Source organism: Rufibacter roseus, assembly GCF_001647285.1.
In the GTDB taxonomy this organism is placed as follows: Bacteria; Bacteroidota; Bacteroidia; order Cytophagales; family Hymenobacteraceae; genus Nibribacter; species Nibribacter roseus.
In genome coordinates, this window is the sequence record NZ_LRML01000003.1 from 57,672 (window position 1) to 115,342 (window position 57,671).

General features: G+C 45.6%; 48 protein-coding genes (2 of these 48 cut by a window edge). 26 read left to right on the forward strand and 22 right to left on the reverse strand.

What is annotated here, in order from left to right:
• The 10 genes from A8O23_RS04275 to A8O23_RS04320 all read right to left on the reverse strand — a co-directional run.
• Nucleotides 1-452, reverse strand: partial view of a glycosyltransferase gene (locus A8O23_RS04275; protein WP_066617179.1) — the start only. 616 nt of this gene lie to the left of the window's left edge; the window shows 452 of its 1,068 coding nt (coding positions 1-452); it begins with the start codon at nt 450-452; the stop codon falls past the left edge of the window.
• A 10-nt stretch (nt 453-462) separates the two neighbouring features.
• A complete protein-coding gene (locus A8O23_RS04280) occupies nt 463-1,386 on the reverse strand; it encodes a glycosyltransferase family 2 protein (protein ID WP_066617187.1) in 924 nt (307 codons plus the stop codon).
• 29 nt (nt 1,387-1,415) lie between these two features.
• On the reverse strand, nt 1,416-2,900 hold the full coding sequence (locus tag A8O23_RS04285) for a lipopolysaccharide biosynthesis protein (RefSeq protein ID WP_066617189.1): 1,485 nt from the start codon (nt 2,898-2,900) through the stop codon (nt 1,416-1,418).
• A 198-nt stretch (nt 2,901-3,098) separates the two neighbouring features.
• Complete coding sequence (locus A8O23_RS04290) at nt 3,099-4,073, reverse strand: UDP-glucuronic acid decarboxylase family protein (protein ID WP_066617198.1); 975 nt, start codon at nt 4,071-4,073, stop codon at nt 3,099-3,101.
• A gap of 3 nt (nt 4,074-4,076) precedes the next feature.
• Nucleotides 4,077-5,429: a UDP-glucose dehydrogenase family protein gene (locus A8O23_RS04295; protein WP_066617208.1), complete on the reverse strand. Its 1,353-nt coding sequence runs from the start codon at nt 5,427-5,429 to the stop codon at nt 4,077-4,079.
• An 82-nt stretch (nt 5,430-5,511) separates the two neighbouring features.
• Nucleotides 5,512-7,416: an asparagine synthase (glutamine-hydrolyzing) gene (asnB, locus tag A8O23_RS04300; protein WP_066617210.1), complete on the reverse strand. Its 1,905-nt coding sequence runs from the start codon at nt 7,414-7,416 to the stop codon at nt 5,512-5,514.
• Nucleotides 7,417-8,205: 789 nt separating this feature from the next.
• Nucleotides 8,206-9,234, reverse strand: coding sequence for a formyltransferase family protein (locus A8O23_RS04305; protein WP_066617213.1), 1,029 nt, complete (start codon nt 9,232-9,234; stop codon nt 8,206-8,208).
• 121 nt (nt 9,235-9,355) lie between these two features.
• Nucleotides 9,356-11,164 carry a hypothetical protein gene (locus A8O23_RS04310; RefSeq protein ID WP_153042069.1) on the reverse strand — a complete coding sequence of 603 codons (1,809 nt, stop codon included), beginning with the start codon at nt 11,162-11,164 and terminating at the stop codon, nt 9,356-9,358.
• Nucleotides 11,165-11,216: 52 nt separating this feature from the next.
• Nucleotides 11,217-12,146 carry a glycosyltransferase family 2 protein gene (locus A8O23_RS04315; RefSeq protein ID WP_082882908.1) on the reverse strand — a complete coding sequence of 310 codons (930 nt, stop codon included), beginning with the start codon at nt 12,144-12,146 and terminating at the stop codon, nt 11,217-11,219.
• 156 nt (nt 12,147-12,302) lie between these two features.
• Nucleotides 12,303-12,731, reverse strand: a complete 429-nt coding sequence (locus A8O23_RS04320; RefSeq protein WP_204377675.1) for a sugar 3,4-ketoisomerase — start codon at nt 12,729-12,731, stop codon at nt 12,303-12,305.
• Between the two features lie 490 nt (nt 12,732-13,221).
• On the opposite strand from A8O23_RS04320, the gene A8O23_RS04325 reads away from it, so the two are divergent.
• The 3 genes from A8O23_RS04325 (at nt 13,222) to A8O23_RS04335 (ending at nt 17,120) form a co-directional block, all read left to right on the forward strand.
• Nucleotides 13,222-13,869 carry a flavin reductase family protein gene (locus A8O23_RS04325; protein ID WP_066617218.1) on the forward strand — a complete coding sequence of 216 codons (648 nt, stop codon included), beginning with the start codon at nt 13,222-13,224 and terminating at the stop codon, nt 13,867-13,869.
• A gap of 94 nt (nt 13,870-13,963) precedes the next feature.
• Entirely contained in the window at nt 13,964-15,547 is a 1,584-nt protein-coding gene (locus A8O23_RS04330; protein WP_066617220.1) for an NAD(P)/FAD-dependent oxidoreductase, read from the forward strand.
• Nucleotides 15,522-17,120 carry a hypothetical protein gene (locus A8O23_RS04335; RefSeq protein WP_066617222.1) on the forward strand — a complete coding sequence of 533 codons (1,599 nt, stop codon included), beginning with the start codon at nt 15,522-15,524 and terminating at the stop codon, nt 17,118-17,120. Before A8O23_RS04330 ends, A8O23_RS04335 begins: the two co-directional genes overlap by 26 nt.
• A gap of 44 nt (nt 17,121-17,164) precedes the next feature.
• Here A8O23_RS04335 and A8O23_RS04340 read toward each other — a convergent pair whose 3' ends face one another.
• The 4 genes from A8O23_RS04340 to A8O23_RS04360 form a co-directional block, all read right to left on the reverse strand.
• A complete protein-coding gene (locus A8O23_RS04340) occupies nt 17,165-19,246 on the reverse strand; it encodes a ComEA family DNA-binding protein (protein WP_066617224.1) in 2,082 nt (693 codons plus the stop codon).
• On the reverse strand, nt 19,243-19,662 hold the full coding sequence (locus A8O23_RS04345; RefSeq protein WP_153042070.1) for a hypothetical protein: 420 nt from the start codon (nt 19,660-19,662) through the stop codon (nt 19,243-19,245). Before A8O23_RS04345 ends, A8O23_RS04340 begins: the two co-directional genes overlap by 4 nt.
• Nucleotides 19,572-20,072 carry a hypothetical protein gene (locus tag A8O23_RS04350; protein WP_066617230.1) on the reverse strand — a complete coding sequence of 167 codons (501 nt, stop codon included), beginning with the start codon at nt 20,070-20,072 and terminating at the stop codon, nt 19,572-19,574. The genes A8O23_RS04345 and A8O23_RS04350 overlap by 91 nt, the downstream gene beginning before the upstream one ends.
• 475 nt (nt 20,073-20,547) lie before the next feature.
• A complete protein-coding gene (locus A8O23_RS04360) occupies nt 20,548-22,875 on the reverse strand; it encodes a S46 family peptidase (RefSeq protein ID WP_066617236.1) in 2,328 nt (775 codons plus the stop codon).
• A gap of 62 nt (nt 22,876-22,937) precedes the next feature.
• Here A8O23_RS04360 and yidD point away from each other — a divergent pair, with 62 nt between their 5' ends.
• From yidD to A8O23_RS04390, 6 genes are all read left to right on the forward strand, one after another.
• Nucleotides 22,938-23,168 carry a membrane protein insertion efficiency factor YidD gene (gene yidD / locus A8O23_RS04365; protein WP_066617239.1) on the forward strand — a complete coding sequence of 77 codons (231 nt, stop codon included), beginning with the start codon at nt 22,938-22,940 and terminating at the stop codon, nt 23,166-23,168.
• A gap of 170 nt (nt 23,169-23,338) precedes the next feature.
• The gene (locus tag A8O23_RS04370; RefSeq protein ID WP_066617242.1) at nt 23,339-24,085 is read left to right on the forward strand and encodes a DUF4184 family protein; all 747 of its coding nucleotides are present in this window, start codon (nt 23,339-23,341) and stop codon (nt 24,083-24,085) included.
• An 11-nt stretch (nt 24,086-24,096) separates the two neighbouring features.
• Nucleotides 24,097-24,534, forward strand: a complete 438-nt coding sequence (locus A8O23_RS04375; protein WP_066617245.1) for a nucleoside deaminase — start codon at nt 24,097-24,099, stop codon at nt 24,532-24,534.
• A 167-nt stretch (nt 24,535-24,701) separates the two neighbouring features.
• Nucleotides 24,702-25,280, forward strand: a complete 579-nt coding sequence (gene msrB / locus A8O23_RS04380) for a peptide-methionine (R)-S-oxide reductase MsrB (protein WP_066617246.1) — start codon at nt 24,702-24,704, stop codon at nt 25,278-25,280.
• Nucleotides 25,281-25,413: 133 nt separating this feature from the next.
• A complete protein-coding gene (locus tag A8O23_RS04385) occupies nt 25,414-26,862 on the forward strand; it encodes a phytoene desaturase family protein (protein WP_066617247.1) in 1,449 nt (482 codons plus the stop codon).
• Between the two features lie 208 nt (nt 26,863-27,070).
• Nucleotides 27,071-27,820 carry an NHL repeat-containing protein gene (locus A8O23_RS04390; protein WP_153042071.1) on the forward strand — a complete coding sequence of 250 codons (750 nt, stop codon included), beginning with the start codon at nt 27,071-27,073 and terminating at the stop codon, nt 27,818-27,820.
• Nucleotides 27,821-27,921: 101 nt separating this feature from the next.
• Here A8O23_RS04390 and lgt read toward each other — a convergent pair whose 3' ends face one another.
• Nucleotides 27,922-28,854 carry a prolipoprotein diacylglyceryl transferase gene (lgt, locus tag A8O23_RS04395; RefSeq protein ID WP_066617253.1) on the reverse strand — a complete coding sequence of 311 codons (933 nt, stop codon included), beginning with the start codon at nt 28,852-28,854 and terminating at the stop codon, nt 27,922-27,924.
• A 203-nt stretch (nt 28,855-29,057) separates the two neighbouring features.
• Here lgt and A8O23_RS04400 point away from each other — a divergent pair, with 203 nt between their 5' ends.
• The 9 genes from A8O23_RS04400 (at nt 29,058) to A8O23_RS04440 (ending at nt 42,474) form a co-directional block, all read left to right on the forward strand.
• On the forward strand, nt 29,058-30,074 hold the full coding sequence (locus A8O23_RS04400) for an NAD(P)/FAD-dependent oxidoreductase (RefSeq protein ID WP_066618255.1): 1,017 nt from the start codon (nt 29,058-29,060) through the stop codon (nt 30,072-30,074).
• Between the two features lie 3 nt (nt 30,075-30,077).
• Nucleotides 30,078-30,401 carry a 2Fe-2S iron-sulfur cluster-binding protein gene (locus A8O23_RS04405; RefSeq protein ID WP_066617255.1) on the forward strand — a complete coding sequence of 108 codons (324 nt, stop codon included), beginning with the start codon at nt 30,078-30,080 and terminating at the stop codon, nt 30,399-30,401.
• Nucleotides 30,402-30,804: 403 nt separating this feature from the next.
• Nucleotides 30,805-31,314 carry an LVIVD repeat-containing protein gene (locus tag A8O23_RS04410; RefSeq protein WP_066617257.1) on the forward strand — a complete coding sequence of 170 codons (510 nt, stop codon included), beginning with the start codon at nt 30,805-30,807 and terminating at the stop codon, nt 31,312-31,314.
• Nucleotides 31,315-31,316: 2 nt separating this feature from the next.
• On the forward strand, nt 31,317-32,066 hold the full coding sequence (locus A8O23_RS04415; RefSeq protein WP_066617262.1) for an LVIVD repeat-containing protein: 750 nt from the start codon (nt 31,317-31,319) through the stop codon (nt 32,064-32,066).
• Nucleotides 32,067-32,118: 52 nt separating this feature from the next.
• A complete protein-coding gene (locus tag A8O23_RS04420) occupies nt 32,119-32,805 on the forward strand; it encodes a hypothetical protein (protein ID WP_066617264.1) in 687 nt (228 codons plus the stop codon).
• Nucleotides 32,806-32,980: 175 nt separating this feature from the next.
• A complete protein-coding gene (locus tag A8O23_RS04425; protein ID WP_066617266.1) occupies nt 32,981-33,787 on the forward strand; it encodes a hypothetical protein in 807 nt (268 codons plus the stop codon).
• Between the two features lie 400 nt (nt 33,788-34,187).
• Nucleotides 34,188-36,737 carry a TonB-dependent receptor domain-containing protein gene (locus A8O23_RS04430; protein WP_074988321.1) on the forward strand — a complete coding sequence of 850 codons (2,550 nt, stop codon included), beginning with the start codon at nt 34,188-34,190 and terminating at the stop codon, nt 36,735-36,737.
• Between the two features lie 442 nt (nt 36,738-37,179).
• Complete coding sequence (locus A8O23_RS04435; protein ID WP_066617269.1) at nt 37,180-39,720, forward strand: TonB-dependent receptor domain-containing protein; 2,541 nt, start codon at nt 37,180-37,182, stop codon at nt 39,718-39,720.
• A 291-nt stretch (nt 39,721-40,011) separates the two neighbouring features.
• Entirely contained in the window at nt 40,012-42,474 is a 2,463-nt protein-coding gene (locus A8O23_RS04440) for a TonB-dependent receptor domain-containing protein (RefSeq protein WP_082882912.1), read from the forward strand.
• Nucleotides 42,475-42,587: 113 nt separating this feature from the next.
• Here the strand turns inward: A8O23_RS04440 and A8O23_RS04445 are convergent, their stop codons facing one another.
• The 5 genes from A8O23_RS04445 to A8O23_RS04465 all read right to left on the reverse strand — a co-directional run bounded on the left by A8O23_RS04445 (nt 42,588) and on the right by A8O23_RS04465 (nt 48,520).
• Nucleotides 42,588-43,175: an HD domain-containing protein gene (locus A8O23_RS04445; protein ID WP_066617272.1), complete on the reverse strand. Its 588-nt coding sequence runs from the start codon at nt 43,173-43,175 to the stop codon at nt 42,588-42,590.
• 299 nt (nt 43,176-43,474) lie between these two features.
• On the reverse strand, nt 43,475-45,334 hold the full coding sequence (nadE, locus tag A8O23_RS04450; protein WP_066617278.1) for an NAD(+) synthase: 1,860 nt from the start codon (nt 45,332-45,334) through the stop codon (nt 43,475-43,477).
• A gap of 863 nt (nt 45,335-46,197) precedes the next feature.
• Nucleotides 46,198-46,950 (reverse strand): ribonuclease III, encoded by a 753-nt coding sequence (gene rnc, locus A8O23_RS04455; protein WP_066617281.1) that lies wholly within the window; start codon nt 46,948-46,950, stop codon nt 46,198-46,200.
• Nucleotides 46,951-46,952: 2 nt separating this feature from the next.
• Entirely contained in the window at nt 46,953-48,206 is a 1,254-nt protein-coding gene (gene fabF, locus A8O23_RS04460; RefSeq protein ID WP_066617286.1) for a beta-ketoacyl-ACP synthase II, read from the reverse strand.
• A gap of 77 nt (nt 48,207-48,283) precedes the next feature.
• Complete coding sequence (locus A8O23_RS04465) at nt 48,284-48,520, reverse strand: acyl carrier protein (protein WP_048919546.1); 237 nt, start codon at nt 48,518-48,520, stop codon at nt 48,284-48,286.
• 177 nt (nt 48,521-48,697) lie between these two features.
• On the opposite strand from A8O23_RS04465, the gene A8O23_RS04470 reads away from it, so the two are divergent.
• Nucleotides 48,698-49,123, forward strand: coding sequence for an IPExxxVDY family protein (locus tag A8O23_RS04470; protein ID WP_066617287.1), 426 nt, complete (start codon nt 48,698-48,700; stop codon nt 49,121-49,123).
• 3 nt (nt 49,124-49,126) lie between these two features.
• Complete coding sequence (pyk, locus tag A8O23_RS04475; protein WP_066617288.1) at nt 49,127-50,557, forward strand: pyruvate kinase; 1,431 nt, start codon at nt 49,127-49,129, stop codon at nt 50,555-50,557.
• 316 nt (nt 50,558-50,873) lie between these two features.
• On the opposite strand, the gene rpsT is transcribed toward pyk, so the two are convergent.
• Nucleotides 50,874-51,131, reverse strand: coding sequence for a 30S ribosomal protein S20 (gene rpsT, locus A8O23_RS04480; protein ID WP_066617290.1), 258 nt, complete (start codon nt 51,129-51,131; stop codon nt 50,874-50,876).
• Nucleotides 51,132-51,348: 217 nt separating this feature from the next.
• Here rpsT and A8O23_RS04485 point away from each other — a divergent pair, with 217 nt between their 5' ends.
• The 6 genes from A8O23_RS04485 (at nt 51,349) to A8O23_RS04510 (ending at nt 56,832) form a co-directional block, all read left to right on the forward strand.
• Nucleotides 51,349-51,768 (forward strand): hypothetical protein, encoded by a 420-nt coding sequence (locus A8O23_RS04485; protein ID WP_153042072.1) that lies wholly within the window; start codon nt 51,349-51,351, stop codon nt 51,766-51,768.
• A 138-nt stretch (nt 51,769-51,906) separates the two neighbouring features.
• Complete coding sequence (locus A8O23_RS04490; protein ID WP_066617296.1) at nt 51,907-53,019, forward strand: cytochrome-c peroxidase; 1,113 nt, start codon at nt 51,907-51,909, stop codon at nt 53,017-53,019.
• Between the two features lie 399 nt (nt 53,020-53,418).
• Nucleotides 53,419-54,186 carry an MbnP family protein gene (locus A8O23_RS04495; RefSeq protein WP_066617302.1) on the forward strand — a complete coding sequence of 256 codons (768 nt, stop codon included), beginning with the start codon at nt 53,419-53,421 and terminating at the stop codon, nt 54,184-54,186.
• Nucleotides 54,186-55,280, forward strand: a complete 1,095-nt coding sequence (locus A8O23_RS04500; protein ID WP_066617305.1) for a cytochrome-c peroxidase — start codon at nt 54,186-54,188, stop codon at nt 55,278-55,280. Before A8O23_RS04495 ends, A8O23_RS04500 begins: the two co-directional genes overlap by 1 nt.
• Nucleotides 55,277-56,299 carry a transporter gene (locus A8O23_RS04505; protein ID WP_066617307.1) on the forward strand — a complete coding sequence of 341 codons (1,023 nt, stop codon included), beginning with the start codon at nt 55,277-55,279 and terminating at the stop codon, nt 56,297-56,299. Before A8O23_RS04500 ends, A8O23_RS04505 begins: the two co-directional genes overlap by 4 nt.
• A gap of 116 nt (nt 56,300-56,415) precedes the next feature.
• The gene (locus A8O23_RS04510; RefSeq protein ID WP_066617311.1) at nt 56,416-56,832 is read left to right on the forward strand and encodes a BrxA/BrxB family bacilliredoxin; all 417 of its coding nucleotides are present in this window, start codon (nt 56,416-56,418) and stop codon (nt 56,830-56,832) included.
• A 118-nt stretch (nt 56,833-56,950) separates the two neighbouring features.
• Here A8O23_RS04510 and purD read toward each other — a convergent pair whose 3' ends face one another.
• On the reverse strand, nt 56,951-57,671 hold the 3' portion of the coding sequence (gene purD, locus A8O23_RS04515; protein ID WP_066617314.1) for a phosphoribosylamine--glycine ligase. It continues 584 nt past the right edge of the window; 721 of the gene's 1,305 nt are visible here — the last part of the coding sequence; its start codon lies off the right edge, out of view — the gene reads right to left on this strand; it ends in the stop codon at nt 56,951-56,953.

Consider the following 57,671-nt stretch of genomic DNA (forward strand, 5'->3'; position numbering starts at 1 on the left):
ACGTTCGCCAACACTTCTTTTGAAACACAAAGAACTTTAACTCTTTTAGTATAACTTAATTTGTCGAGAATTCTAAGATGTATAGAATAATTAGACCCGTTTTTCCCATAAATAACATTATGATAAGAATTTATTAGTTTAACATGTTTTGGCACTGCAAACCTAGAGACAATACATGACCAATAAAGGTGCGCATGAACCACTGCTATGTTGTGTTGATAAATTATTGTTCGGATTTTTTTTGCACTGGAACCAACTGACATTAATCCTTTAAAGTTCAAGAAGTATACTTTTACTCCCAAGAGTTGACCCTCAAATTCATTCATGGGCATTAAGCTAACAATGATATGCTCAAAATGAGGTATGGAGTTAACAACCCCAACTAAAAGCGTTTCAGCTCCCCCTCTACCCAAAGAGTCTATAATATGTAAAACAGTTTGTTTCTGTTTCATTCTATGAAATTTAAATTTCCCTATCAGGAAAATATTTAGAAAGTGATGTTATGATGGCGGCATATAGCTTGTATCTGACACCTTTTGGAAGAACGTACTGGAAAAAATTATATCTGTCTATTGAATCAACAAAGACTTTGTGCCCAAGTAAAGAATATACTACTAATTTCATACCCTTGGGAGAGTCTTCTCTATATCTATGAAACTGTGCCACCAAATCAGGCTTAACTTGCATTAACAATTTCTCATTTTCTGTTCCTTGCCTTCTCCGATGTATGTAGGGTCTACAGGAAATGAAGTCATCATGCCATGCGAATGCATTTTTATTATAATAAATAGGTATTCCCAATACTGTCGCCCTCATAGCAAGATCATAATCAACAACGGCTCGTAACTGGGGATCAAATCCGCCAATTCTATCAAAATCCACCTTACTGATAGAGAAATTTGCGGAGGTGATGTAGATACTTTCTCGAGTTAATGGCATTTCTGCTTCATGCAGAACCTTAAGCCACCCAACCCGTACATGGGCCAAAAACTTTTGAATATCTGTCTCAGCTAAGCTAGGATCTTCTTTTACCTCACCTACGAGAATAGTTCCAGGCAATGCCTGATGATGCTTATGATGCTCCTCTAGGCACTGGGGTTCTAGCCTCATGTCATCATCAAAAGAGACTACAACAGGAGCCGTGGCTGCTGCAAATCCAGAATTGCGAGCTCCAGATCTGCCTAAATTTTCCTGATGAATAAGTTGAATAGGGTAAGAATACTCCTTGCGAAAGTCTTCCAGTACTTCCCTTGTATCATCGGTAGAGCCATCATTAACTACTATTACTTCAAAATCAGCAAAAGTCTGATTTTTCAAACTATCAAGAGTAGTTTTAATTTTTCCTCCTCTATTATAAGTAGGAATTACAATACTTAATTTGACCATACTTCAAAACCCTACCTATGTTTAACAGTTTACAACGTAATAACTTTTTCCCTATCAACTAATTTATAATAGGTAGCCTTTAAAAACTGCTTATTATACATAAATAACAACAGGAAGAAGAACAATGCTTCAAAAAGATTAACTAATCCTATATGAATTCCTTTGATATCATAAACAAAAGCATAGTTTACAAAAACAATAAACAAAGTCAGAAGCACTAAGGGAAGTTGAAACATGATAGGAAAATCATTAAATCCTAGCCATCTATCAATTATATAAGCTAAAACCCCTTGTGACAATCTTGACAATATCACTGCTATGAATATTGCCCATATACCAATTGAATCAACAAGAAGCAAAGCGAACCCCACACCCAATATCAAAGAAATAATATTTACTAAAGGCAAGTACTTAGTCTTCTTATAAAAAGTGGCATTAAAAGTATACATAATTGTATACGCCCGACCAAATATTGTAATAGCCAACAAAGGCACGTAATAAACTGCAGAATGATAAGTTGAATTTGCAATAAATTTCACTACAGGGTCAACAATCATTATTAATCCCCAAATTGAAATCAAAGTAATAATTAACACACCACTCAAATTATTTTGTAAAATTTTTTTCTTGTCTGGATTATCCTCTGAAACAGCTCTATACATTGTAGGTGTCACTGAATTCCAATACGACTGCAACAGTATACGAATTGGGCTTACAATCACCATACTAAAGGCATACAACCCCAATATTTTTAGATCAAAATAATGGTTCATAATAAGCCTATCTGAAGTTTCTGACAGATTTGTAATCAAAAATATTAAAACGAAGGGGTAAGCATAAGTAAAAATTTTCCTAATTATATTTAAATCTAAATAAAAGCCTATTCTTTTAAATAAGATTAAATAAAATGGAATAGAAGCCAGTAGTATTCCAATAGATTTACCTACAACGCTCCCAAGGGCCCCACCGTTTAAAATAACAATACCTATGATTCCTCCTAGCGTACTACCAAAAAATGGGACAAGTGATGTCAACATAACTTTTTTTAGGTTTTCTGAAACCCTATAATACTGAAAAAGAATTTGGTTAAGAGACAATACAATAGAATTTGAAAATATAAACCAACCAAACTGTTCAAAAGGAAGGCTTTCGTCCCAAAGCAGTCTATAAATTTCCTCTCCACCAAAAAAAAGAATTACGGCATAAATTAGGCTAATACTTAATATTGATAACAAAACAACACTTAAAAGTTTATTTATTCCATTTTCAACTTTTAAATAGTCAAAATAATATATTGTAAAGGCGCTTTGAAGACCAAAAGTTATTAAAATAAGCAAATAACTTTCCATTACACCTGCCAACGAAACAATTCCATAATCTGATGCAGTCAAAAATTGGGTATAAACAGGAAGCAGTACAAAGGAAGAAACTAAGGGAATGAATCCTAATAAGGTATAAATTCCAGTAGACTTTAGAAGCTTAAAATTCATAAACTCTTCAATAGTATCACCCATTGTAAAATAATAATTCCTCCAAGCGTATTACATTAGGGTAATAAACGCTTTGGGTTATGGGTGACAATTTACCAGCTAGTAAGGAAAATAGATTCCTTCTATAGAACCAAAAAATTATAAAGTTCGTCTACAATAAAATTCAAAAGTGACTCATTGGAAGAAAAACCTTTATACTTCCACATGTTTTAGTTTACTTTCTTAAAACGTCTTAGCCTCTACAGGTGCGGTTTCAACATGCACTTTAAAATACTCCAAAGTGCGCTTCAATCCTTCTTCTCTGCTTACTTTTGGCTCCCAACCTAGTACTTCCCTGGCTTTAGAAATATCTGGCCTACGTTTCTGTGGATCATTTTCTGGCAGTGGTTGGTACCCTAATTTTAATTCAACTCCTGTCAATTTGCATATCTCTTCTGCAAATTCTTTAATGGTTACTTCAGACGGGTTCCCTATGTTAACCGGCAATACATAGTCACTTAGCAACAGTCTGTAAATACCTTCAATAAGGTCATCAACATAGCAGAAAGACCGGGTCTGGGAACCATCTCCAAAAATAGACAACTCTTCTCCGCGCAACGCTTGGCTCATAAATGCTGGCAATACACGGCCATCGTTCAGGCGCATTCTGGGGCCATAGGTATTGAAAATACGTACAATCCTTGTCTCTACCCCATGGTGTGTGTGGTAGGCCATAGTGATGGCTTCCTGAAATCGCTTCGCTTCATCATAGCAGCCCCGCGGGCCCACTGGATTTACATTTCCCCAATATTCTTCCACCTGTGGGTGCACCTCAGGATCTCCGTAAACTTCAGAAGTAGAGGCAATTAACATTCTTGCTCCTTTGGATCTTGCAAGCCCTAACAGGTTATGCGTCCCCAAAGAACCCACCTTCAGAGTCTGGATTGGGATTTTCAGATAATCTATTGGAGATGCCGGAGATGCAAAGTGCAAGATGTAGTCTAGATGACCTGGCACATGCACGTACTTAGAGACATCATGATTATAAAACTCAAAATTCTCCAGTTTGAACAAGTGCTCAATGTTCTTAAGGTCACCAGTAATCAGGTTGTCCATGGCAATGACATGATAGCCTTCCTTAATAAACCTGTCACAAAGATGTGAACCTAAGAATCCGGCACCGCCGGTAATTAAAACACGTTTTCTAGCTTCAGCCATATCTTAGAAAGTAGTTTCTGTTACAGGTTGGACTTCTTGCACCCCTATTCCATAGTAGGCAAAGCCCATTTCTTGCAGATCTTTGGCTTCATAGATATTTCTTCCATCAAAGATGACCTTGTTCTTCAGTAACTTTCCTATTACCTGATAATTTGGAGACCTAAATTCAGGCCATTCGGTTACAATCAGTAGCGCATCGGCATCAATCAACGCCTCATATTCATCTTTTGAGTACACTATACTATCATTGTCGCCCAGCATGTGTTGTGCTTCTTTTATAGCAACTGGATCATATGCTTGTACACTTGCACCTTCCGCCAAGAGTTTCTCAATGATCACTAGAGATGGTGCCTCTCTCATATCATCTGTCTTTGGCTTAAAAGAAAGACCCCACAGCGCAAAGGTTTTGCCTGACAGATCACTGCCAAAGTGTTTCTTCACCTTGTTGAAAAGTACTTCTTTCTGGTTCTCGTTCACCAATTCAACCGCTTGCAGAATCTGCATTTGGTATCCGTTCTCAGCCGCAGTCTTGATTAAGGCCTTTACGTCTTTAGGGAAACAAGAACCGCCGTAGCCAATGCCAGGGTAAATGAACTTGTTGCCAATGCGGGTGTCACTGCCAATGCCGCGGCGTACCATGTTCACATCTGCCCCCATGATTTCACAAAGGTTAGCAATGTCATTCATGAAACTGATTTTGGTAGCCAACATAGAATTAGCCGCATATTTGGTCATTTCAGCCGATGGCACATCCATAAAAATGATAGGATGCCCGTTCAGTAAGAAAGGCTTGTACAACTTGCGCATCACCTCTTCAGCTTTTTCTGACTCCACCCCAATTACAATTCTGTCTGGTTTCAGGAAGTCTTCAATAGCGGCACCCTCTTTCAGAAACTCTGGATTAGAAGCTACGTCAAACGTCAGGTTTGAATTGCGTTTCTCTAACTCCTCAGCTACTGCCTGTTTCACTTTTTTGGCAGTGCCAACTGGTACGGTGCTCTTTGTTACCACCACTAAGTAGTCATTCATGTGCTGCCCAATTTCTCTGGCAACTCCCAGCACATACTTCAAATCTGCACTACCGTCTTCCCCAGGTGGCGTTCCTACTGCTATAAACGCGGCATCACAGCCCTGAATAGCTGTTGCTAGATCTGTCGAGAAATGAAGACGACCTTTCTCAACGTTCCGTAGCACCATCTCCTCAAGGCCAGGCTCATAAATTGGCAATATGCCATGTTTCAGATCTTCAATTTTTTTGACGTTCACATCAATACAAGTGACATCTATACCTACTTCGGCGAAGCATGTACCTGTCACTAAACCAACATATCCTGTTCCTACAACAGCTATTTTCATGTATTAAGGATTGATTCTTTAAAAAAGCAGGCGTTTACTTTACAGACTATTATAATTTACTCCATAGAATGGTTTTGATCCTCTACATCCACTTCTTCCACCAATGCTGGAACACTACCAATGCCCAAATACGGGCATGAATGTCTCCAGGATTTTGAGAGAACAGCTGCGCCTTAAGCCGCTGTATCTCTTTGACATCAAATATGCCCTGTACCTCAATAAAGGAATCAGACAACAGGTCATCTACAATCATTGGCTTAAGTTCATTTTGAAACCATTTAAGCAAAGGCACTTCAAAACCATGCTTAGGGCGCTTATACAATTCTTCGGGCAGCATTGGTCGGAAGGCATCTTGCACAATCTTTTTCTTCATGCCGCCGTCAATTTTAGAAGACTGAGGTAAAGAGAAAGCAAAGTCTACTACCTTGTAATCTAAGAAGGGCGTGCGTACTTCCAAACTGTTAGCCATGGACATTAAGTCCACCTTGGTAAGCATGTCATTTGGGAGCACCAACTGCATATCGGTGAGCAGCACTTCGTTAATGTCGCCTTTCTTGGAAAGATTGTCTAATATTTTCTGGCGGCGTTTCTTATACACATCTTTGGAGAGTGCATTCTTTGCTTTTCCACTCAGCACCGATGTCGCGTCACCTTCGGTAGCGAAGGAAGCCCATCGCCAATAGCGGTCTTTAGCGGAAAGGTTCATCCCCTCAGCGAAACGCTGAAATTGGCGTACACGGTTCCCTAAGGCAGAGTTACGCGATTTAGGCAGCATCTTCCAGAGCGGCAATAAGGCCGCCACGGTCTCGGCGACAAAACCACCTTGGCGCACCTTATACTCCGCCATGTGCTTATTATAGCCAGCGAAAAGTTCATCGGCTCCGTCGCCCGACAGGGCCACTGTTACCTTTTGTCGGGTATAGTAGCTTAGAATGTTCACTGCCAACGCCGATGAATCAGCGAAGGGCTCATCTATATAGTCAAGCGCCCGGAACAAGTGCTCGTATAAATCATTGTTAGTAAGCGAGAAGACGGTATGATTGGTCTTGTACTTGTCGGCCACCAACTTAGCATATTTTGTCTCGTCAAAGAAGGGTTCATCTTTGTAGCCGATAGAAAATGTGTTCAGCTGCTGAGTATGCCGCGAAGCTAGAGCTACAATAACCGAGGAATCAATACCGCCGCTCAAGAAGGCTCCCAACGGCACATCAGCAATCATACGACGCTGCACGGCTCCGTCCATCAATTCCACCAGCTGCTTTTGCTGGTCTTCATAAGAAAGAGAATTATTCTTAGCCGTCTTTTCGTTGTACGGAATTTTGTACCAACGCTTGATCTTCACCTCTCCCACTTTGCTTACAGTGAGGTATCGGCCGGGCATTAGTTTTTTAACTCCCTTGAAGATGGAGGCAGGACCTGGAATATAATTTAGCTGCAGGTATTCGTACAAAGACGCATAATCTAGTTGGCGCGGAATACCAAACGCCATGAGCGACTTCATCTCTGAAGCGAATACCAGTTTATCGTCATCCTGGTACATCAGCAAGGGCTTCACGCCGTAGCGGTCGCGGGCTACAAAAAGAAATTCCTCTTGCTTGTCGTAAATGGCAAAAGCAAAAAAGCCGTTGAGTTTGCTAAGAAAAGAAGGCCCTTCTTCTATATAAAGTTTTAGAAGCACCTCGGTGTCTGATTGCGAGAAGAAAGAGTAGCCTTTATCTACTAACTGCTTTTTGAGCTCTTGGTAATTAAAGATCTCGCCGTTGAAGACAATAGTATAGCGTTCCGATTCCTCCACCATAGGCTGGCAGGCCACATTGCTCACGTCAATGATAGAGAGCCTACGATGCCCTAAACCTACAGAACCGTGGGTGAAATGTCCTCCAGAATCCGGGCCGCGCAATTGCAAGGCATCGGTAGAGTCGGGCAAACGGTGAATGACCTCACGGCCTTCGGGGGTAAAAGCGTAGATTCCTGAAATTCCGCACATAGTTGACGCAAAGGTACGACTTATACCTAAGAAAGGTTTTAAGATATTGTAAAAACTCTATTTTTCACTGATCCCCCCCTTTTTACAACCAATTAAAAGTTGGTGTTGTCTATTGGAATTCAAAGGCTTAAATATTTAACATCAGTGAAGAAAGACAACCTTCTTTTCAAAAAGATTCCATCTGAATTCAATCCCCCATATTATCAAAGAAAAAATATTTGTCTGAATTCCAAAAAAATAGACCAGAAAAGGGAGCAGAAGTATTGAGCAGCTTTCATATAATAATTTAACCTGCTTAAATAATCCTTTTCTGACTTCACTATTTCCTTCAACTGATTCTCTACCTCTTAAGAACTATTTAGATAGCAGATATATCAAATGAGAAGCCGAATTGAGCCTGTCAAAAAATTATAGCACCTATTTAAGGTACAGTATAAAATGAAAATGGAAAAAGCCATAGATAGATACCAAGGATTTGGCACGCCCTCCTTTTTTGTAATGTTATCTTCCCTACTTCAGGCAAGTAATCTGAGTCTCTATAAGCAAAATCAAGTATACTCAACTTCATTCTCAAGAAGCCGCTAAACTATTGAAGAAACTTCTAGGCTGACAAACTAAGCAATAGAACTTAAGATGGAGTAAATAAAGACATTTTGACTGTTCACGTTAAAACCTCTCATGAAATAAATTTTTAGAAGTTCTATGTTACCTGTCTTGCAACTCTGTTAGATTAACTAGGCTATATAGTTTAGCAGCGGATAGGTTAAGAATCAGATTGTTTCATCCATTTTATGGCATTGCCCTTCTAAGAGAATTTAACGCATTAAAATCTTCGCCGTATTTGCTTAAAAATTCTACTACTTCTAAGTTACCATTTTGAGCTGCAATCATTAGCCCAGTACAGCCGTCTTGGTTCCTCTCCTCTAGGTTGGGAATCAACTGTATTATTCCCTGCAGTTCTTTACTACTGCCTGACTTACAAAGCTCAAAGAACTTGTAATAATGATCTTTGTAGACTTTTAGATCATAATCAACTGTGGAAATAAGTAGAAAGCTTTCCGATTCGTCTAATAAAGTGCCTGCCTTTTTTTCTGATGAAGTATTCATGATGTCTACTTTAGAAACATACCAACCTAAAACCTGAGGCAATTGGTATTCTCTAAAGCAAAATGCTCTGATTTGAGCACTTATTTGAAAAGCAGTTTGTTTTAAATTTATTTTAACATTTTTATAATCTAAGCTACTAATAGAATAGAAAGTTGACCCAACATAAGATTGAGGGACAGCATTATAAGAATTATTTTGCAGCCTCTCAAAATTTGAGATAAACAGCTCAATTCCTTTGGTGTTATAGTTATGATACAAATCTTTTGCAGTATCATCATTCTTGATTTCAAACCTTATCTGATCAACTATTGCTCCAGTATCTATTCCTTTATCTATTTCATGAAGCGTCACTCCAGTTTCTGTTTCAAAGTTTAAAATTGGCCAGGAAGAGGTGAACTGCCCCTTGTATTTAGGGAGCAAAGAAAAATGAATATTGAACAGACGTTTAGAATTGAATCTGGCAGGGGGAAGCAGCTTGTCAAATTCAAGAGAAATTAATAGTATATTCTTTATATTATAAACTTGTTCCTGTGAAAATATTTCGATCTCGTTTTCTAAAGCAAACTTCTTAAAAGATGGCTGCCATGTATTGTGTCCAGTGTCTGTTTCATTGACTAGCACGCAAAGTTCAGACGAATGGTAAAACTTGAGCACGTGCTTTGTGCATTCTACAGCAATGGCATTTTTCCCTGCAATACAAATCTTCTTCATTAATTTAAACAGACTTTACACTCGTACTGCAATTCATAACCATACATGCTCTTGCTGTGATATTCTTATTCTGCTAAAACCTATATGTGTATTATGTGTAGCTATTATAATTCTGCTTTATTTATTGTGCAATTGGCGATTCAAAGGAATAAATCAAATACTCTTCTAGCTCATGAAAAGGTGTCAAACCTTTGAAGGTACTTAAATATCTGGAATCTTTGCTAACCCAAACTAAGTCTATTTCGTGGTGGTTAATATTTTCTATAATTCCCTTTTCTATTGAAAAAAGTGGCTGTATAGTTTTATATAAGGCTGGCTGATCTAAGGGAGCTAACTTTGAGATTGAATTCCGTAGCCCGGAAACATCATATGTAAATAAGTGCATCCTGTAGTCATTTCCGCGGGCATATTCCGTTACATGCGTAGGATAAAAATACAGGTACCATTGATTTGGTAACTGTTCATTTTCATCTACAAATAGACCCCGCAAAAACTTTCCTTTACCTAATGAGGCTACTTTATTTTCAAGTTCGTGATCATAATTCCGCTTCATGCTGATTTTTGCCAGGGGATAATGAAAATCAGTCATCAGTAACATGATTACAAAACAAACTGCAAATTGCCTCTTCTTAAAGAACTCATATAACACAAAAAAGAAAGCCAGACTAGTTAGAAGATAAGCCATTCTTTTTAGTTGGTCAGAATCAACAGAAACCTTAGCCAACACCACAAATGCTAAATGGTAAGCCAAAAAGCAGAAAAGTATCCAATAAGCCAAATCAAACACAAGAGCTTTATCTTTTAACATTTTGTAGTTTTTCAGCACCAGAAATGAAAGTATCACTCTAAAAGGGTATGATAAAAAAGCCAGCAAAAGCACTCTATAGGTTCTGTTAATTAAAGAATCTCCAAGAGCCAAAGAAACCGTTTCTACAATACCAGTTGATAAATATTTATCCCGTACCTGTTCTTTGAAAAAATAAAAAAATAAGACATATAGCACAAGAAAAATAACAACTGCAATTATATTCCATTTACGTAGTTTACAAAAAAATAACCCAGCCATAACTAATAGAGCTGGCAAAAAGAGAATGTTCACCACCGTTGCTATCATGAGCAGAGCAACGGTTACACTATAATATTTAAGTTGGAGAGATTTTGAGGCTAACAGAAACATTGGAATCATGACTATCTCTCGTAGTTGCATTCTATATGCAGGTTCAAAAACCCATCGAATTCCTAAGACCAAATAACAGAAGATAACTACCAGCACTAAAAGCAAACTGTTTCTACCTTTTATTTTGTCGGCAAACACTGCAAATACTGTTAATAGACCAAAAGTTTTAAAGAGCGGATACACAAAGTAAAACAAGACATAATCACTCTTCTCATTATGAAGGGTCTTAAATAGGCTACCTAACCAAAACTCTACGAAGTGGTACATAGAAACCCCGGAAAAGCCTTTCAAAACTGCTTCTGGACTTATAGTTTCTACGCCTGTATAATGCAATAAACTCAGGATACTACTGTAAATGAATCTTTCCTCCGCATCTTCACCATGTATGTGGTCTAAATAATTGAAAGGGTTCTGCAAAAAATCAAATTGAAAATTTACCTGTAGGAAAAATAAAAATACATAAGTACTTATTGCTCCACATACGAATCTGAGACTAGACGTTTGAACATCTATTGTAAAGGCCAGTATCATAGGTCTCATCCAAAACAGCACAGGCAGCACTAAAAAAAGAATAGTTACAAAAGCAGCTTTTATAACGGCATACACACTGACAACTAGTAATAGCCCCACCCAAAAACTAAGAACGTGCTGTAAAAATGAACATTGATTAATAAACCTGAGCTGCAAAAAAAAACTGCCCACTAGGTAAAAAACCAAAAACAGCAGTACCCCTAAAGCTAAAATTGTAATCATTCTTTGATATTGGAATTGAATTAGTCTATGTCTTATTTTAATTTCTATTCAATTATTTTACTTCTTCAATTATGTATAATGGCCTGTTTCTTGCAGCATCTAAAGCTCGCCAAACATATTCTCCAATAATACCCAAGGCTGTCATTTGAAAGGAGGAAACAAATAAAAGTACAACCATCATAGTGGTCCACCCTTCTACCGCCACTAGCCCATTTACTTTAGCATAAACCACAAAAAAGGCGTAAAATAATGCTGCCATACCTAACACTATTCCTACCACAGATATAACTCGAATTGGGAAAAAGGAAAATGAAAGAATGGAATCAATGAATAACTTTATTTTCTTTCTAAATGTCCATCTTGACTTTCCTAAGGTCCTTTGCTTTCTGCTGTAAGGTATACTTACATACTCAAATCCCATCCAAGCCATTAAATACATCACATTGCTGTTTCTCTCCTTTATTTTAATCACCTCATCCCTTACGAACTTATCAAACAGCACAAAGTCAAACCCTCCTTCGGGCATGTTTTTGAATGCAATTTTCCTCATAATAAAATGGAAAAAACTAGAGAATAAGTTTTGCAGCACGGGATCCTGCCTCTCTTTTCTATTGCCAATGACAAGTTTGAACCCTTGTTTCCAGTACTCATACATTTTTAGCATGAGCTCTGGTGGATCTTGTAAATCTGCAGAAATAATTACGCTGCAATCTCCAGTTGCATACTCCATACCTGCAATAACTGCGCTATAAGTACCCACATTACCAGCTAATTTTATAACCTTTACTTTTCCTGGATGCTGCGCTTTTACCTTCAGTAGCTCTTGATAGGTGTTATCTCTGGAACCATCATCTACAAACACATACTCAAAGCCTACATCAGCAGGAAAAAGAAGTTCATTGTCACAAAGCTCCTTGAAAGTTACAGGTATGTTCTTCTCATTAAAATAACAAGGAACTATGACTGAGAGCAAATGCATCATTCTTAAATTATTAAACCACGTTAAATGCTGTGCAATAACAATATGAAAGGTCACTAAGCTACAGTACAAATTTTTTTGCACCAGAACCAATCATTTGTGGCGGAAAAACTACTTTGACTAATTCAGATTTATTTAGATTGTCTGAAGAAAGTGGTTCTACCTTTTTTTCCATATACTCTTAAATTGAGTATAGTCACGAATATAATCTTCTGCTTGATATTCTGTGGAAGCCAGCACCATCTGTACAGCTGACAGGTAATACTGCATGGTATGCCACACATTCGGTGGCACATAAACGCCCTTCCCGGGCCTATCTAATACAAACACATCCACTTTTCCATCAACATGCTCTGTGGTCACCAAAATACGACCCATGACCGCAATGATAATTTGTTCAGTCTCATAATGGGCATGCCGCCCCCTGACAATACTCTCAGGGGTGTCATATGTCCAGAACACCCGCTTCACTTCAAACGGAGCAATCCTTTTACCCTCTGCTACCGAAATAAATCCTGTACTTGGCTCTCCAATGACTGGAAATTCGATTAGGTAAGGTTGCTTTATTTTTTCTTCCGCTTTGTTCACCCTTTAATATACCCTAGCTAGCTTCAACATTAAAAAATATTATTGTGCGGACAAGGTACTAAAATCGGCTCCTCTGCCTGCTATAATTGTTTCTTTTTACCTACTCAAAATTCGAAAGTTTTATTTCCTCTATGAACGCTGTGGCGTCCTTCCTTGCTTATCATCATAGGCTTGTAGCAAAACCTTACAAGACATCATGATAACCTTTGCCTTTCAAAAATTAACACAAATCTACCTCCTTCAAACAATGTAGTTTGCAGTTCTACTTATGAGAAAGAAGCACACCTCATTTTATTAGAGCCATTGCGTTTTGAATCTACCAAAAAAAACAAACATAAAATGTCTATAATCAACAGCTCTAGCAAAAGTAAGCTCATAGAGGCTTATCATTTGCGAGCTGAAATTTGGGCAGTTGTAGCATATTTAGTTAACTTACCCTTCCCTTCTACTTCAGAAGAGTTGTCATCGTTTTGATTTTACTTCTTTTGCTATGACAGACACCCGTTTTTCAACCTCGGACATTCTGCAGATGGACAAGCCTTACCGGGCTAATTTCATTACCTCGCTCTCTGGGTTCAAGAGCCTTTGCTTAGTTGGCTCTTCAGATGCTAAGGGTAACTCCAATCTAAGTTTGTACACCCAGGTGTTCCACGTGGGGGCTAATCCGCCACTTATTGGCATGTTAGTTAGGCCAGATAATGTAGTGCGTGACACTTTGAACAACATCATCAAAACTGGGTTCTATACGTTAAACCACGTGCACCCAAAAATTTATGAGGCTGCCCATCATTCTAGTGCCCACCACACTCAATCAGAATTTTCATTGTGCGGATTGACTCCTGAGTATTCAGAAAAACATACTGCCCCATATGTGAAAGAAGCCAACATAAAAATTGGTCTTAAGTTGGCGCAACGTACTTATATAAAACTGAATGGCACCATTTTAGTTATTGGTGAAATAGTGGAGGCATTGGTACCAGAGAGCTGCCTTCAGCCAGACGGGTATTTAGACATAGAAAAGGCAGAAAGTCTTACGGCCTCAGGCTTAGATAGCTACCACACCACTCACCGACTTAGCCGTTTACCTACTCCCGTTGTTGACACTGCCTTGGCACAAGGCACAGAAGTTGCGTTGTAGAGTAATTATGCTTTTTTATAAAAGGCAAAGCCCCATAACAACACACACTGTTAAAATTCTATCTGTTAACTTTGAACAGAATCAACCTGCTTCTATGCCTTCTTCCTCAACCGCTCTTATTATTGGGGCTGGTCCGGCCGGCTTAACGGCGGCTTATGAATTTCTGCAGCAAACATCGGTACATCCGTACATAGTGGAGGCCACAGACCGCATTGGCGGTATTTCGGCTACCATCAACTACAAAGGGAACCGTATGGATATTGGTGGGCACCGGTTTTTCTCTAAATCAGACAGAGTAATGGATTGGTGGTTGCAGATATTGCCCCTGCAGTTAGAGCCCGGACAATCGGTTGGGGAACTATCTTACCAAGGCAAGAGCAGAGCTGTTCCTGTAGTGTCTTCCTCAGATAAAAATACATCTGATAACGTCATGCTGTTGCGGCAGCGAAAATCCAGAATATTCTTCAGGCGTAAGTTCTTTGACTATCCGCTTTCCTTTACTTTTTCTACACTCTCTCAATTAGGCCTAGGTTGGACTGTAAAAGCTGTTTTTAGCTATCTGAAACAGGTAGCGCGGCCTATAAAGGAAGAAAAGAACCTGGAGGAGTTTTTTATTAACCGCTTCGGCAAGCATTTATATCAAACCTTTTTCAAAGCTTATACTGAAAAAGTATGGGGAGTACCTTGCCAGCAGATTAGTGCCGAATGGGGTGCCCAACGCATAAAAGCCTTGTCTATCACTGAGGCCGCCAAGCATTTCCTAAAACAGCAGTTCACTCCGTCTTCCACTGATTTCACCCAGAAAGAAACCGAAACCTCTCTTATTGAGCAGTTTCTGTATCCTAAATTGGGTCCAGGTCATTTGTGGGAAGTGGTAACTCATAAAGTAAGAGAACAAGGGGGCGAAGTACACTTGAACCAGAAGGTGGTGGGTCTGGAACTGGAAGAAAACCGAATTGTTTCAGCTACTATTTTACAGACTACAACCGGGGAAACGTATCAGGTTTCGCCAGATTACATTATTTCCACCATGCCCATCAGAAGCTTGATAAGAGCCTTGGGTAATGCTGTTCCGGCTGAAGTTAAAACAATATCAGAAGGGCTCCCCTACCGGAATTTTATCTCTGTAGGACTGCTGCTGAATAAACTTACTATTACTCCTGAGGCTGGCTCACTCATACAAGACAATTGGATTTACATTCAGGAGCCCGATGTGCAGGCGGGCAGGTTGCAGCTGTTCAATAACTGGAGCCCTTACCTGGTGTCTGACCCCAACAAAGTATGGATCGGTGTTGAGTACTTTTGCCAGGAGGAGGACGCCCTTTGGCACATGCAGGATGATGAACTGAAGCAGTTAGCGGTAGAGGAACTACAAAAGCTAGGAATCATCACCGCTGATCAGGTGCTAGATGGCACCGTGGTAAAAATGCCCAAAGCTTATCCTGCCTATTTCGGCACTTATTCTGAGTTCCCGAAGGTGCAGGCTTTTTTAGATCAGATAGAGAACCTGTTTTTGGTGGGCCGCAACGGCATGCATAAATATAATAACCAAGACCATTCTATGCTCACTGCCATGTTGGCCGTTGAAAACATTGCTGCTGGTCGCATGGATAAAACCAACATTTGGGAGGTCAATACCGAGCAAGAGTACCATGAACAGTCCACAGACAGGAAGTAGCCCAATGCGCTTATCAAACCAGAAATTCGCTCTGCTCTTTACTTTTCTGTATGGTCTGCTGCTGATATGGCTTTTGCCGTTCCATGAGCTTTGGCCAGACGAGACGGAACCTTGGCTGCTGGCACTCTACAGTGACTCCTATACAGACCTGCTGCACAACAAACGTTTTGAGGGACACCCCAACCTATGGTACAGTCTGCTGTATGTGATTACCCGGTTCACTGATAACCTTCAGGCCTTAAAGATTAGCCACTTCTTTTTTTCAGTGGGCTTTGTTTTCGTCTTTCTTCGTTATGCTCCTTTTCATTGGCTCATTCGGCTCTTATTCTGTTTTGGCTACTATGGAGTATATGAATATGGGTTAATCAGCAGGCTTTACGCTCCAGAAATATTTACTATGTTTCTGGTTTGTGCCTTCTACCAAAAACGCTTTTCTCACTGGTACGCCTATATCTTCCTATTGGCATTGAATGCGCAAACACACCTATTTGGTTTGTATTTTTCTGGAGCAATGGGCCTTCTCCTGTTTGCTGAGGCGCTTTGGCCTACTGAAACGGTACCAGCCTTCCAAAAAGTAAACGCAAAAAGAATAGGCTTGGGTGTGTTGCTCTGGCTGGTTGGCTGCGGTGTCTCGTTTTGGAGCATCACCCATTTTCTTGGCTTCGCCCATGGGCATATTTGGGACCCCTACAAGATACAACAGGCCAGTACACGCGTGTGGCAAGCATTTTTTCCAGTGCCGGAGTTCCTGATACAATTCTGGAACACTTCTTATTTAAGAACAAAGGTTGAAATACCGCTTTCTTTGCTACTTGTACTGTTGCTTTTACTTACCATCAGACCTAAACAACTCCTCTTATGCATACTTCTATTATTTGCGGGGCTTTACTACTTCTTTGCTTTTAAGTTCGGGCTTTCTCTGAGGCACCATGCTCACTTTTTTCTGTTTACCGTAGCCATTCTCTGGATAGCCACCCATTACCGCACCTACACACCGTCTTTAAAACCAAAAGAACTTTTCCCAGCCAACGTCAGGGTGGGTATTTTAAACTATCTGCTGCTGTTTACTACTATCACGCAATTTCTTTGTGGAATTTATGCCTTGTACATTGAATACAACTATTCTTTCTACCCGGCAAAAGAAGCAACCGCTTATCTGGAGAAACACTTTCCTGACTATTTGTTAGCCACTACTGAAGAATTTCCATCTTCAACCATTACCGCATATTCAGGTAAACCAATCTTCAATTTATCAAGGGGGGAATACGTCACGTTCTATGACTTAGACATGACCATAGAAAATAAGTTAACTCCTTACCAGAACTTACAGTGGGCGAAGGTATGGGCGCAGAAAAACAATAAGCCTGTTCTTCTTATCTCATCTAGGGAAATAGCCATTGAACACTTCCCTTACCCCGTAAAACATATTAGATCATTTGACCGGAAACAGATTGTTTCTCTGCCTCAAGACAGATTCATCTACTTTTATTTAGTTGAGCCAGGCTATTTCCCAACCTATGATTTTGTGGTAGGTCCGGTTGCTGATACAGTAGCACCTGAGGTAGAACAATAATAGATTAGCAAAAGGTGTTTTAGCTCTATTTTCCCAAAACCAGCTCAAAAACGGTAACGCACCTGCACCCGCACGTCGGTTCTTTCTGGGCCTTGAATTTCTTCTAGACCAGAACTCACTGTATCTTGCCCCCTGTAACGGGTGTAGCTTATCTTCGCCCAAAAGTCAAGGTGGCGGGTGAGGCGTTGCTGAGCCAACAAATACACGTGCGTGCCTCTTCCAAAGAAAACCGGAATGGAGAAAGCGTACAGTACATCTTGTTCGGCTGCGTATTGGCGGGTGTCATAGTCATCGGTGTCGAAGAGGGCGTAGCGGGCACTGAGGCGGGTGTAGTTCCGTGCCCAACTCACATCCTGCGCCATAAAATAACCGGTGCGGGCAGGGCCAGTTTGCCGGAAGCGGCTCATCTGCACTCTTGATCTGAACCGAAGTCTAGACTCTGGGTTCAGGTCTAGTAACAGCAGAAAGCGGTGCGAAAAGTAATCGTTCACCAGCCGGAAGGCCTCTCCTGAAACAGTTTCATTGCGGGCTTTTCGTTCGTGCTGGTACTGTCCGTAAAGCAGCGTGTTACGGTTGGGCATGAACTGAAGGCGCAGAAGGTAATCTTCGCCGTCTGAAGGGGCGTCTACTCTGTAGCGGAGCCAGCGGAAACGAAAGCGGTCATAGTAGGCGGTGAGTTGCCAGCGGCTGCTGATTTTCAGCTTCAGCCCTGTGTACAGGCCGCTCTCATTCTGATTTCTGCTTCCTTCGCCGAAGGCACCGCCATAAAACGTCTGAAAATCTTTGGCATAATGCCGGTACAACAAAGCCACCTCCACCCGCTCAGACAGACTGGCTAGAACACCGTTTACCGTTCCTACCCCACCATTACCCGACTGTGCCGTTTCACCGAAGAAATTTATGTTCTGCCACAGGTAACTGTAGTGCAACCCCACACCAGCCAAGGAGCGTCCGCTGAAACTGTATAGATTGTATAGCTCCGGACGTTTCTCCAGCGCCATGTCAAAGGAAGTATGCAGCGCAGTAAGCCCCACACTCAACGTTTGCCTTGGGTTACGGTACGTCACATCAGTTCCAATTACCTGCTCACGGGCACGCTGCCGGTTCGCAAATTCAGTGGGCGTGCGGTGCAGGCCAGAGGTTTGCAGTCCGCCCAGCAGTAGCACGGTGGTATCTTCCGGCAAGGCTCCTGACACAGAGGCATCTACTCTACGGTTTGAGTAGAAAACGGTGGTTTCCAAACGTTGCCATCGGTGCGTGGCGGCGGCTCCCCGAAAGAAGTTGGTTTCTAAGGTAGAGGTGTGGGGCCTAATGCCTAGCTGGCTACGCCGGACGGTGGTAATGGTCTCGCCACCTTTGCCCACGCTAAACCCGCTGGACAGCAACAGCCCCTGCCCTATCTGAAGCTGGTAATCGCCAACGGCAATGGTTTTAAACTGACCGCGGTCATAAAGCTGGGCATGCGCCGAATAAAAATCAAAGCCATAAAGCCGTTGTTCTGAATTCCAGCCAAACTGTTCACCGGCGTCTTTTTCGGCGGTAACGCCAAAACTGAAATCGCGCGGGTGACTAAGCCGATAGCGCAGCAGGTATTTGTCTGGCGAACCCAAGTAGCGGGTGGTGGAACGGCCTTCAGGCGGGGTGTAGCCGCGGCGCTCTTGCAGGGTGCGGTCATAGCGGAGCAGCAGCGAGTGGTTGTCTGCTCTTTTCAAGCGGTCTCTCCAACTCATTACCCCTTGCTGCCCCAAGGCCTGTACTGTCACAAAAGGAATCAACCGCCGGATGGTGAGCAGGTCAAAGTAAGGAATGCTCTGTAGTTCATACAAACTCAGGAGTCGTCCGTTTTCAGAGATGTGTTGCAGCAACGCCGAGATCTGTGCTTCAGAGAGAAGCCACAGGCCGCGCAGCTCCTCACGGGTGGCGCGGTTTAGGTCTAGCGGCTGACGGTAATACTGCAGCAGTGTCTCGTAGACATCTTCATAATCGGTGGTGACTTCATCGGTTTGCTGCCCGAACAGTTCCTGCACCAGCAGCTCCACATCTACCGGCGGCTTGGGCACTTCTTGGGCAAGAGCAAGCTGTTTTAGACCTAAAATCAGAAAAACAAGCCAAAAACGCACTTTCATGGCTTATCCTCCCACGAATATGAAACAGAAAGGTAGTTGCTAACGCCTAAATTGTTCTGAGCTCCCAGTGCGTACGCCACCTGAAACTGCTTAAACACCACATCCACGCCTGCCGTACCGGAACGCGTACCTGAATGGAAACCCGTGCGCAGACCCAAAGCTGGCACTACTCTGTATTCAATGCCACCTTTCACCGCCGCCGGAAACTCCAGCTCTTTCTCCGCCTCCACTACCAGCAATACTTTAGCCGCGGCTTTGTAACTCAACCCAATCTTCATGAGCGTTGGCACCCGTTCGTCTTCAAACTCAGCCAGCTTGGCTTGGTTCAGGTTAAAGATGTGCGCCCCGAATACCAGCCCCGGTACCACCTCAGACTGCCGCCCATGCTTAGCGCTACGGCTTTGCGGCTGCCCCATTCTTTTACCCGCACCTGCATTACATCGGCCTTCACTCCTAACCGCACCACCCCCAGCTGATGCGCCAATCCTAGACCCAGCCGCTGCTCATTGTACAACTCCCCACCAAACCTCTGGAGATCCAGCCCCCAAGTACCAAACTTAACGGTTGGCAAAACAGCCAGTAAACCCACCGTAGAAAGTTCAGGAATGAAGAAACGGTTGTAAGCAAAAGCACCAACTGCTGGCTGTTGTAAAGCAGCTATGCCAGCGGTATTATTACTCAGCGCCCACACATCAGGCAAGGTGACAGATGCGCCACCCAAACCAGCCGCTCTGGCTCCAGCCGGCGCATTATAAATCTGGGCATGTACCTGTAAAGCATTGAGAAATAAGAGGAAAGCCGTTAAAATCCGTAGAGCATGCAGCATAGGCAACTGGTTCTGGTGGCATTTTGGTTCTACGCGAAATCCTGAAATGGTGCTATGCTGGCTTTGAAAAATTTCATTAACTTGTATTGTTCTTTCAGCCTCATCTCGTCTACACCTATGAAAAAATCAATCATTAATCTTTCTGCGGTAGTCTGTTTTGGCTTTCTGTTCTCTTTTGCAGCACCGTCTTCAAACGTAGAGGCAGAGAGTTATAACCCGCAATGCACGGCTATAGCCAAGTCAACAAAAAAGCAGTGCAAGAACAGGCAGTGGGGAAAATGTGAGAAAGTACTTTGCTATGTCCACTGCAAATAGAATTATAAAAACCTCTGCATTCATTCCAGATCAGCAAATCATTGTGGACACAAGCGGACGCTTGCGCCATAGAAAACATTGAAAACGATCAAACCCCGTAGAACGCCAAAATTATTCATAAAAAACGCCCAGATGGCTCTGGGCGTTTTGGAGCTGTTTTTCAAGAAAAAGGCCATAAACGGAATTTCTTCTTCCCTTTCACTTCTTTCTTGATCTTGGTTTCGTTGCCTTTCTTCTTGATTTTGATCTGGGCATCTTCCGTTTCTACTTCAATTTTGCCGTCCATTTTAATGTCGTTGATGGCAGGATTGAAGGTGACATTGGGGTTTCCGTTGCTTACCAGCGTCATTTCCTGCACTAAGTGACCGGCTCCGGCAAACTTGTCAATGATGAACAGCACGTATTTGATGTCAACGTTAATGCAGCGCTTGTACTCAGGGTCAAAGACTAAGTCGCCGGTCATGGCTTCCCAGTTACCATCAAAAGCTAAGCCCATTAGCTCGCCCCGCCCGTTGATCACTGGTGAGCCGGAGTTACCGCCGGTAATGTCATTGTTGGTGATGAAGGCAACGCGTAGCTCTCCGTTTTGCCCGTAGCGTCCGTAATCTTTCTGCTCGTAAAGTTTTAGCAGTTTGTCCGGCACAAGGAATTCTTCATCTTCCGGATCTGCTTTTTCGGCAATTCCCTCCATGGTGGTGTAGTACTTATATTTCACACCGTCGCGTGGTTCGTAGCCTTGTACCGTCCCGAAGCTTAACCTCAAGGTAGAATTAGCATCAGGATAATACACTTTGTCAGGATTCATTTCGCGCAAACCAGCCACGTACAGTCGGTTGGCGCGATTCAGAGCGGCCTGAGCTTCGTTCAGCTTAGGCAAGATGTTCTGCTGATGATTTTGCTGCACCGCCAGCAACACTTTAAACGCTGGGTCATTCTCCATCGCCTTTTGGGTTGGATTTGCTAGAAAAGCATTGGCTTTTGCTGCAGAAGACAAAAAGGATTTACTGTAGACATCTGCCGCCCACTTTTGGAAGTTATTGTTGTATTTACTTCTCAGGTCTTTGAAAATCTCGCCGTGCTGCTCCTTCGGCACATCATTGAAGAACATCTGCATGAGTTCAGCAAACATGCGCTGGTCGGTAGTGGCCAAATAGTTCTCGTAGAACTCATTGTTCATTCCTTTGTACGCTTCTACCAACTGTTTCAAACGTGTTTGATCTACATTCCCTTCTTTGAGTAAGTTGTACAGGGGCGTGTATTGGTAGGCATGCGACATGAGTTGGGGCGCCAGAGCTGCCTCGGTGCGATAAATGCTGGCCAAATTGTATTTGCGCTGATTGGCGTATGAGGCATTGATATCTGACAAGGCGCTGCCGTAGAGGTTCTTTCTGTTGGGGTCAGCGCTGGCCCAAGTTTGAAAAACCTGTTCTTCCGTGGCTTTTTTATCCAGCGTCTTCATGCGCTTTATGCCCTCGTTCTGCCCTATAAAGTATTTGTAGTAATTGCTGATGCTGGCGTACTCTGAGGCTAGTTTCAGTCGGTTGGCTGGTGAGGCATCCATGGCTTCTTTCATGATGGCCAAACGGCGCTCGCGTAGTTTAATGCGCGCTGGGTTAGACTGTTCAACCGCCATGGCCAAACCCGAACCTGTCATAAAGCGCGTGGTGCGGCCCGGAAATCCGAACACCATAGAGAAATCACCTTCCTGCACATTACTCATAGAAATTGGCAGGTGGTGCTTGGGCTTGTACGGTAGGTTTTGCGGTGAGTAAGGGGCTGGCTTTCCGTCAGGACCCATGTACACCCTAAAAAGAGAGAAGTCGCCGGTGTGACGGGGCCACATCCAGTTGTCGGTGTCGCCACCGAATTTACCTATGCTTTCCGGCGGAGCGCCTACCAGACGCACATCATTAAAGCGCTCGTACACGAACAGGTAAAATTCGTTTCCGTTGAAGAAATCGCGCACGTAGGTCACGTATTGGCCGTTGTTCTTGGCTGCATCGGCTAAGCTTCTCATTCGCTCCCCCACCAGTTTCCCCCGCTCCTCTTCGGCGGTTTGGGGCGTAATGCCTTGCAGCACCTGTCCCGTCACATCTTCCATGCGCACCAGAATGTCTACAAACAGTCCTTCGTTCTTTCTTTCCTGTTCGCGGGTCATGGCCCAGAAACCGTCTTTAAGGTAATTGTTTTCTGGCGTGGAGTTGGCGGCAATGGCGTCATATCCGCAATGGTGGTTTGTGAGCAGCAACCCCTCCGACGATATGAACTCACCGGTACAAAAACCACCGAACTGCACAATGGCATCTTTCAGGCTGGAGTTGTTCACGCTGTAAATTTCCTCGGCGGTGAGCTGCAGCCCTTGTTTCTGCATATCCACGTAGTTCAGGCGCTTAATGAGCAGCGGCAACCACATGCCCTCATCGGCGCGTACGGTAAACGGCAACATCAAGCTGATGGTCAGCAGGATACTGTAAACTTTTTTAAGCATAATGGGTGTTTGTTTGAAGGCTTCAAGTATGTTTTGAGTTTTTTAACGAAATTGGCGGCACTATGGGTTTAATTCGCTGGTTTTTCCGGCACCTCTTCCTGGGCTTGGTGTGGATTTACCGCTACACCATTTCGCCGCTCACCCCCGGCAGCTGTCGGTTTACGCCCACCTGCTCGGCCTATGCTCACCAGGCTATCACCAAATACGGACCGTACAAAGGTGGTTGGCTGGCGCTGAACCGCATTGGCCGCTGCCACCCCTGGGGCGGGCACGGGTATGATCCATTGCCGTAGTAATTCTTTTTTTGCTTTAACACGATTTGCGTTTTAGAGCTACTTTTCAAAAAAGAGGGTAAAAACGTACTTTAAGAATGTGTTTTCTTTTCCTGAAAAGAAGCCGAATCACAAACTATGCGTGCCCGTACTATGTTGGTTACTGTTGCTTTTTAGGAGTTCAAAAATTCATGCCTTTTACCTTTTCTCACCCAGCCGCGGTTTTGCCAATCCTTGCGTTGCCCCAACGCTGGCGCTCCGCCACGGGTTTGATTGTGGGAAGCATGACTCCTGATTTTGAGAAGTTCATCAGAATGAGCACCGAAGACCCCTACAGCCACACTTGGCGCAGTATTTTTTACTTCAATTTGCCGCTCGGTCTTGTTTTGGCTTTCCTTTTCCACTTAGTCATCCGTGATACCCTTGTGAAACACTCCCCAGTTTTTGTGCGCCAACGGTTTATCAGGCTTTTAGACTTTAACTGGTGGAAATACTTCAGGAAACAGTACTTTGTGGTAGTTCTATCCTTGTTGGCGGGAACTATTTCCCACATTCTCTGGGATAGCTTTACTCATAAAGATGGTCGTGGTGTGCAATTGCTCCCATTTCTAGAGATGGAGTTGTCAGGCGGAGAAGATAAGTTGTATCTGTTTGAGGTGCTACAAACTGTTTCGTCTGTCATTGGCTTGGCTATAATTCTGTTTTTTGTCTTTAGGCTCCGGAAGAACCCCATAAGAGAAATACTTTCCCTTGCTAGTCTGCTTACGTACTGGGTTGGTTTGCTGTGCGGCGTAATGGCGGTGTTAACCGTAAGAGCAAATATTGGGAGCGGATTAGATACCCAAAGCCTTTACCACTTGTCTATTCCGGTTATTTCGGCTGGTATGATCAGTTTGATTATTGTTTCTCTTTACTTTAAAATTGTTAAACCCCATTAACCATCAAAACCATGGACGAATTTTTACAAGCTGCCTTAGAAGAAGCACAGAAAGGATATAGCGAGGACGGCATACCTATTGGCTCAGTGCTGGTACACAACGGCAAAATTATTGGCCGCGGCCACAATAAGCGGGTGCAGAACGGCAGCCCTATTCTGCACGGCGAAATGGATGCCTTGGAAAACGCGGGCCGTCAGCCTGCCAAAGTATACCAAGAGAGTGTGCTGTACACTACTTTATCGCCTTGCCCTATGTGCTCCGGCACCATTCTGCTCTACGGCATACCAAAGGTGGTGATAGGCGAAAACAAAACTTTTATGGGCGAAGAGGAATTGCTAAAATCACGTGGAGTAGATGTTACGGTGGTAGACAATCAGGAATGTTATGACCTGATGCAGAGATTTATTCAGGAGAAACCGCAGCTCTGGAACGAGGACATTGGGGTGTAAAGGAAGTGGAAATGCATCGCCTGAAAGGCACTGTTTTTGCATAGAATTTCGGGGGCTGCTAAATAGATGAAATGGGATGAACCACTCTACCCAATACAGAACCATTTTCTCTCGTTTATCTGTTTCAGTTGCAGTTGCCCCACTCTTTACTTATTAATTCTGTTTACATGAGCCGTGCTTTTTTGCTTTCTATCTTATTTCTGATACCATTTTATAGCTGCCAAAGTACTTCAGATACTTCTACCAGTCCGGCTGCTAGCACTTCTGTAGTACCTACTCAAGCAGTAGCCACCAACGCGCAGCACCCAAACAACCCTTATTACTCCCGCACTGACACTACCAAACTGCACGTGTCTGATGCCGAGTGGAAAAAGGTGTTACCGCCTAGCTTATTTCAAGTTGCCCGCCGACAAGCTACGGAACGCGCGTTTACTGGCAAGCTCTGGAACCATACCGGCAAGGGCACTTACTATTGCGCCGCCTGTGGCAATAAGCTGTTTGCCTCTGATGCTAAGTTTGCCAGTGACTGCGGGTGGCCCAGCTTTTTTGAGACCTTCCGGAAAAACGCCGTCATCTACAAAGATGATTTCTCGCACGGCATGGAACGCATTGAAGTTCTTTGCGGCCGCTGTGATGCCCATTTGGGTCATTTGTTCGACGATGGCCCCGCTCCCACCAGCAAGCGGTATTGCATGAACTCAGTCTCGCTGGACTTTGTGCCTACTACTGGATTGCAGATCAATTAAGAGATCAACCTTAAAAGCGGCTCGTTCTACAGCAGAACGAGCCGCTTCTTTTTACAGGAATCTGAATCTTGCCCTGTAAAACTATAGTAGTACCTTAGATGGCACATTCAGCCCAGTGGCTTCTGAAGTAAATATGGAAAAACGTGAGGTAGATGCGGTGGTGGTAGGCTCTGGCCCGAATGGTCTGGCGGCGGCCATTGCCATGCAGGAGGCGGGTCTCTCGGTTCTGCTGGTGGAGTCTAAGGAAACCATTGGCGGCGGCATGCGCACGCAGGAACTCACGCTCCCCGGCTTCCGCCACGATGTCTGCTCGGCCATTCACCCGCTGGCCGCCAAATCTCCTTTCTTCCAGACGCTACCCCTGCACGAGCACGGGTTGGAATACATATATCCCGCTGTGGCGGCGGCGCACCCGCTTGACAAAGGCACTGCCGCCACCCTAATCCACTCTCTCCCAGAAACAGCTCAACGGCTGGGTACCGACGAAAAGTCCTACCTGAACCTCATGGACCCGCTTGTCAGGGATTGGCCAAATATTGCCATTGACGTGCTGGGCCCGCTTCAGTTGCCAAGGCACCCTTTTAAAATGGCTAAATTTGGACTGAAGGCCATGACCGCTGCCACGTTTCTGGCCGACAGGCTTTTCACTACCCCGGAGGCGCGGGGGCTGTGGGCGGGCATGGCGGCGCACTCGCTCCAGCCGCTCTCCAAAATGACTACCTCGGCCATTGGTCTGGTGCTCATGGCGCAGGCGCACCTGCACGGGTGGCCTCTGCCCAAAGGCGGCTCCCAAAGCATTGCTAATGCCCTGGCCTCCTACTTTATCTCTTTGGGCGGTAAAATAGAAACGAACTTTCACGTAAGCTCATTGGCGCAGCTGCCTTCTTCACACGCGGTGCTGCTGGACGTAACGCCCCGGCAGTTGCTGGAAATAGCTGGGCACAAGTTCTCCCCGCTGTACCGGTGGCAGCTGGAGAAATACCGCTACGGCATGGGCGTGTTCAAGGTAGACTGGGCATTGAACGGACCTGTTCCCTTCACCGCGCCGGAATGCCGGCAGGCTGGCACCGTGCACCTGGGGAATACCTTGGAGGAAATCGCCGCCGGAGAGCAGATGACCTGGAACGGGCAACATCCGGAAAAGCCTTTTGTGCTGCTGGCCCAGCAAAGTGTCTTTGACGCCTCGCGCGCGCCAGAGGGCAAGCACACCGCCTGGGCCTACTGCCACGTGCCCGGCGGCTCCACCAAAGACATGACCGAAGCCATTGAGCGGCTGGTGGAGCGCTTCGCTCCGGGCTTTAGAGAAAGAATTTTGGCGCGGCACACCATGAATACCCAGCAGATGGAGGCGTACAACCCCAACTACATCGGCGGCGACATCAACGGCGGCGTGATCGACATCAGGCAACTCTTCACCCGACCCGCCCTGCGCCCCTCGCCGTACCGCACCTCGGCCAAGGGCATTTATGTCTGCTCTTCCTCTACCCCCCCGGGCGGCGGGGTGCACGGCATGTGCGGTTACCACGCCGCCGCCCAAGCCCTCAAAGATGTCTTCGGGTTGAAAGCAAAACCGCTCTGCTAAGTGTGTTGATAGAAATTTAGCTAATTCTATTCAACATCTACTGCCACCGCTCGTTAAAAGGACTTCCTGCCAACATGTAATCATCTAGTTGGGATTATCTCATTAAATAGTTTTCAAGATGAAGCACAGGTTACAGTACCTTTTAATAATGTTGTTGATTTCCTTTACTGCGTTTATACAGAGCAGCTTCTTACCGGCTCTACCAAACATGCATAACCTTACTCATTTAGCCAAGCTTCCAAAACCGGTAGTGGAAAGTTCGGGTTTGGAATTGGCCGAGCAAGCCGGCACCTACTGGACCCACAATGATGCTGGCAACGCCCCTGTGCTGTACAAAATTAACGAGAAGGGAAAATTGATAGACCAAATCACCGTGCCGGGTACGCAGAACAACGACTGGGAAGACCTCGCGAAAGACACCAAAGGTTATTTGTACATAGCCGACACGGGCAATAACAACAACAAAAGACGTACGCTGTCTATTTATAAGGTATCGCCAAAGGCAGGGTTTAAAGCACAAGTCATCAATTACACCTACCAAGACCAACCCGAAGGTAAAATACCCAAGAAAGATCGAAATTTTGACTGCGAGGCCATCTTTTGGTACAACAGTAAGCTGTTCCTAATTTCTAAAGACCGCGGAAGCGCCAAAACAGCCAAATTGTACCAACTTCCTGACCAACCTGGCACGCACGTGGCCAAGCTCATTTCTAAAACTGAACTTCCTGGCATGGTTACTTCCGCAGATGTAAGCCCCAATGGCCGTCATTTAGCGGTGCTGACCTACGGTAAAGTGTACCTGTACCCAGTGCCTAAGAACTCTACGCAGTTCATGTCTCAAAAACCCAAGATTCTGGAGCTACAGGAAACCGGACAGGTAGAGGCGGTTGCGTTTAAAGACAACCAGACTATTTTGATCAGTAACGAAGAAGGAAGTCTCTTCAAGTATTCGCTCTGATGGGTAATCAAAATAAAAACGCTTCGGCCATGGCAAAATAAATTACCAAAGACGAAGCGTTTTGGGTCTGTTTTTTGAAAAGCAGCTCTAAAACAGCAGCGTTAAGCTCTTACCTCATCGGGCTGACGGGGTTGGCGTATGGCGTAGAAGAGCACGGCCAGCCCAATCAAGACCAGCGGAATGCTCAGCCACTGCCCCATGTTCAGCGGCAGACTATCTTCAAATGCAACCTGATTTTCCTTCAGGAATTCTACCAAAAAGCGGAATGAGAACAGCAAGGTCACAAATAAACCGAACAGCAGACCCGTCACTCTACCGGCTCCTTTCTTCCAAAGGGTGTACAATAACACAAACAAAAAGATGCAGAAAAGTGCCTCGTACAGCTGAGTAGGGTGGCGCGGAACGGCCATAAAGTAGTTTGAAATAGAATCAGTGGCCTGATTGACTACATCCATTTCTACTGATCCGTCTGGCTGCCTGATGCGCTGCACCAGCGCCGCTCCCTCAGGCAAAGGCTGCGTAGCCGGAGACAAATGCTCTACATCGCGCGGAAAAATAAAGGCCCAAGGCACATCGGTGGGTTTGCCCACTATCTCAGAGTTCATGAGGTTGCCTAATCTAATACAGGCACCACCAATGGCTACCACTATTACAATGCGGTCAAGCACCCAAAAATAGTTGAACTTGTATTTGCGGCTGAACAGGTACAGGGCCACCAGAATACCAATGGTACCGCCGTGGCTGGCTAAGCCTCCCTCCCAAATCATGAAAATTTTAAGCGGGTTAGACAGGTAATAAACCGGGTCATAAAAAAGACAGTGCCCTAAACGCGCGCCAATAACGGTACCAATGATCATGTACATGGTCAAGATGTCCACGTCTTCATCGGTGCGGCCGTTTTTGCGGTAAATGTACTTTTCAATAGGTTGAGTCAGCACAAACGCCATGGCGAAAAGCAAACCGTACCAGCGCACGGTAACAGGCCCCAGCGAAAAAATATCGGGAGAAACATCCCAAAGAATAAAGCTCAGCATAGAAAATTGACTGTTAGAGGGGCTAAATTTACAATTTAATCTATGAGCCGCAAGAATACAATTGGCTTCAGGGGAAACACTTTAGGGTAAAATGATGTTACTTTGCAGGCGCAATAGCAAAGCATAACAAATACTTAGCTTTGCCATATGCGCAGGGGCGGCAACACGAACGCAGGCTGCCATTCAGAAACATTTTATCTTTTATGTCAACTATAACTACTGATATCTGCATAGTAGGAGCCGGACCGGTAGGCTTGTTTGCAGTGTTTGAAGCCGGACTTTTGAAAATGAAGTGCCACGTGATAGATGCCCTGCCTCAGGTGGGCGGACAGCTATCTGAGATCTACCCTAAGAAACCGATCTATGACATCCCGGGATTCCCGATGGTACTGGCCGGTGATTTGGTGCAGAACCTGATGGAGCAGATAAAGCCCTTTCACCCTACCTTCACCTTAGGTGAACGTGTGGAAGAGTTGCAGAAACAGGAAGACGGCAGCTTTAAAGTGATCACCTCTGGCCAGACCGAAGTAAACTGTAAAGTAGTGGTGATTGCCGGTGGTCTTGGTTCTTTTGAGCCACGTAAACCTGCCATTGAAAACCTTGAGAATTTTGAAGGTGGCAAAGGCGTGGCCTACATGATCTTAGACCCAGAGCATTACCGCGACAAGCGTGTGGTTTTGGCCGGTGGCGGAGACTCTGCTCTTGACTGGGCAATCTTCTTAGCCGATGTAGCCAAAGAATTAACTCTGGTTCACCGCGGCACTACCTTCAGAGGCGCCCCAGAATCTGCAGCCAAAGTGACCAGTCTGTCTGAGGAAGGCCACATGAAGCTGCTCTTGAAATCTAACGTAACCGAAGTACACGGCAGTGAAGACGGTCTGGAGTCGGTGACTATTTTATCTGACGGAGCTGAGCCTTATAAACTGGAAGTAGATGCGTTTATCCCGCTTTTCGGGTTGGTACCTAAATTAGGTCCGTTGGAAAACTGGGGACTGGAGCTGGAGAAATCTGCTATTGTGGTAAACACTTTTGATTATAGCACCAACGTGCCAGGCGTATATGCCATTGGTGACATCAACACCTACCCAGGTAAACTGAAGCTGATCTTGTGTGGTTTCCATGAGGCTGCTTTGATGGCTCAGAGCGCTTACTCTTTCATTTACCCCGACAAGAAATTCGTTCTGAAATACACTACCGTTAACGGGGTGCCTACTATCTAAGCTATGCAAGAAGACATAACTGTTTACGTAGAGAACGAAGCCGGTGAGCGCATAGCCGTTCCCGTGCCTACTGACATGGGCCTGAGTCTGATGGAAGCTCTGAAAGCAAACGAGTTCGACATTATGGCTACCTGCGGCGGCATGGCTTTATGCGCAACCTGCCACGTAGAACTCATAGAGGCTCCTGAGCTGCCAGAGGCATCAGATGATGAAATGTACATGCTAGAGAATCTGCCCAACCTGACCGACGGCAGCCGCCTCTCTTGCCAGATAAAGGTGACCCCGGAGCTGGACGGCACTGTGCTTCGGCTCATGGCCAACCATTAATGGTCTACCAATTTCTTGAAAATCCCCGCCTGTTCTACTTAATCAGGCGGGGATTTTGTTTTAGAGGTGTTTTTGAAAAAGAAGGCCAAAAACTGCCTTTACTTTACTCCGCTCCTGACAATAGTAAAGCTACCAAAAGAACGCTTACCTGCAGCTGCTCCCGCTCATCAAACTCTTTCCCACATAGGCATTCCGCGCGGAAAGCAAAAATATTAGTTCTACTAGCAGGGGTATCGGGCTTGAATATGGTCTAACTATAAAGGCACCTACACAAATACCTGTTCACAGGGTAAAGATGCTGCTATGCTCAGCTTTCAGTTTCTTTAGTTTATGTTTCTGTTAACTACACTTTAAATCATTTATTTTCAATATTTTAGCTATTATACAACTTTACAAGCTGCGTATGAAAAAGCATCTTTACCTTTTGCTGGCTTTTGCCATGGTATTTAGCCTTTGGGGCTGCCCTGCCCCAATTGAAGAAGAGGGTTTTTCTAACTATGTACCCATCTTGATGCAGCGTAACCAGCTAGAAGCATCAGTGGTACTTAAACCAGCGCGGGCTATTTCTAAACCAGGTAAAATCTACCGATACGGTAATCTTCTCTTGATTAACGAGCAGTACAAGGGCGTACATTTCATTGATAACTCAAATCCATCTTCTCCCCAAAAAGTAGGTTTTCTGCAGGTTCCGGGTTGCATAGATTTTGCCGTGAAAGAAAACGTGTTGTTTGTAGACAATGCCGTTGATTTAGTGGCCGTAGACATAACAGACGTGCAGCATGCCCAAATAACGAAGAGGGTTAAAAACGTTTTCCCGCAGTTAATGGCTCCTGATAATATGCAAAGCAATATTACCCTGGGTGGTGCCATTAAAGATGCCATTATTGTAGGTTGGGAACTAAAAAGCAACTAGCCATGAAGTCAACAACAGTATTTATTAACATGGCGGTTGCCTTAGTCTGCTTCCTGTCCGCGTGCGGCGCTGAACACGTGGCTCCTACTTCTGGCACTACTACCGGTCAAGGCGGATCAATGGCTAGATTTGCCGTGACCGGTGACCACCTCTACACCATTGACCACAACAATCTGCATCTGTTTGATATTAGCCGGCCCAAAGACCCTGTTAAATCTAAGAGTATGGGGTTAGGTTTTGGCATTGAAACCATCTTCCCGTTTCAGGATAAGCTGTTTATTGGTTCGCAAACTGGAATGAGCATACTCAGCATTCAAGATCCGTCTAATCCTACCCATGTCTCTTCATACGAGCACGTGGTGAGTTGTGACCCCGTAGTCACCGACGGCCGTTACGCCTATGTCACGCTTAGTTCTGGCACCACGTGCCGTCAAAGCATAAACGAGCTGCAAATCATTGACATACAAAACATGCGTTCTCTGCAGTTGCTGAAACGATACCCCATGACAAATCCCAAGGGTTTGGGCGTAGACGGAAATCTTCTTTTTGTGTGCGACAACGGCTTAAAAGTCTTTGATGCCTCTAACGTGCAGGACATACAGCTGAAACACCACTTCAAGATAAATGCCTATGATGTCATACCCTACAACGGGCAACTGTTAGTTATTGGCTCAGACGGTTTCTACCAGTACCGCTACAACGGTGAATCCATAGAATTACTCAGTAGTTTACCCGTAGAACCGGCGGGTTAAAGTAAAGAAGAGAACAAGTTTTTCAGCACACTTTGCCCCCGGTAACAGCATCATGTTTAAATCCTTTCTTTTCTGTCTGTTCTCTGCTGCTTTGCTACACGCTTCTGTTTCTGCCAAGGCACAGTCAGACAGCTTGCCCAGTGGAAAGTACCTGTTTCGGATAAGCCCGCAGCACCTGCTTCTGCAAGGATACCACCTTGACATTGAAAAACAATTGAAAGCGGGCGGTACCCAGAGTATTCTCTTCTCGCCACGGGTGTATACCGGCAACACCCACTTTGCCGATGAGTTTACTGTGCGGAGCTATAGAAAAGAAGCCAGCGGCAGAGTAACGGGTTTTGGGGCGGAGGTGCAGCATCGTTTCTACCAAAGCAACCTTGCAGACCTGTATGACCACAACTTTTACATGGCCTATGGATTCAACCTTCACCGGTTTGATATAGTTTTCCAAAACTACGGCTGGGCCGAAGAGTTGGCAGATGATGGTCTGTATTACTATAGGTTCAAATATGCTGATTTTCAGGAAACTATCTACCGCATGGGCGCCATGGCTTATTTGGGGTACCAAGGGGGCTTTATCACCGACCGAACTCTAGTGGATTTGTACGTATGTTTTGGGTATAACCACAGTTTCAGCTCTACCTCTTACCACATGATACGGTATAACAGAAACATAATGGACTATGGACACACTGGTTTCATTGTTTACCCCGGCATCAAATTTGGCTTTGTGCTGTAGATCTTCTTAAAAGCCTTTTAGCCCTATTTTTCAGAAATTGGCTTTAAAATGATAAGGCAAGTGTAAATAAATTCTGTCTTGTGCGTAAATCAAGTAGTGCTGAAGTAGTTAAACCTATTTACAGCACCGTGCACCCCTATACAAAAGGTTTCAGGCACTTTAAAGACAGACATTTATGAAATACAGTACAAAAATTTCGCTCTTTCTACTTTGCTTTTTCGCAGCAAACCTCGGCTATGCACAAGCAGACATAGAAATTCCTCCAAAAGTGGCTGAGGTGCTGGAGTTCCTGCAAAACAAAGAAGCTACTAAAGCCAAAGGGGAGGTGCAGAAAATCAGGCCTGTTTCATGGCAGGTATTTGATATTGATAAAGACGGGAAAGAGGAAGTTTTTCTACAATTCGTGCCCCTCTACGCCCAAAGCCCCACCATCAGCATATTTCAACGAACAAAAGATGGCACTATCACCAAGTTGTTAGAAGGCTTAGCACCAGGTAAAATTGTTGGATTAACTGGAAACGATAATTTTTTAGATACGCATACGTCAGGCACCGCGAAAGACATTCCCTTAAGTTCTGAAACATCTGCCAGACATAAGGCACTAGCTGATTCGGCTCACAGATTTGGGTTACATGTGGTGCTTTTCAAGAACTACGCCCACACTGATACCAGAAGAACCTTGAACTCTTTAGTAGACCTAACGCATTTAGATACTGACCGCACCGAATGCGGCGATTTCAAGTTTCCGCAGCCAGACCAGATTGCAGCCGGAAAAATGGCGGGGCAGAAATACAATTTTTTTGTAGCCAAAGTTGACGACCAACTGTACTGCTACGAGATTAGAAGATTCTCCAAAAGAGGATTTATTGAAAAGACAGTTACCGTGGTACCCTTGCCAGAAGAGTTTCTGCAGTTAGAAATTGTGAAAGATCAAATCAAGTACCGCACCAAGGACGACAAAGTAAAACCTTTTAAAATTTAGCTTTCCTTTTAGCACCACCATTGAAAACACAGCGGCACCTCAAAATAAATTGAGGTGCCGCTGTGTTTTCAGGCTGTTTTTGAAAAAACACGCCAAAACAGCTCTTTTAGTTTTTATTAGCTCAATAATTTCTAGCGTATGCTCATATTCTGCCATGGCACAGATAGAGGTACTCGCCTGGCCTTTTCACCTCCCAAATTCTCTCAACCTCCGCAAGTTTGTTAATGTTTTGTTAAAGTATTTCTTTTTATAAGCCAAACTGTAATATTCGTTTGCGCCCTCCTACTAATGCTCCAACTGAAGCGATTCGGGGAACTCTGAATGGATACCTGCTGGCAGCTCTCTCCATACCCTTGCGTCAAAACCAACTTCGGATAAGCTGAAACCTCAACTACTCATCATGAAAAAGATTTTGCTCTTAACTCTGTTAAGCTGCGCCACCACCGCCTCTACATGGGCTCAAAATAATCAGCCCAATACTCCCCGTCCGCAGGCTTCAGCCCCTGCCCCCTCTGCTGCCTCTGCCGCTCCTCAGCTAGCTCCACAAGGAACTGGTAAAATTGCCGGGGTGGTGTTAGATTCCGCCACCTCCAAGCCAGTGGAGTTTGCCACCATTGCTTTAGTGAACACCACCACCGGAAAAACAGTAGATGGCACCATCACCGATGACAGAGGCCGTTTCTCACTCAACAGAATACCAAACGGTACTTACAAGCTGAATATCAGTTTTGTAGGCTATGAAACCAAGGAAGTAAAAAACCTGAGCCTTTCCGCTGGCAACAATGAACTGAACCTGCGCATTGATCTTGCTCCTGCCCAAACCCGCCTGCAGGAAGTAACCGTTGTTGGCGAAAAACCACTGATTGAAGACAAAGTAGACCGCCTGGTGTACAATGCCGAAAAAGACATTACCAACACCGGTGGTACCGCCGCCGACGTGATGCAGAAAGTACCTTCAGTATCTCTGGACCAGGATGGCAACATTCAAATGCGGGGCAGCGGAAACGTGCGGGTGCTTATCAACGGTAAACCTTCTACCATGATGGCGGGTAGCGTAGCCGATGCTTTAAAGCAAATACCGGCCGACGTGATTAAAAGTGTGGAAGTGATTACCAGCCCCTCAGCCAAATATGATGCCGAAGGCACCGCTGGTATTATCAACATCATTACCAAAAAGAATGGATTGCAAGGTGTAACCGGCGGCGTAACCTTAACTGGCGGCACCCGTGCCAGCAGCGGCAATGCCAACGTGAGCGCGCGCAAAGGCAAGATAGGCGTAAACGTAATGGCAGGCACGCACCTCTTTTATAACCGCGGCGAAATTAACTTGAACCAAGTGAACTACGCGGGCTCTTTAAATGAAGTAAGAAGCACCAGCACCCAAACCGGCACGAACAAGGCCAACGGTCAGTTCGGTTTCGGGCAGCTTGGGGTGGAATATGACATCAACGACAACAACAGTCTGGCTGCCGGTATTCGAATGAACTCTGGCCAGTTTAAAATGCGGGCTAACCAGCAAAGTGTGTCTACTGGTACCTTTGCAGATGAGTCTCTTCTGGGCATGAAGAACGAAAATGAGCGCCTAAGCATGGACGTGAACTTTGACTACACACTTCGGTTCAAAAAGCCCCAGCAAGAGCTTACTTTTCTGTCTTTGTACAGCCAAACCGATCAGGATAACACGGTAAACAACGGTTTCTTTTCTAAGAACGGTGCGCCGCGGTCGTTGCAGCGAAACACCAACGACGGGCTAAACCAAGAACTCACCTTTCAGCTGGACTATGCGCACCCTATGCCTAAAAACACGCTGCTGGAAATTGGAGCCAAAGGTATTCTGCGTGATGTTTCTTCAGATGCCCGCTACCATACCCAGAATTTCCAGGAAAACAGAAACTATGACTCGCTCAACATTTTCAGCTATAGGCAAGATGTAATTGCCTCTTACCTGAGCTACGGCTTTAACCTCGGCAAAAAGACCCAGTTAAAATTTGGGGCACGTTATGAGTACACGGAAGTGGCCGGAGATTTCCTGAAAGACGAACAGAACTTCACCGCTGACTATGACAATTTCATCCCGAATATTACGTTGGCGTATGACCTGAAGCAAAACCATAAGCTGCGGGCAAGCTTTACCCAGCGTATTCAGCGGCCGCAGCTGTTTTTCCTGAACCCCTACCGCCAGCAACAGGGCCGCAACGTAATTGTGTATGGTAACCCAGAGCTAGACGCCGAACTCACTGATGCCTATGAATTGAACTACAGCACCTTTTTCAAAACTACATCGCTCAACGTTTCTGCCTACATGCGGGTAACAGATAACGCCATTGAGTCGGTATCATCTTCAGAGAGAGGTATTGACCCAGGCACGAATGAAGAAATAGATATTACCTCTATCACCTTCGCCAACATTGCAAAAAACAAAACCTACGGCATGTCTTTCTCAGGTTCTACTAAACCTATTCCGGCCTGGAACATTAACGGAAACGTAAACCTGTACTACGTAGACCTGCAGTCGCCTACGCTAGCCAACTCTGGGTTCATGTACAACATCAATGTAAGTTCAGGGTATACTTTTGGCAAAGGAATCAGCGCTCAGTTTTCAGGTGGCTTCAATGCCCCAAGAGTGTCTCTGCAAGGTAAGTTCTCGTCTTTCTCTTACCACAACCTGGCTATTCGGAAGGAGCTGTTTGACAAGAAAGGTGCGCTTAGCCTGGGCATGGACAATCCGTTCAGAGAAGCACTTACCTTTGATAATAGCCAATATGGCAGACGCCCTGGCAACTTGTTTGACTTATCTACTGAAGTTACCCAGTACAACCGCGGGTTCAGGCTCACTTTTGAATACCGCTTCGGCAAACTGGAGCAGAACCGTCCGCCACGCCGCAAGAAATCTATCAGAAACGACGACGCCAAACAGGGCGACGGCGGTGGAGCTGGCGGTGTACAATAAAAGAGAATACTAGAGAGAGCGGCAACTTTATGTTGCCGCTCTCTCTGTTTTAGGCCAGTTTTTGGTAAAGAAGGGCAAAAACAGGAATTGATAATTTCTTATATACAATATGACTATATATAATCCGTTTCATATTCTAGTTAGCTACATGCGCTGGGGCATGAACGTATTGGGCAACGCAATAAATGATATGCTTGTTTTTAGCCTCATTTTCTAAAAACAGACCTAAAACAGAAAGTTTACAGCCTTAATTCGGCAGAGAAAACTTTCATTTAAGCTTCTTTCATAATTTTTTAAAATCTATAAATCAGCAGGTTATACAATACTTCTACTAATAATAAATTAATCAGTAATTCAACGTGGATATAGGCGACTTATCACCTATATAGTCTATTTCATTATTTTCTGTCTTTTATCAAAAAAACGCCCTCACAACTTCTTCATGTTTAAAGCCTTACTCGCCGTACCGGTGCTGCTATTAGCTTCGGTGGTCAATCTTATGGCTCAGGCACCTGCGCCAGTATCAACTATCATCGCTACCCCGGCTACGGCTTCTGGCTCAAGTGTTACTTCCCAAAAAGGTACCGGAAAAATAGCGGGTGTAGTCACCGACTCCGCCACTTCTAAACCAGTAGAATTCGCCACCATCTCTTTGGTAAACACTGCCACCGGTAAACCAGTAGACGGCACCATTACCGACAATAGAGGTCGTTTCACTTTAAATAAAGTTGACTACGGCACCTTCTTTCTTAACGTATCTTTTATTGGCTACGAACCGCAAGCCACCAAAAAATTTACACTCTCTGAGAAGAACGATGACGTAGAGATGGGCAACATTGTGCTGAAGCCTATCCAGAACAAGCTGGCCGAGGTAACCGTGGTGGGTGAAAAACCTTTGGTAGAAGACAAAGTAGACCGCATGGTGTATAACGCCGACCAAGACATTACCAATATTGGCGGCAATGCAGCCGATGTACTCAAGAAAGTGCCGTCGCTGACCGTTGATTTAGATGGAAACGTGCAACTAAGGGGATCAGCGAATGTGCGGGTGCTCATAAACAACAAACCTTCTAGCATTGTGGCCAATAGCGTGGCTGATGCATTGCGCCAAATTCCTTCAGACATGATTAAAACGGTGGAAGTGATCACCAGTCCGTCGGCCAAATACGACGCCGAAGGCACAGCGGGTATCATCAACATCATCACCAAAAAGAACACCATGTACGGCGTGAACGGCAACGTAAGCGCCTCAGCAGGTAACAGAAACGCCAACGGAAACGCCAATGTGAACGTGCGCCGAGGTAAAGTAGGCATGAACGCCAGTTTTGGCACGCACCAGCAGTATAACAACAAAAACGAAAACGAGCTGCACCGCATTACTCGCACAGCTCCTGACGCTGAGATACTGAGCATGCTAGACCAAAAAGGTGAGTTTGATCGCAGGGGTGGTGGAATGTATGGGCAATTAGGATTTGACGCTGACTTAGACTCCAGCAATACCATTAACGCGGGCGTGAACGTGTACCAAGGTCAATGGCATAACAAAGGACTGCAGCATTCATCTTTGAGAGATGCCAATGGGCCAAGAATCATTGAGAATGATATCAGGAGTTTAAGCGAACATGCTTCCGTAGACCTGAACATGGGCTATACCCACATTTTCAAGCCTCAGCAGGAACTGGCGGTACTGGCCCAGTGGACTCGCGGCGGCATGAACAGTACCTCTGACCAAGACATTTTTCTGAATGAAAATTACACGCTGGACACTCTTTTACGCAACTCCAACGATGGCTATAACCGTGAAATGACCTTTCAGGTTGATTACATGCACCCTTTCCAGAACAAAACGCAGTTGGAAATAGGTACTAAAGCCATACTTCGCTACGCTGAAAGTGACGCCATGTACCGCCGCTACCGCCTATCTACCAATGAAGAAGATCTGGAGCCCAACGAGTTCAGCTATGACCAAGACGTGTATGCCGCCTACGCTTCTTATGGCTTTAAACTGCTGAAAAATTACAATGTGAAATCAGGAGCTCGGTACGAGTACACGCACATTAACGGAAACTACATACAGCCATACCAGACACCTTTCACAGATGACTACGCCAATTTCATTCCTAACATTTTGGTGTCCCGCACTTTTAAGACGCAAACGTTCAGAGTTGGCTACACGCAACGTATTCAGCGACCGCAGATTTGGTACCTGAACCCTTACGTGAATATTATTGACGCCAAAAATGTGTCATACGGTAACCCGGAGCTGGAGCCGGAGCTGTCACACTCTTATGAATTGGGCTACAGCAATTACTTTAAAACCAGTTCGGTCAACGTGTCTTTGTACTGGCGACAAACCAATAACTCCATTGAGCCTTTCAGAGGAATTGTCACTGAGGAGGAAGCAGCCCGTGCCGATGCTGCGCCTTGGCAAACTACTGGCGTTTCTTACACCACTTACCTTAACATTGGCAAAAACGCCACCTATGGTATAAGCATATCTGGTAACACTAAACCTGTTCCTAAATGGAGCATTGGTGGTTCGTTTAATGCCAACTACATCACTCTTAGTAGCTCCACGTTACAGAGAAACTCAGCCATGCAGTACAGCATAAACGGAAACACCGGCTATGACTTCGGCAAAGACCTGGCACTGCAGTTCTTTGGGTCATACAGTTCTCCCCGGCCTTCTATACAAGGTAAGTTCTCAGGATGGTATTACTCCAGCATCAGTGTACGGAAGCAGTTCTGGGACAAAAAAGCAAGTCTAAGCCTAGGCGTGGACAACCCGTTCAGCAAAACCATTAAGTTTACTTCAGAACTGGAATCAGCAACGTTCTTGCAGAACAGCCTAAACCAGAACTATAACCGAAACATCAGAATCAGTTTCTCTTACCGCTTCGGTAAGATGGAGATGAACCAGCAGCCTCGCCGCAAACGATCTATCCGGAATGATGACGCCAAAGGAGGCGGAGAAGGAAACTAATTTTTTCTCTCTTTAAAAACAGAACGCCCAACCTCATTTCTGAGGTTGGGCGTTCTGTTTTTGCGTTGTTTTTCTGAAATCAGGGCTAAAACAAAAAAAATTTACAAGGCAGGCAACCCTTTTGCTACCGCTCACATCTATTGAGTACCTGCGCAGGTAATCAAGTCTTTAATAAATCCAAACAACAGGCGCTTACATTCAGCGGCCCCCACACTTTTTGTGGGGTAGGGAATCTTTTGCGCCTTAGAAATCCATAGCTAACCATTAACCACTGATTGTATCAGCAACACCATGCGTTTATTATTACTTTCTTTGTTTTTGTTTTTCTGCGCAGCCCCCTTCACTAATCACCTGCAGGCGCAAACTACTTCAGCTAGTGCGGCGGTTGGCAAAGTCACTGGTCAGGTGGTAGATTCAGCCTCAGCCAAACCCGTTGAGTTCGCCACTGTCTCTTTGGTGAGTGTGGCCACAAACACTCCTGTAAACGGCACCATAACCGATGAAAACGGAAAGTTCAGCTTCACCAGCGTAGCCTACGGCAGCTACCGTGTTAGCATTAGCTATTTGGGGTTTGATGCCAAGACTCTGCCGCCGTTCACCATTTCAACAGAGAAATCTACTGTAGAATTAGATGGTATAACCTTAAGAGCCAGCGCTACAAAACTGCAGGAAGTAACAGTTGTAGGCCAGAAGGCACTGATTGAAGACAAAGGAGATAAGCTGGTGTACAATGCTGAGCAAGATATCAGCAACCAGGGCACCACCGCTTCTGATGTGTTGCGCAAAGTTCCGTCTGTAACCGTAGACGGCGAGGGCAACGTGCAGCTACGCGGCAGTTCTAATTTCAGGGTATTAATGGACGGGAAGCCTTCCAGCATTCTGGCTAATAATTTGGCCGACGCCCTGAAACAGATCCCTTCAGACATTATCAAAAGCATAGAAGTAATTACAAGCCCTTCTGCTAAATATGACGCCGAAGGTACCGCTGGTATCATCAACATCATCACCAAAAAGAATTCTATGCAAGGCATGAACGGGCGCACCAGCTTGTCTTTGGGCAACCGCTACCGCAACTTGAACGCCAGCCTGAACATGAAGAAGGGCAAGTTTGGGTTGAGCACCAGCTTGAGCGGCTATGACAACAACAACCGCAGACTGGTTTTGGCAAAACGTACCGATGAAAGCCAAAATGTACTAAGCCAAGATTCCCGCCACCTTTCATTGAACCATGGGTACTACGCCAAAGTAGAACTTACCTTTGACCCAGATACGCTTAACGCTTTTAACTTGGGTATTTCTACGCGCCAAAACTTTTTCTTAGGAACTGGCCACCAAACAACCATTAATAAAAATTCTCAGCAGCTGCCTCTGGCATACTCAGATCTTGAGAATGACTGGAATGGCTCTGGCTATGATGTCAATTTTGGCTACACCCGTACTTTCAAACCAAAACAAGAACTTACCTTCTTGGCTCAGCTAAACCACAATGAGTCTGATGATGTGTATGACAACCTGCTTTTCTCCCCAGAGACACCATTGCTGCAGCGGCAGGTGAACGACAACTCAGCCCCTAGCCAGGAGAAAACTTTTCAGCTGGACTATACCCAAACGTTCAAAAAAGGCGGTAAAATGGAGGTAGGCGCTAAAACCATTCTTAGAGATGCCAGCAGTAGAACTACCTACACCTACTCTTTCCCGGCAGAGGCAGATTCAACGGCCATCAATAACTTTGATTATGACCAAGACGTCATAGCGGCCTATGCCACCTATGCCTTCCAATTGAAGAAGTATAACTTTCATTTGGGCACCCGTTATGAACACACAGCTATCAAAGGTGTCTTCCATAATTCGCAATGGAACGATGCCGCCCAAGAAACCCAGTTGGTGATCAGTTCTTTTAAAGATGCCTACCAAAATTTGATTCCCAGCTTCAGTGTATCCCGTACCATTGACACCATTCATACGGTTAAAGCAAGTTATACGCAGCGCATCCAGCGGCCACAGATTTACTCGCTCAACCCCTTCCTGCAGCTAGAAGACTTTAACATGGGCTACCGGGGCAATCCTACCTTAGATGCTGAATTGACGCATGCCTATGAGATTGGCTACAACACCTACTTTAAGACTACTTCCATCAACGCCTCAGTATTCCTGCGCCAGACGGATAACGCCATACAGCAGGTAGTGGCGCCGGAGAAATTGGTAGTGAATAACCAGTTACAGGAGGTAATGCTCATTACCCATGACAACATCGGCAAGAACAGGTCTTACGGCTTCAGTCTGTCTGGCTCTACCAAACCAATGCCTGCCTTTACTATTAGCCCCAGCATTAACATGAACTTTGTATCAATGGAAGGGTTCGGCCAGCAAGTTGAAGCGCTGCAGTACAACCTAAATCTGAGCACCAGCTATGAGTTTGACAAAGGAATTACCGCCCAAGTGTACGCTGGATACAACTCAAAAAGCAGAATATTACATGCTGTAATTGCTGAAAACTACTATACCAACTTTACCGTTCGCAAGAAAGTGTTGAAAGACAAGGGTTCTGTTAGCTTTGGGGTGAGCAACCCATTCAATAACACCTTTAACTTCAGGTATACAGTGCACTCCCCTACGTACCAGCAGCAGGTCAGTAACATCAATTATAACCGCGCCTTCCGTATTGGCTTTGACTGGAACTTCGGAAAGATGCAGAGCAGCCAACGCCAGAAAAAAACCATTAAAAATGATGATGCTTTAAGCGGCGGCAAATAAGCTGCGCTTACGGCTTAAGAATAGCCCCCTGTTTCTGACTTGTTTTCAAGAAAACAAGTCAGAAACAGGGGGCTATTCAATTATTGTTCTTCTGTTGCTCTGGCTCTTCGCTCCTATTCCAGCCTGTATACGGCCTTCTGTACTTCATAACAAGCCAGCATATACAGCTGGAATGGCTCTGCATTCTTAAGCACTTCCAGCAGGGCTACAATTTCAGGAATATATACTTTGGCGAAACTAATGTCATATTCAGCAATGTCGCGGGTGTTGTCAATGATGTCGCAGAGCTTGATAGTTTGGGCGCGAGGTGAGGTCTGGGAAATGCGCTGCCGTTCCATTTCCTTGCGGCGCTTGCGGTTGTGCCCCGGCTTCTGCTGCTTGGTAAACTGGTCTGTGAGGTCTACTACCATCTCCAGCACCTCTTCGGGTTTTACAATGGAACCCTGACAAATTTCCTCCAGAAAAGCTTTCATTTCCGCCTCAGTGACGGACGTGTCTTCCAGCACATCATGCAGCAATGCCGCCATCACCATACCTGTGGTGCCGCCGTAGACCATGACCAGCTGCGCCACCCGCTCCAGATGCTTTACATAGGGCTCGTTGTGATATTTCCTCCGCTGCTCACCATGCGCCTGCACGGCAAAAGCCCAGGCCTTTTGCTCTAGGTCATGAAATGCTGTTGGGCAGGTAAGTTCTTCCATAGTAGCATTTTCTGAAAATACGGTACCAGCGTGTCTTTCTGTTTTAGCCTTGTTTTACGGAAATCAGGCTAGAAATTCAAAGCAGCTTACTTTAAAGCTTTCCGTCAGCAAGAGTGGAATTCCCCCTCCCAAGAGGGGAACTGTGTTGCACAACAGAGGGAAAGCTTAAAAAAAACAGGTAGCATGTCAGAAGTTCTCAAGTTCTGGTGAAATGAAGGCAAAACCTTAAGTACACTGTTTCCGACCTGTTTTCAGAAAAACAGACTGAAAAGGCACCTGTAAGCACTCGAACTAACACATTACCCCAGCTTCTCCACTTCTTCCCTGAAACCGCCGCTAAGTATCGGGAAACGCAGCCAACTGCGTGGGTCTACGTTGTAATCATCTAGGTGAAAGGCGGGGGCGTAGCGTTCACGCTTCCATTGGTTGCGGCTCCAGAGGGCATAAAATCGCTTGACAGACTGCAGGAGTTGTGCATCTGGACAAGTGCCTTTGAGTTGCTCAAAAACTTGCTGCGGTGAGAGGCGGTCGTAGAAAGCCAGGCGTTCTATCTGGTTCAGGAGCGGGTACGGCATCAGGTCTTCCTCGTCGGTTTGGGTTTGCTCCAGTGGCCTTAGTTCAGCGCTAGGCTGCAGGTTATTCACGTATTGTAAACCTTCATACCCTAGCTCCATCTGTGCCCACACAAGCCACTGCCGAATGAATGCTTTGTCTACACCAGCAATAGGTGAGATACTACCGGCTGTGTCACCGTCCATGGTAGCATAGCCCACCGAGGCCTCAGAACGGTTAGAAGTAGCCAATAACAGAGAGTTGGTCAGGTTAGCGAGCATCCAGATGCCGGGGGCGCGTACACGAGCCTGAATGTTCTGCAGCGTCACGTCATCACTCTCCCATGTCAACGGCCTGGCAATTACATGTTCTATCTTGCCACGGTAACCGGCTACCTCCTCATCAATGGTCCAGTTATAAAATACAGCGCCAATGGACTTTGCCAGCTCCGCCGCCGATTGATAGGTGTTGTCTGAGGAATTGATCGTGCCTTGGTAGGCGGTAATGAGCAGCTTGCTCACCAATGCGTTTCGGAGCTCTTTTCCGGAAAGGAGGCTAAATTGGGCCAATTCCTCTGGGGTGAGGCAGTTGGTTTTACGCACAAACTCCTCCAGCCCAATCTCTTCTACCGCTCTTGTCACCATTTCGGCCACTATCACGGCGCATAAAGAAGAATCTGCTCCGCCACTCAAAGACAAAACAAAGCCCCTGCTGCGGCTCTTGCGCAGATAATCAAACATAGCTAAGGTAACGGCCGCAATAAATTCGCGGTTCTCGTCAACAGGCGGTAGTACGGGCACTTCTACCAGCGGCAAGGGGTTCAGGATGTTTACTTCCGCACATTCGCAGTCCACGCTCTTGAAAGAAAGCAGTTCATTGCGGTGAACAAGGTTACCGTTCTGCGCAATGATGATTTCACCATCGTAAATCATCTTTCCAGCTTCGTTGCCCAGCTGGTTTACATACAAATAGGTACAGCCAAACTCCCTTGAGGCTTCCATCACTAGTTTATACCGAACATCGGTCTTGCTCATAGCAAAGTGGCTGGCACTGGGGTTAATGATCAATTGCACGCCTTTGGCCATGTGGCGGTAGCCCGGACGATCATTGTTCCGCCAAGCATCCTCGCAAATTTCAAAGGCGAAGCGTACGCCTTGGTATTCATACACAATGTCGCCAATAGCATAGGTCTGCCCCATCATCTCAAACTGCTGCACCGTATCTGGTACCCAAGAGCTAAACCAGCGAGGCTCGTAATGCACCCCATCATTGGCTAGAAATTGCTTCGCGGTGAAACCAAGAATTTCTCCGTTTCTTATAACACAGGCGGTATTGTATGTGATACTGTTCAGCCGAACAGGAAGGCCCACGCACACCACAATATCATGGCACCATTCTTTTATCTCCAGTAACTTCTTAAAGCAGGTAACAGACAGCCAATCACTCAGAAACATATCTTCGCAACCATAGCCGCAGATGCTCATTTCGGGCAGACACAAAATGTCTGCCTTGGCGGCACGGGCTTGTTCAATGGCAGTTTTTATATTGCTGAGGTTGTTCTCCCAGTCGAGCGGAGTTTGATTAATGGCGGCGCCGGCAAGTATCATAGTCTGTGCAGTTAAAGCAATTTTAACGGAAGAACTGGGCTTAGAGTTAAACTAAGAAACAGAGTCCTCCACCACAAATCTACGTGCTGGTTGCAGAGAAGCAAATGTATATTGGGTTAGAATTGTCTCTCTGCCTGCTCTAGAAGGCACTTTAGCACGCCACAGACACTCGTAGTTCTTAGAAACACTGCGAGGTCAATTGGGCAATGTCACCAGCCCAACTTGATAGGAAAGTCGCAAGTTCTCAGTCAAAAAGTAGTAACTAAAGACCATATCCTCCTTAGCCTTTCCTGCGGGAGCGGGCAACGCAGTGCCAAGGGCACGCAGGCGCTTAGCGGGAGCACGAGGCACAGGTTCAAGTCAGCAGTATCCACCGTAACAATGGAACTTCGCACGCTTGCCAGATGGTAAATTAATTGAAGCCCCTCCTGTCTGAGCGGCAGTGAGTCAGGGGCTTCTTGATTCTTTTGGTTACTTTTCTCATCAAGGAGAAAAGTGACAAACCTCAGCAGGGAGCGAGGCAGCTAGAGGTTTGGTTGAAGCAGTTGTGGGAGAAACAGCATTGAAGTTGTTGGTGAGAACACACAACAACGGCGGAGGGTAAAGCGGAAGTAGTAGGCAAAATCTCTAGCAGGAGTAATAGTCTTCGTTAGATCCTTCGGCTAGCGCTCAGGATGACCGCAAAAGAGTAGTAGGATCAGGAATGCGTGGATCAGCTGGTGTAAACATACCCTCTTTGCCACTTCTGAAGAAGGGAGTTAATTAGAGTAAGCAGCAAGAATGAGCCTACAGAGAAAGAAGTAGAAGAAATTAATGTACAACCACAAACGCTATGCAACCGAACGCTGTACTGTAGAGGAAAATCAGGTAATATTGATACCAGCGGCTTTCAACGCCTCCATGCTTTTCTCAGCAGCAGCTTGCTCAGCCTTCTTCTTAGATAAGCCACTGCCTGAGCCCAGAACCTCGTCATCTACCACAACAGCGGCGGTAAACTCAGTGGTACTGCCTGACTGTTTCTGGCCTATAATCTCAAAGCGGATGCTGCGGTTTTGCCCTTGGGCCCACTCAATCAGTTTGCTCTTGAAATTACTGGTAGTAGTGGTGAGCTGGTGTAAATCAAAATGAGGCTTGATCAGCTTTTTCAGGATAAAGTTTTTGGTGTCTTTGTAGCCTTTGTCCAAATAAACAGCACCTACTAAAGCCTCCAAGGCATTGCCGTTGATAAATTTATGCCGGGTAACACCAGAGATATTGTCTACTTTGATAAGAGCGTTCAACCCTACCTTAACCGCCAGATTGTTCAAAGACTCCCTATTAACCATGCGGCTTCTGATTTCAGTCAGAAAGCCTTCGTCTTTGTAGGGATACTTTTTAAACAGATATTCGGCTACAACGGTGCCCAACACAGCATCACCCAAGAACTCAAGGCGTTCATTAGTTTCTTGGTTACCTTGCAGGTTTTGGCGCACAAACGAAGTGTGCGTAAAAGCCAGTTGGTACAGGTGCAGGTTATCCGGAGCCATGCCCGTTATTTGGGCTACGGCTCTGACAAATGCTTTGTCCTTAAAGAAGAATCTTTTAAAAACGCGGAGAACCGGCCGAATCGGAGTCAAGGTTAATCAACGAATTTGCGGAAAATAACCGAGGTGTTGTGACCGCCAAACCCAAAGGTATTGCTCAAGGCAATGTTTACATCCCGCTTCTGCGCCTGATTAAAGGTGAAGTTCAACTTAGGGTTAAACTCCTCATCATCGGTGAAGTGGTTGATGGTAGGCGGCACAATTCCGTTCTGAATAGCCAAAATAGACGCAACGGCCTCAATGGCACCGGCAGCTCCCAGTAAGTGTCCGGTCATGGACTTGGTAGAGCTGATGTTCAGGTTGTAGGCGTGCTCGCCAAAGACATGTTCAATGGCTTTAGACTCTCCTACGTCTCCTAATGGGGTAGAAGTACCGTGCACGTTAATGTAGTCTACCTCCTCAGGCTTTATACCCGCATCTTTCAACGCATTTTGCATTACGTTGCGTGCACCCAATCCGTCAGGATGAGGGGCCGTGATGTGGTAAGCATCGGCAGACATACCGCCGCCAATAATCTCGGCATAGATTTTAGCGCCACGGGCCTTCGCGTGCTCGTATTCTTCCAGCACAATAGCCGCAGCACCTTCACCTAACACAAAACCGTCACGGTCTTTGTCGAAAGGTCTTGAGGCGGTTTCAGGTGAGTCATTACGCTCTGAAAGGGCTTTCAAGGCGTTGAACCCTCCTACACCGGCTTCAGTAACCGCAGCTTCAGAACCACCGCTCATGATCACATCGGCCATACCCAAACGGATATAGTTGAAAGAATCAATAAGAGCATTGGTAGCAGAGGCACAGGCAGAAACGGTCACAAAATTAGGACCTCTGAAGCCGTACTTAATAGAGATATGACCGGCGCTGATATCGGCGATCATTTTAGGAATGAAGAAAGGGTTGAACCTCGGGGTACCGTCGCCGTTGGCAAACGCCACACATTCCTCCTGGAAGGTGCGTAAGCCGCCAATGCCAGAACCCCAAATTACCCCAATGCGGTCCTTGTTAAGCGACTCATCATCCAAACGTGCATCTTGCACAGCTTGGTCCGCCACAATGACAGCAAATTGAGAAAAGAGGTCCATTTTACGGCCCTCTTTTCTATCAAAATACTGATCAGGATGATATCCTTTTACTTCGCAGGCAAACTTGGTCTTAAACTTTGAAGCGTCAAACCGTGTAATGGGGGCAGCACCGCTAACACCATTCACCAAACCGTCCCAATATTCAGAAACAGTTATACCCAAAGGGGTAATTGCACCAAGGCCAGTTACTACAACTCTCTTAAGCTCCATACGCTGCTAGTAGAGGAAAGAACCTGTATTAATAAGGTAATTTTGGATCAAATAAAGGAAAGAAAGGGGGAAGAAGACTATTTTGCGTGCTCTTCCAGGTAGCTGATCGCTTGGCCTACCGTTGCAATGTTCTCAGCCTGATCGTCTGGAATAGAAACATTGAATTCTTTCTCGAATTCCATGATCAATTCTACAGTATCAAGAGAGTCGGCACCCAGGTCGTTTGTAAAGCTAGCCTCAGGCGTCACCTCAGATTCTTCAACGCCTAATTTATCGATGATAATAGCTCTTACTTTTTCTGCGATTTCTGACATTTTTTTAGAAGTTTTTTAAAACACAGTGCAAAGAAATGGATTTAACGACACAATGTCAAACAAATTACACGCAATAGTTTTATTCGCACACTTTTCTCACCAGTATACTTGAGTTTCCAATTCCCTTCTTTAAATTGCCAACCCAACTAAAAAACCAAAGTCCGCACACCGCAACCCATGAAATCTTTCCGCTTAGATGTAGAGTATGATTATGATTTCGACCTATATGGAGTTGTATCTTCCAGCAAAGAGCATACTCTTGCTTGGGCTCTTAACAAGTATTTCCGAATCAGATTGATCAAGCAGGCAGACTTGTGCATTGATTTTCTGAACAAAGGCCGGCTAGTTATTTCAAATTATCTACACCGGGCCGAACACGGCACCTTTCGGTTGTTCCGCAACCGTTCTGTTGGTGTCAGCACGCTGGCCTCCCCTTTTCTGGTACCAGACATTAAGGAATATGACTATGTCATTCAGGTGACTGGTGGGCTGAACCAATTTCAGCAAGGCCTCTTGAAAACCTTGAATGCCGTGCCTTTGGTGCAGTACGTCCGACCTTTTGACCCACAAAGCTTACGATATAAAGAAAACCTTCTTTTTTAGACCATGGTTACTCATTTTAACAAAACTAAAATAATAGCAACGGTTGGCCCGGCCAGCAACTCACCTGAAGTTCTTCGTGCTCTTATTACTGAAGGGGTAGACGTGTTCCGTCTTAACTTTTCGCACGGTTCACATGCAGACCATTTAAAGGTAATTGAGCATGTTAGAAAGATCAACGAAGAACAAAACCTGAACATCTGCCTTCTGCAAGATTTACAGGGACCTAAAATCCGCATTAACGATGTAGTTGACGGAGCCGTGGAAATTGTTCAGGGTCAACGCTTGAAAATTGTTTGCGACAAATCTATTGGTACGGCAGACCGTCTTTCTACCAGCTATACCCGCCTGGCACAAGACGTAAAGCCTGGTGACGCCATTTTGATTGATGATGGTAAACTAGAGGTAACCGTGATCAGTACTGACGGTGACATGGAAGTAGAAACTGAAGTTGTATATGGTGGTGTGGTGAAGCCTCGCAAGGGTATCAACTTACCAGACACCGTGGTTACTGCCCCGTCTCTTACTGAGAAAGACATTCAGGACCTGCATTTCGGGTTAGATAATAATGTGGAGTGGATTGCGCTCTCTTTTGTAAGAAAAGTAGAGGATATACATGAGATCAAACGCATTATTGCTGAGCGTGGCAAAGACACTCGCGTAGTTGCTAAGATTGAGAAGCCGGAAGCCATTCGGAACATCGATTCTATCATTGCCGCTACTGACGCAGTGATGGTGGCCCGTGGTGACCTGGGTGTGGAGATAGGGATGGAGGAAGTTCCTATGATCCAGAAAATGATTGTAGAGAAATGCAATGCGTTAGGCAAGCCTGTGATTGTGGCTACCCAAATGATGGAAAGCATGATCACCAGTCCCCGCCCAACCCGCGCCGAAACCAACGACGTGGCCAACGCGGTAATGGACGGAGCTGACACTTTGATGCTTAGCGCTGAAACAGCTGCCGGTATGTACCCTATTGAGACCATCCGGAGCATGAACCGCACCATACAGTCAGTAGAATCTCAGGCAGAGGTATTTCACCGGAACTTTGTATTCAACCCTGAGTCTCAGACTTTCTACAATGACACCGTGGTAGCTAACGCCGTAGGCCTTGCCCGCGACACCGATGCCCGCGCCCTCATTGGTTTGACGAAATCAGGGTATACTGCTTTCCAGTTGGCGAAACACCGCCCGAAAGCCAATATCTTTATTTTCACTGATAACCGCGTTTTATTGAACACCCTTAACTTGGTGTGGGGAATCAGAGGATATTATTACGACCGCTTTGTTTCTACCGATGATACCATCAATGATCTTAAAGATATTTTGGTGAAGGAAGGACATTTGGTGGAAGGAGACGTTTTCATCAACATAGGTTCTATGCCAGTGATGGAGAAGAAACGTGCCAACATGATCAAGCTCAGCATTGTGCGGTAAGTACTAAAAAATCCATAAAACAAAAGCGCGCTACTGTAAAGTAGCCGCCGCTTTTGTTTTATGGCAAATCTTCTATCAACTCTATGCCGTCATATTAATTTTAACAGCAATTAAATCTACTAATTCAGACAGAGCCGCTTTGATTCATTAAGAATGCCCAACCTCCCCCCTTTGACTTCTGAGCAAACCGAGGCGGCTCCTAGATATTGAGGCAGAAGTTGACAATGACTCCATGTAGCAGAACCAGCCTTGTACAACACAAAAAGCCTTGCACAAGGCAAGGCTTTTGAAAATCCTGTAAAGAAACTACCTAAAATTAGGCAGCTAATGTATTTACGAAGCGAGCCAATTTAGACTTGTTGTTAGCCGCTTTGTTTTTATGGATCACGTTCTTCTTGGCCAACTTGTCCAGCATACCAGATACCGTCTTAAACAGTTCTTGCGCCTCGGCTTTGTCGGTTGTGTTTCTTAAACGCTTTACAAAGGTACGGGTGGTTTTCGCCTGATAGCGATTCAGCAAGCGTTTAGCGTTGTTAGATCTGATTCTCTTTAATGCTGACTTATGGTTAGCCATGGTTTACAGTGAAATATATAAATGCTTTTGACTCTAGTTCTAAATGAGTTTGCAAAACTACGAGGTTGCCCGCAAAATTGCAAGAAACTGTTCGCAAAAATAATATCATCCTTTTATCTGCGCATCAGAAAGTGCTTTCCAGCGGCTTCAGGATCTTTGCAGTGCAAAGGTAAAGTTTCTATGCCTACTGTACTATATTTGCGCCAGTGAATTTACCATGGCACCTCTTCCCATCTTACATCGTCCGTATCTAAAGGAGCACCGCTGGTGCTCTGCAGCACCGGTATGGGCATTGTTGGTGCTGTTTCTACTCCATTCCTTTTCTTTTACATTAATTCATGCCGGATTTAGTTTAAATCAGGCTTACATAGCTAAAAAGCTGTGCGAGAACCGTGACAAGCCTCAACTCAAGTGCGAGGGCCGCTGTGTGCTCATTAAATCTCTGAAGAAAGCGGCTCAAACGGAGCAAGACTTACGTGTGCATCTGAAGCAACTTTCTTTCGACTTTACCGCGGCAGAGAGCTTAACTGGCATTGCTCCTTGTTTCGCGGCCTCTTCCGCCAAGTATATTATCTCCAGCAGCCTTGGTTTGCCGGAGGCTTATTCCCCTTCCCTTTACCATCCGCCGCAGGCCTAGGCTTTTTTCTGAGCAAGTACAGGCTTCCTTCTCCGCTTTAGGCGAGAGGGTTGTTACGTTTTTGGCCTGTTTTTGGAAAACGAGCTAAAAAACAGGCAGCTGTACAGAATCTTTTTCTAAGAGCGTTAAGAAAATACCATGCGCACAATTCAACAAATTTCATGTTGGGTGTGGGCGGCGGTCGTGTGCCTTTTCTGGAGCTGTGGTTCAGATCCTGCCCAAAAAGAACCAGACACCACCTATCCCGCCCCCAAACCTTATAACCTTGAGCTGCCCCGGCGCTTTGGGGCAACGCAAGCTCTTCCGGCAGACAATCCGCTCACCGAGGAGGGCGTAGCCCTTGGCCGCCAGCTGTTCTATGAGAAGGCACTTTCGTTAAACAACACCATGTCTTGCGGCAGCTGCCATAAACAGGAACTTGCCTTTACCGACGGGCAGGCCTTAAGTAAAGGGGTTAGTGGTGTTGCCGGCACCCGCAGCGCTATGTCACTGGCTAACCTGCTGTGGGTTTCTTCCTTTAATTGGGACGGCGGTCCTAAAACGTTGGAAGAGCAAGCCCGCATTCCGCTGGAAAGCCCTATTGAGTTGCACCAGAGCGTGGCTGTAGCCGCCACTAAGCTTCAGGCAACCGAGCAGTATCCGGTTTTGTTTGAGAAGGCGTTTGGCAAAGGGCCAATCACCGAAGATAAAATTCTGAAGGCGCTGGCTCAGTTCACACGCACCCTCATTTCCGCAGACTCTAAGTTTGACCGTTATCAGGAAGGGAAAGCCAACCTGACGACTCAGGAGTTGCTGGGCATGCGGCTCTTCCTAACGCACCCAGACCCTAATGCCCGGCTGCGGGGCGGCAACTGCGGCGACTGCCACGGCGGCAGCTTACAGACTTTCAACACCTTCCACAACAACGGGTTAAATGCCGCGCCCAAAGACGCAGGCCGTTGGCTGGTGACTGGGCTGGAGAAAGACCGCGGAAAGTTCAGGGCTCCCTCATTACGGAACATCGCCCTGACGGCACCTTACATGCATGATGGGCGCTTTAAAACGCTGCAGGAAGTATTGGACCATTATAACGAGCACGTTAACCTGCGCGACCCGAACATAGACCCGCTCATAGCCGAGGCCGTGAATGATTTCGGAGCTGAATCTCTTGGACTAACCGCTGAGGAGAAACTGCAAATCATTGCCTTTCTGCACACACTTACGGATGAGTCGTTTATCGTGAACCCAAAGTTCTCAGACCCAAATAAGTGATGCAGAAATGTAGCATAGGGCACCACAGTGATTACATTTTGCTCTAGTGCAACTCAATCTTTTTGGCATCCTGAAAGGATCTTATAGGCAAGCTGTAAAGGCATTGGCTACAACGCTTTTCTAGTACGCCCACAAGTTCCTTTCAGGATGACAGATAGAAATGTAAAGTTGGTGTTTTGGAGCCGTTTTCATAGAAACACTGCTAAAACACCCTCATTACATGGCGCAAGCGTCCGTTTGTGTCCACAGGTATTCCAGACCAGCGAGGTGTGCGGACACAATCGGACACTTGCGCCATGATTGAAAATATGTTTTAGGCCTATTTTTCTAAAAACAGCTTAAAAAAACTTCTTCGGCCATTGCCGATGTAAAATTTGTTTTACCTCTTTAATTAAAACCATGAAATTTTTACCCACTTTATATAAGAAGCTTACTTTTTCACTTACCCTTTTCGCCCTCACATTTTCAGCCATCAGTTGTTCCGAGGATGAGGATGCGCCCGCTGGGGCAAGCACGGTAACGCTGGAGTTCCAGAACCAATTTGAGGGACAGACACTCACGCTAGGGCAGGAATACACGAATGCCCATGGGCACCGCGTGAAATTCAATAGCTTTAGGTATTACATCAGCAACGTGAAACTTTCCCGCCCTGACGGCACCCAGTACGTGCAGCCAGACAGCTACCGCTTGATAGAGCGTACCGATGAGCGAATCAGAGAAAGCTTTGACTTGCTTGAAGTGCCCGCGGGCGCATACACCAGCCTTACCTTCAGCATTGGCGTAGACCCCACCCGCAACCACTCCACAGATCAGGTAGGCGATTTAGACCCCAACCACTTCATGGCTTGGAACTGGGACACCGGGTACAAGTTTCTAGTGGCCGAGGGACAGTATTTCAACACCGCAGAGGCTACGTTCAGGAACTTTATCTACCACGTGGGGCATGATGCCAATTACCGTACCGTCACCCTCAACCTGCCCAGCGGCTGGAAGTTGAACGGACAGGACAAAACACTGGCACTGACGGTAAACGCGAAAACGCTGTTCGGCGGGCCAAACGTAATTGACCTGAGCGCCACCGGCTTCTCTACCATTCATGGCGGAGCTAACGCCGCACTGGTAGCCGATAACTTTCAGCAAATGTTTCAGGTGAAACAAGGTCAGTAATGCGCACCCTCTTCAGCAACAGGCTTAGGCTTTTAACGCTGTTTCTGCCCTTGTTTGTAGCACTGCAAAGTTGTGAGTCGGGTACGGAGGCAGAAGATTCGCTCTCTCCTACTGGTATTGTGCCTGCTGTGCCCGCAAACTTGGGCGAGTCTGTGCCTTATCCTGAGCGGAATCCTTTTACCAAAGAAGGCATTTTATTAGGCCGGAAGCTGTTTTATGACCCCAAACTGTCTGGCAATAATCAAATAAGTTGCGCCAGTTGCCATCACCCAGACAAAGCTTTCTCTGATGGAGTACGTTTGTCAACCGCTGGTGCCTCTGGCAAGCAGTTGCTCCGGAACGTGCCGGCTTTGCAAAACCTAGGCTGGATGCAGGGATGGTTCTGGGACGGCGGCGCCAAAGATGTAGAGTCACTGACGCTGGGACCACTTACGCACCCTGATGAAATGGATCAAAACCTACGGGAGCTGGTTCAAGAGTTACAGACGGACAGGTATTACCCAACGCAATTCAAAGCAGCTTTCGGCAGTGATTCTATTACGTCCGCAATGGTGGCCAGAGCCTTGGCTCAGTTTCAGAGAACGCTAATTTCTGGAAACTCGGCGTATGACCGCTATTCGCGCAGCGAGGCCGGTGCTACTTTAAGCTCCGCTGAGTTACGAGGCTTAGCACTGGTACGTACCCGTTGCGCCCCCTGCCACAGCTCCGATCATTTCACCGATCAATCGTACCGGAACAACGGCCTAGACAATGTATTTTCTGAAGAACATGAAGCTCTGGGGTGGGGCCGTGGGCGGATTACGCACAATTCTGAAGACCTTGGCAAATACAAAGTGCCTACCCTCCGGAACCTGGTGGTCACGGCTCCTTACATGCATGATGGCCGCTACAACACTCTTACTGAAGTGTTAGATCATTACCAGAAAGGCATTGCTCCCTCTCCCACTCTTGATCCGGCTCTGCTTAAACCAGACGGATCTTTGGGCATTTTACTATCAGAGAGAGACAAAGCTGACATTATTGCATTTCTACACACCTTAACTGACCGGGACTTTTTGCAGAACGCTGCATTTGGCCCGCCTCCTCAACCATGAAACCATTTATACTTATACTTTTCTTTTTCCTTTTGACCAGCACCAGTTGGGCTTGTGATGTTTGTAATCTCTATGAATTCCGTCCCGTAGATGCCAAAAACTTCGTGGGTATTTTCTACCGCCACAGTTCGTTCCAAGGTTATCAGGACCTGTCGTTAGAGCGACCTTCCATCTCTACCTCAGGGGCAGTGGCAGCCAAAAACAAATCAAAAGGCTCTGCCGGAGCAAACAGGCGGCATGTGCCCGACGGATCAGAAAAATACCAGGTTTGGCCCTCTGAGAAAGATTATGAGCACTACCAAACGTGGGAGTTCAGAGCCAATTTCCGCATCAAGAACCGCATTAATGTACAGGCGGTGCTGCCGTACCGGGTCATTGACATCTATTACCAGTCAGTGTTTGAGTTTCCGCAACCAGTACGCGACAGCCTGACCACGCTCTCCGGCTTTGGTGATGCCTTGGTCACCGCAGACTATATGCTGTATGGCCAAACCGGTAAGCTCCGGCACATCTGGCGGCCGGGGTTGGGCGTCAAACTTCCGACAGGCTCTTATAAAATAACCGCCCCCAATGGTGAGCGCTATGACGGCGAGATACAGCCCGGCACCAGCGCCTGGGGTTTCCTGTTGAAAGGTACTTACACCCTAGTTTGGGACAATAGATTTGGGGTAGACAACAGCATCAGCCACCAATTCTTCACCAATGGCACCAACGATTATGAATTTGGAGACCAGTTCAATGCCGCCTCTTCTTTGTTCTACGTGTGGCGGAAAGGCAATTGGCAGTTAATTCCCAGGGGTGGGGCCTACGTGGAGGCAGCAGACAGATCAAAAGAGAACGGCGCTAGAATAAAGACTACCGGAGGACACACCCTTTTCGGGACGGCCGGCGCCGATGCGGTTTTCAAAAAAGTCACGCTCACCGCCTCTTGCTTTCAACCTCTTGCCGATCGTTTAAATACTCCGCAACAAATTAATAATGCGGTGCGGTATCAGGTAGGGGCTTTTTACAGTTTCTAGCCAAAGAATTAGTATCACTAGGGAAACCACTTGCTGGGCAGTGGTGTTTTAGCCTTGATTTCGTAATTTTACGCAAGAAACAGAAAGAACCATTTAAATTACTGATAATTATGGCAATGTACCCTGAATATATGGTGGCCCCTATCCGGGAAGACCTCACCTCGGCTGGTTTTGAGCAACTAATGACGCCTGAAGAAGTTGAGAACGTGTTAAACCAAAAAGAAGGCACTGTGCTGGTGGCTGTTAACTCAGTATGCGGTTGCGCCGCTGCCAAAGCCCGCCCAGCCCTTAAAATGGCAGTAGCCAGTAGCGAGAAAAAGCCTAGCAGATTGGTGACTGTTTTTGCAGGTATGGAGACCGAAGCCGTGGCTAAAGCCCGTGAGTTCATGCTTCCATATCCGCCGTCTTCACCGTCTATTGCGCTATTCAAAGACGGCGAATTGGTGCACGTAATTGAGCGCCACCACATTGAAGGCAACGATCTTACCCGCATTGTAGACAATCTGCAAGGCGCTTTTGCAGACCACTGCTAAGCTGCGGCCATCAATAAAACAGGAACCCTGACTTATGTAAGTCAGGCGTTCCTGTTTTAGGGCTATATTCTGAAAATTAGGTTTAAAACAGCTTATGGGCTCTGTCTCTAAAAAGATATTATAAGCTGGAAGCCAAATACTGTTTTAGATCAAAGCCAATGTCATGGCGGAAGTAGCGGCCCTGCCATTTAATATAGGTAGCAGCCAAGTTGGCTTTCTGCAGCGCATCTTCCATATCTTCACCCAGAGCGGTTAAGGCAATTACACGCCCCCCGTCCGTTACCACCTGCCCCTCCTCGGTAAGTTTGGTGCCGGCATGGAAACAGAGCGTACCCTCTGGTAACTCTTTCTCCAGGCCTTGAATTTCTTTGCCCTTCTCGTAGTCTTCCGGATAACCTCCTGACACCAGGAAAATAGTAGTGGCGGAGCGGGGGTCTATTTCTAGCTGGAACTTACCCAACTCATGATCATGCAGAGCCTTGAACAACTCAAACAGATCTGATTTAATTCTTGGCAAGATAGCCTCCGTTTCCGGATCGCCCAGGCGTACATTGTACTCAATCACATATGGATCGCCGTTCACGTTCATCAAACCTATGAACAGGAAGCCAGTGTATGGAATATTATCTGCCTGAAGTCCGCGTAAAGTTGGTTCAATTACCTGCTCACGCACTTTACCCATAAAAGCCTCATCAGCAAACGGAACCGGTGAAACAGCTCCCATGCCACCGGTGTTCAAACCTGTATCACCTTCGCCAATGCGCTTGTAATCTTTGGCCTCTGGCAGCAACACATACTCTTTGCCGTCTGTTAAAATAAAGGCTGATAGTTCAATGCCT

Coding starts and splice junctions, on each gene's coding strand:
- A8O23_RS04280 (WP_066617187.1), bottom strand. CDS start 1,386: ATGGTCAAATTAAGTATTGTAATTCCTACTTATAATAGAGGAGGAAAA.
- A8O23_RS04285 (WP_066617189.1), bottom strand. CDS start 2,900: ATGGGTGATACTATTGAAGAGTTTATGAATTTTAAGCTTCTAAAGTCT.
- A8O23_RS04290 (WP_066617198.1), bottom strand. CDS start 4,073: ATGGCTGAAGCTAGAAAACGTGTTTTAATTACCGGCGGTGCCGGATTC.
- A8O23_RS04295 (WP_066617208.1), bottom strand. CDS start 5,429: ATGAAAATAGCTGTTGTAGGAACAGGATATGTTGGTTTAGTGACAGGT.
- asnB (WP_066617210.1), bottom strand. CDS start 7,416: ATGTGCGGAATTTCAGGAATCTACGCTTTTACCCCCGAAGGCCGTGAG.
- A8O23_RS04305 (WP_066617213.1), bottom strand. CDS start 9,234: ATGAAGAAGATTTGTATTGCAGGGAAAAATGCCATTGCTGTAGAATGC.
- A8O23_RS04310 (WP_153042069.1), bottom strand. CDS start 11,164: ATGATTACAATTTTAGCTTTAGGGGTACTGCTGTTTTTGGTTTTTTAC.
- A8O23_RS04315 (WP_082882908.1), bottom strand. CDS start 12,146: ATGATGCATTTGCTCTCAGTCATAGTTCCTTGTTATTTTAATGAGAAG.
- A8O23_RS04325 (WP_066617218.1), top strand. CDS start 13,222: ATGACAGACACCCGTTTTTCAACCTCGGACATTCTGCAGATGGACAAG.
- A8O23_RS04330 (WP_066617220.1), top strand. CDS start 13,964: ATGCCTTCTTCCTCAACCGCTCTTATTATTGGGGCTGGTCCGGCCGGC.
- A8O23_RS04335 (WP_066617222.1), top strand. CDS start 15,522: ATGAACAGTCCACAGACAGGAAGTAGCCCAATGCGCTTATCAAACCAG.
- A8O23_RS04340 (WP_066617224.1), bottom strand. CDS start 19,246: ATGAAAGTGCGTTTTTGGCTTGTTTTTCTGATTTTAGGTCTAAAACAG.
- A8O23_RS04345 (WP_153042070.1), bottom strand. CDS start 19,662: ATGGGGCAGCCGCAAAGCCGTAGCGCTAAGCATGGGCGGCAGTCTGAG.
- A8O23_RS04350 (WP_066617230.1), bottom strand. CDS start 20,072: ATGCTGCATGCTCTACGGATTTTAACGGCTTTCCTCTTATTTCTCAAT.
- A8O23_RS04360 (WP_066617236.1), bottom strand. CDS start 22,875: ATGCTTAAAAAAGTTTACAGTATCCTGCTGACCATCAGCTTGATGTTG.
- yidD (WP_066617239.1), top strand. CDS start 22,938: ATGGGTTTAATTCGCTGGTTTTTCCGGCACCTCTTCCTGGGCTTGGTG.
- A8O23_RS04370 (WP_066617242.1), top strand. CDS start 23,339: ATGCCTTTTACCTTTTCTCACCCAGCCGCGGTTTTGCCAATCCTTGCG.
- A8O23_RS04375 (WP_066617245.1), top strand. CDS start 24,097: ATGGACGAATTTTTACAAGCTGCCTTAGAAGAAGCACAGAAAGGATAT.
- msrB (WP_066617246.1), top strand. CDS start 24,702: ATGAGCCGTGCTTTTTTGCTTTCTATCTTATTTCTGATACCATTTTAT.
- A8O23_RS04385 (WP_066617247.1), top strand. CDS start 25,414: ATGGAAAAACGTGAGGTAGATGCGGTGGTGGTAGGCTCTGGCCCGAAT.
- A8O23_RS04390 (WP_153042071.1), top strand. CDS start 27,071: ATGCATAACCTTACTCATTTAGCCAAGCTTCCAAAACCGGTAGTGGAA.
- lgt (WP_066617253.1), bottom strand. CDS start 28,854: ATGCTGAGCTTTATTCTTTGGGATGTTTCTCCCGATATTTTTTCGCTG.
- A8O23_RS04400 (WP_066618255.1), top strand. CDS start 29,058: ATGTCAACTATAACTACTGATATCTGCATAGTAGGAGCCGGACCGGTA.
- A8O23_RS04405 (WP_066617255.1), top strand. CDS start 30,078: ATGCAAGAAGACATAACTGTTTACGTAGAGAACGAAGCCGGTGAGCGC.
- A8O23_RS04410 (WP_066617257.1), top strand. CDS start 30,805: ATGAAAAAGCATCTTTACCTTTTGCTGGCTTTTGCCATGGTATTTAGC.
- A8O23_RS04415 (WP_066617262.1), top strand. CDS start 31,317: ATGAAGTCAACAACAGTATTTATTAACATGGCGGTTGCCTTAGTCTGC.
- A8O23_RS04420 (WP_066617264.1), top strand. CDS start 32,119: ATGTTTAAATCCTTTCTTTTCTGTCTGTTCTCTGCTGCTTTGCTACAC.
- A8O23_RS04425 (WP_066617266.1), top strand. CDS start 32,981: ATGAAATACAGTACAAAAATTTCGCTCTTTCTACTTTGCTTTTTCGCA.
- A8O23_RS04430 (WP_074988321.1), top strand. CDS start 34,188: ATGAAAAAGATTTTGCTCTTAACTCTGTTAAGCTGCGCCACCACCGCC.
- A8O23_RS04435 (WP_066617269.1), top strand. CDS start 37,180: ATGTTTAAAGCCTTACTCGCCGTACCGGTGCTGCTATTAGCTTCGGTG.
- A8O23_RS04440 (WP_082882912.1), top strand. CDS start 40,012: ATGCGTTTATTATTACTTTCTTTGTTTTTGTTTTTCTGCGCAGCCCCC.
- A8O23_RS04445 (WP_066617272.1), bottom strand. CDS start 43,175: ATGGAAGAACTTACCTGCCCAACAGCATTTCATGACCTAGAGCAAAAG.
- nadE (WP_066617278.1), bottom strand. CDS start 45,334: ATGATACTTGCCGGCGCCGCCATTAATCAAACTCCGCTCGACTGGGAG.
- fabF (WP_066617286.1), bottom strand. CDS start 48,206: ATGGAGCTTAAGAGAGTTGTAGTAACTGGCCTTGGTGCAATTACCCCT.
- A8O23_RS04465 (WP_048919546.1), bottom strand. CDS start 48,520: ATGTCAGAAATCGCAGAAAAAGTAAGAGCTATTATCATCGATAAATTA.
- A8O23_RS04470 (WP_066617287.1), top strand. CDS start 48,698: ATGAAATCTTTCCGCTTAGATGTAGAGTATGATTATGATTTCGACCTA.
- pyk (WP_066617288.1), top strand. CDS start 49,127: ATGGTTACTCATTTTAACAAAACTAAAATAATAGCAACGGTTGGCCCG.
- rpsT (WP_066617290.1), bottom strand. CDS start 51,131: ATGGCTAACCATAAGTCAGCATTAAAGAGAATCAGATCTAACAACGCT.
- A8O23_RS04485 (WP_153042072.1), top strand. CDS start 51,349: ATGGCACCTCTTCCCATCTTACATCGTCCGTATCTAAAGGAGCACCGC.
- A8O23_RS04490 (WP_066617296.1), top strand. CDS start 51,907: ATGCGCACAATTCAACAAATTTCATGTTGGGTGTGGGCGGCGGTCGTG.
- A8O23_RS04495 (WP_066617302.1), top strand. CDS start 53,419: ATGAAATTTTTACCCACTTTATATAAGAAGCTTACTTTTTCACTTACC.
- A8O23_RS04500 (WP_066617305.1), top strand. CDS start 54,186: ATGCGCACCCTCTTCAGCAACAGGCTTAGGCTTTTAACGCTGTTTCTG.
- A8O23_RS04505 (WP_066617307.1), top strand. CDS start 55,277: ATGAAACCATTTATACTTATACTTTTCTTTTTCCTTTTGACCAGCACC.
- A8O23_RS04510 (WP_066617311.1), top strand. CDS start 56,416: ATGTACCCTGAATATATGGTGGCCCCTATCCGGGAAGACCTCACCTCG.